Origin of the sequence: Pseudomonas sp. S06B 330 (assembly GCF_002845275.2) — a bacterium.
Taxonomy (GTDB): Bacteria; Pseudomonadota; Gammaproteobacteria; order Pseudomonadales; family Pseudomonadaceae; genus Aquipseudomonas.
Genome location: NZ_CP088149.1, coordinates 3,090,492 through 3,147,616, shown reverse-complemented (window position 1 = coordinate 3,147,616; position 57,125 = coordinate 3,090,492). Strand labels below are relative to the sequence as shown.

Annotated in this window: 52 protein-coding genes (1 of these 52 only partly in view); 27 read left to right on the top strand and 25 right to left on the bottom strand. The window is 60.3% G+C overall.

What is annotated here, in order from left to right:
- Positions 1-354 carry the 3' portion of an MrpH family fimbial adhesin gene (locus tag CX511_RS14040; protein WP_231353296.1) on the top strand. It extends 165 nt beyond the left edge of the window, so the window shows 354 of its 519 coding nt (coding positions 166-519); its start codon lies beyond the left edge, outside the window; the stop codon is at positions 352-354.
- Positions 355-441: 87 nt separating this feature from the next.
- On the opposite strand, the gene CX511_RS14035 is transcribed toward CX511_RS14040, so the two are convergent.
- Positions 442-1,074, bottom strand: coding sequence for a polysaccharide lyase family 7 protein (locus CX511_RS14035; protein WP_101291849.1), 633 nt, complete (start codon positions 1,072-1,074; stop codon positions 442-444).
- Positions 1,075-1,629: 555 nt separating this feature from the next.
- Here CX511_RS14035 and CX511_RS14030 point away from each other — a divergent pair.
- Positions 1,630-2,085 (top strand): hypothetical protein, encoded by a 456-nt coding sequence (locus CX511_RS14030; RefSeq protein WP_143527670.1) that lies wholly within the window; start codon positions 1,630-1,632, stop codon positions 2,083-2,085.
- A gap of 4 nt (positions 2,086-2,089) precedes the next feature.
- The gene (locus tag CX511_RS14025) at positions 2,090-2,272 is read left to right on the top strand and encodes a protein kinase family protein (protein ID WP_177409667.1); all 183 of its coding nucleotides are present in this window, start codon (positions 2,090-2,092) and stop codon (positions 2,270-2,272) included.
- 176 nt (positions 2,273-2,448) lie between these two features.
- Here CX511_RS14025 and CX511_RS14020 read toward each other — a convergent pair whose 3' ends face one another.
- From CX511_RS14020 to CX511_RS14010, 3 genes are all read right to left on the bottom strand, one after another.
- Entirely contained in the window at positions 2,449-2,703 is a 255-nt protein-coding gene (locus CX511_RS14020; RefSeq protein WP_045189269.1) for a PA2433 domain-containing protein, read from the bottom strand.
- Positions 2,704-2,815: 112 nt separating this feature from the next.
- A complete protein-coding gene (locus CX511_RS14015) occupies positions 2,816-3,100 on the bottom strand; it encodes a hypothetical protein (protein WP_045189271.1) in 285 nt (94 codons plus the stop codon).
- Between the two features lie 57 nt (positions 3,101-3,157).
- A complete protein-coding gene (locus CX511_RS14010) occupies positions 3,158-3,676 on the bottom strand; it encodes a DUF3016 domain-containing protein (RefSeq protein WP_045189273.1) in 519 nt (172 codons plus the stop codon).
- A gap of 76 nt (positions 3,677-3,752) precedes the next feature.
- On the opposite strand from CX511_RS14010, the gene CX511_RS14005 reads away from it, so the two are divergent.
- From CX511_RS14005 to CX511_RS13995, 3 genes are all read left to right on the top strand, one after another.
- Positions 3,753-4,448 carry a metallophosphoesterase gene (locus CX511_RS14005; protein WP_045189276.1) on the top strand — a complete coding sequence of 232 codons (696 nt, stop codon included), beginning with the start codon at positions 3,753-3,755 and terminating at the stop codon, positions 4,446-4,448.
- Positions 4,449-4,718: 270 nt separating this feature from the next.
- Complete coding sequence (locus CX511_RS14000) at positions 4,719-5,345, top strand: LysE family translocator (protein WP_045189279.1); 627 nt, start codon at positions 4,719-4,721, stop codon at positions 5,343-5,345.
- A 107-nt stretch (positions 5,346-5,452) separates the two neighbouring features.
- The gene (locus CX511_RS13995; protein WP_045189281.1) at positions 5,453-5,713 is read left to right on the top strand and encodes a DUF1652 domain-containing protein; all 261 of its coding nucleotides are present in this window, start codon (positions 5,453-5,455) and stop codon (positions 5,711-5,713) included.
- On the opposite strand, the gene CX511_RS13990 is transcribed toward CX511_RS13995, so the two are convergent.
- The 10 genes from CX511_RS13990 to CX511_RS13945 form a co-directional block, all read right to left on the bottom strand.
- Positions 5,710-5,985: a peptidylprolyl isomerase gene (locus tag CX511_RS13990; protein ID WP_038611202.1), complete on the bottom strand. Its 276-nt coding sequence runs from the start codon at positions 5,983-5,985 to the stop codon at positions 5,710-5,712. The two genes, CX511_RS13995 and CX511_RS13990, sit on opposite strands and share 4 nt — an antisense overlap.
- A 35-nt stretch (positions 5,986-6,020) precedes the next feature.
- A complete protein-coding gene (locus tag CX511_RS13985) occupies positions 6,021-7,982 on the bottom strand; it encodes an acetoacetate--CoA ligase (RefSeq protein WP_101291848.1) in 1,962 nt (653 codons plus the stop codon).
- A 20-nt stretch (positions 7,983-8,002) separates the two neighbouring features.
- Entirely contained in the window at positions 8,003-8,482 is a 480-nt protein-coding gene (gene eco / locus CX511_RS13980) for a serine protease inhibitor ecotin (protein ID WP_101291847.1), read from the bottom strand.
- Positions 8,483-8,537: 55 nt separating this feature from the next.
- Positions 8,538-9,308 (bottom strand): 3-hydroxybutyrate dehydrogenase, encoded by a 771-nt coding sequence (gene hbdH / locus CX511_RS13975; RefSeq protein ID WP_101291846.1) that lies wholly within the window; start codon positions 9,306-9,308, stop codon positions 8,538-8,540.
- A gap of 10 nt (positions 9,309-9,318) precedes the next feature.
- Positions 9,319-10,710 carry a GntP family permease gene (locus tag CX511_RS13970; protein ID WP_045189290.1) on the bottom strand — a complete coding sequence of 464 codons (1,392 nt, stop codon included), beginning with the start codon at positions 10,708-10,710 and terminating at the stop codon, positions 9,319-9,321.
- Between the two features lie 277 nt (positions 10,711-10,987).
- The gene (locus CX511_RS13965; RefSeq protein WP_045189292.1) at positions 10,988-12,379 is read right to left on the bottom strand and encodes a sigma-54 interaction domain-containing protein; all 1,392 of its coding nucleotides are present in this window, start codon (positions 12,377-12,379) and stop codon (positions 10,988-10,990) included.
- 30 nt (positions 12,380-12,409) lie between these two features.
- Positions 12,410-13,432 carry an ABC transporter permease gene (locus tag CX511_RS13960; protein WP_045189294.1) on the bottom strand — a complete coding sequence of 341 codons (1,023 nt, stop codon included), beginning with the start codon at positions 13,430-13,432 and terminating at the stop codon, positions 12,410-12,412.
- Entirely contained in the window at positions 13,432-14,490 is a 1,059-nt protein-coding gene (locus CX511_RS13955) for a microcin C ABC transporter permease YejB (protein WP_101291845.1), read from the bottom strand. The genes CX511_RS13960 and CX511_RS13955 overlap by 1 nt, the downstream gene beginning before the upstream one ends.
- The gene (locus CX511_RS13950) at positions 14,487-16,352 is read right to left on the bottom strand and encodes an extracellular solute-binding protein (protein WP_101291844.1); all 1,866 of its coding nucleotides are present in this window, start codon (positions 16,350-16,352) and stop codon (positions 14,487-14,489) included. Before CX511_RS13950 ends, CX511_RS13955 begins: the two co-directional genes overlap by 4 nt.
- A gap of 9 nt (positions 16,353-16,361) precedes the next feature.
- Entirely contained in the window at positions 16,362-16,643 is a 282-nt protein-coding gene (locus CX511_RS13945) for a peptidylprolyl isomerase (protein WP_045189301.1), read from the bottom strand.
- A gap of 255 nt (positions 16,644-16,898) precedes the next feature.
- Between CX511_RS13945 and CX511_RS13940 the strand changes: the two genes are divergently transcribed.
- Both CX511_RS13940 and CX511_RS13935 read left to right on the top strand, forming a co-directional pair.
- Positions 16,899-18,173, top strand: coding sequence for a hypothetical protein (locus tag CX511_RS13940; RefSeq protein WP_220639147.1), 1,275 nt, complete (start codon positions 16,899-16,901; stop codon positions 18,171-18,173).
- Positions 18,174-18,347: 174 nt separating this feature from the next.
- A complete protein-coding gene (locus tag CX511_RS13935; RefSeq protein WP_220639146.1) occupies positions 18,348-19,703 on the top strand; it encodes a hypothetical protein in 1,356 nt (451 codons plus the stop codon).
- A 71-nt stretch (positions 19,704-19,774) separates the two neighbouring features.
- Here the strand turns inward: CX511_RS13935 and CX511_RS13930 are convergent, their stop codons facing one another.
- The gene (locus CX511_RS13930) at positions 19,775-20,845 is read right to left on the bottom strand and encodes a 3-deoxy-7-phosphoheptulonate synthase (protein ID WP_101291892.1); all 1,071 of its coding nucleotides are present in this window, start codon (positions 20,843-20,845) and stop codon (positions 19,775-19,777) included.
- A 666-nt stretch (positions 20,846-21,511) separates the two neighbouring features.
- Between CX511_RS13930 and CX511_RS13925 the strand changes: the two genes are divergently transcribed.
- Positions 21,512-23,986: an immunoglobulin-like domain-containing protein gene (locus tag CX511_RS13925; RefSeq protein WP_101291893.1), complete on the top strand. Its 2,475-nt coding sequence runs from the start codon at positions 21,512-21,514 to the stop codon at positions 23,984-23,986.
- A gap of 76 nt (positions 23,987-24,062) precedes the next feature.
- On the opposite strand, the gene CX511_RS13920 is transcribed toward CX511_RS13925, so the two are convergent.
- The 4 genes from CX511_RS13920 to CX511_RS13905 form a co-directional block, all read right to left on the bottom strand.
- Entirely contained in the window at positions 24,063-25,214 is a 1,152-nt protein-coding gene (locus tag CX511_RS13920) for an acyl-CoA dehydrogenase family protein (protein ID WP_045190464.1), read from the bottom strand.
- Positions 25,215-25,230: 16 nt separating this feature from the next.
- On the bottom strand, positions 25,231-26,301 hold the full coding sequence (locus CX511_RS13915) for an enoyl-CoA hydratase/isomerase family protein (RefSeq protein ID WP_101291894.1): 1,071 nt from the start codon (positions 26,299-26,301) through the stop codon (positions 25,231-25,233).
- Positions 26,302-26,453: 152 nt separating this feature from the next.
- Positions 26,454-27,461, bottom strand: a complete 1,008-nt coding sequence (locus CX511_RS13910; protein WP_045190460.1) for an aldo/keto reductase — start codon at positions 27,459-27,461, stop codon at positions 26,454-26,456.
- Positions 27,462-27,681: 220 nt separating this feature from the next.
- Complete coding sequence (locus CX511_RS13905; protein WP_045190457.1) at positions 27,682-29,016, bottom strand: MFS transporter; 1,335 nt, start codon at positions 29,014-29,016, stop codon at positions 27,682-27,684.
- 159 nt (positions 29,017-29,175) lie between these two features.
- On the opposite strand from CX511_RS13905, the gene CX511_RS13900 reads away from it, so the two are divergent.
- From CX511_RS13900 to CX511_RS13885, 4 genes are all read left to right on the top strand, one after another.
- Entirely contained in the window at positions 29,176-30,276 is a 1,101-nt protein-coding gene (locus tag CX511_RS13900; protein ID WP_045190455.1) for a sugar diacid recognition domain-containing protein, read from the top strand.
- 104 nt (positions 30,277-30,380) lie between these two features.
- Positions 30,381-31,526 (top strand): glycerate kinase, encoded by a 1,146-nt coding sequence (locus tag CX511_RS13895; protein WP_101291895.1) that lies wholly within the window; start codon positions 30,381-30,383, stop codon positions 31,524-31,526.
- 193 nt (positions 31,527-31,719) lie between these two features.
- Complete coding sequence (locus tag CX511_RS13890) at positions 31,720-32,445, top strand: DNA-binding protein (RefSeq protein ID WP_101291896.1); 726 nt, start codon at positions 31,720-31,722, stop codon at positions 32,443-32,445.
- Positions 32,446-32,822: 377 nt separating this feature from the next.
- Entirely contained in the window at positions 32,823-34,154 is a 1,332-nt protein-coding gene (locus CX511_RS13885; RefSeq protein WP_101291897.1) for an MFS transporter, read from the top strand.
- Here the strand turns inward: CX511_RS13885 and CX511_RS13880 are convergent.
- Positions 34,151-35,047 carry a LysR family transcriptional regulator gene (locus CX511_RS13880; RefSeq protein ID WP_045190443.1) on the bottom strand — a complete coding sequence of 299 codons (897 nt, stop codon included), beginning with the start codon at positions 35,045-35,047 and terminating at the stop codon, positions 34,151-34,153. The two genes, CX511_RS13885 and CX511_RS13880, sit on opposite strands and share 4 nt — an antisense overlap.
- Before the next feature lie 126 nt (positions 35,048-35,173).
- On the opposite strand from CX511_RS13880, the gene mdlC reads away from it, so the two are divergent.
- From mdlC to CX511_RS13855, 5 genes are all read left to right on the top strand, one after another.
- Positions 35,174-36,760 carry a benzoylformate decarboxylase gene (gene mdlC / locus CX511_RS13875; RefSeq protein WP_101291898.1) on the top strand — a complete coding sequence of 529 codons (1,587 nt, stop codon included), beginning with the start codon at positions 35,174-35,176 and terminating at the stop codon, positions 36,758-36,760.
- A gap of 55 nt (positions 36,761-36,815) precedes the next feature.
- Positions 36,816-38,156, top strand: a complete 1,341-nt coding sequence (locus CX511_RS13870; RefSeq protein WP_101291899.1) for an MFS transporter — start codon at positions 36,816-36,818, stop codon at positions 38,154-38,156.
- A 25-nt stretch (positions 38,157-38,181) separates the two neighbouring features.
- Entirely contained in the window at positions 38,182-39,657 is a 1,476-nt protein-coding gene (locus CX511_RS13865) for an aldehyde dehydrogenase family protein (protein WP_101291900.1), read from the top strand.
- A 119-nt stretch (positions 39,658-39,776) separates the two neighbouring features.
- On the top strand, positions 39,777-41,030 hold the full coding sequence (locus CX511_RS13860) for an OprD family porin (protein WP_101291901.1): 1,254 nt from the start codon (positions 39,777-39,779) through the stop codon (positions 41,028-41,030).
- A gap of 701 nt (positions 41,031-41,731) precedes the next feature.
- Complete coding sequence (locus CX511_RS13855; protein ID WP_045185423.1) at positions 41,732-42,445, top strand: GntR family transcriptional regulator; 714 nt, start codon at positions 41,732-41,734, stop codon at positions 42,443-42,445.
- Positions 42,446-42,451: 6 nt separating this feature from the next.
- Here CX511_RS13855 and CX511_RS13850 read toward each other — a convergent pair whose 3' ends face one another.
- The 3 genes from CX511_RS13850 to CX511_RS13840 all read right to left on the bottom strand — a co-directional run bounded on the left by CX511_RS13850 (position 42,452) and on the right by CX511_RS13840 (position 45,192).
- Positions 42,452-43,402 carry a PDR/VanB family oxidoreductase gene (locus CX511_RS13850; RefSeq protein ID WP_101293548.1) on the bottom strand — a complete coding sequence of 317 codons (951 nt, stop codon included), beginning with the start codon at positions 43,400-43,402 and terminating at the stop codon, positions 42,452-42,454.
- 25 nt (positions 43,403-43,427) lie between these two features.
- Positions 43,428-44,495, bottom strand: coding sequence for an aromatic ring-hydroxylating dioxygenase subunit alpha (locus tag CX511_RS13845; protein WP_101293549.1), 1,068 nt, complete (start codon positions 44,493-44,495; stop codon positions 43,428-43,430).
- Positions 44,496-44,616: 121 nt separating this feature from the next.
- Positions 44,617-45,192 (bottom strand): GNAT family N-acetyltransferase, encoded by a 576-nt coding sequence (locus tag CX511_RS13840; protein WP_101293677.1) that lies wholly within the window; start codon positions 45,190-45,192, stop codon positions 44,617-44,619.
- Positions 45,193-45,456: 264 nt separating this feature from the next.
- Between CX511_RS13840 and CX511_RS13835 the strand changes: the two genes are divergently transcribed.
- The 8 genes from CX511_RS13835 to CX511_RS13800 all read left to right on the top strand — a co-directional run bounded on the left by CX511_RS13835 (position 45,457) and on the right by CX511_RS13800 (position 54,559).
- Positions 45,457-46,776 (top strand): flavin-containing monooxygenase, encoded by a 1,320-nt coding sequence (locus tag CX511_RS13835; protein WP_101293550.1) that lies wholly within the window; start codon positions 45,457-45,459, stop codon positions 46,774-46,776.
- Entirely contained in the window at positions 46,776-47,186 is a 411-nt protein-coding gene (locus tag CX511_RS13830; RefSeq protein ID WP_045185416.1) for a RidA family protein, read from the top strand. The genes CX511_RS13835 and CX511_RS13830 overlap by 1 nt, the downstream gene beginning before the upstream one ends.
- Before the next feature lie 10 nt (positions 47,187-47,196).
- Positions 47,197-47,871: a DUF1028 domain-containing protein gene (locus tag CX511_RS13825; RefSeq protein ID WP_101293551.1), complete on the top strand. Its 675-nt coding sequence runs from the start codon at positions 47,197-47,199 to the stop codon at positions 47,869-47,871.
- The gene (argE, locus tag CX511_RS13820; protein WP_045185412.1) at positions 47,864-49,024 is read left to right on the top strand and encodes an acetylornithine deacetylase; all 1,161 of its coding nucleotides are present in this window, start codon (positions 47,864-47,866) and stop codon (positions 49,022-49,024) included. The genes CX511_RS13825 and argE overlap by 8 nt, the downstream gene beginning before the upstream one ends.
- A gap of 34 nt (positions 49,025-49,058) precedes the next feature.
- Positions 49,059-50,552: an aldehyde dehydrogenase gene (locus CX511_RS13815; RefSeq protein WP_101293552.1), complete on the top strand. Its 1,494-nt coding sequence runs from the start codon at positions 49,059-49,061 to the stop codon at positions 50,550-50,552.
- 96 nt (positions 50,553-50,648) lie between these two features.
- On the top strand, positions 50,649-52,088 hold the full coding sequence (locus tag CX511_RS13810; protein WP_101293553.1) for an APC family permease: 1,440 nt from the start codon (positions 50,649-50,651) through the stop codon (positions 52,086-52,088).
- Positions 52,085-53,467: an aspartate aminotransferase family protein gene (locus CX511_RS13805; RefSeq protein WP_045185403.1), complete on the top strand. Its 1,383-nt coding sequence runs from the start codon at positions 52,085-52,087 to the stop codon at positions 53,465-53,467. Before CX511_RS13810 ends, CX511_RS13805 begins: the two co-directional genes overlap by 4 nt.
- Positions 53,468-53,518: 51 nt before the next feature.
- Positions 53,519-54,559, top strand: coding sequence for a gamma-aminobutyric acid-binding protein (locus tag CX511_RS13800; protein WP_101293554.1), 1,041 nt, complete (start codon positions 53,519-53,521; stop codon positions 54,557-54,559).
- A gap of 180 nt (positions 54,560-54,739) precedes the next feature.
- Here CX511_RS13800 and CX511_RS13795 read toward each other — a convergent pair whose 3' ends face one another.
- On the bottom strand, positions 54,740-55,651 hold the full coding sequence (locus CX511_RS13795) for a LysR family transcriptional regulator (protein ID WP_045185398.1): 912 nt from the start codon (positions 55,649-55,651) through the stop codon (positions 54,740-54,742).
- 192 nt (positions 55,652-55,843) lie between these two features.
- On the opposite strand from CX511_RS13795, the gene CX511_RS13790 reads away from it, so the two are divergent.
- Positions 55,844-56,059 (top strand): hypothetical protein, encoded by a 216-nt coding sequence (locus CX511_RS13790; protein WP_045185396.1) that lies wholly within the window; start codon positions 55,844-55,846, stop codon positions 56,057-56,059.
- On the opposite strand, the gene CX511_RS13785 is transcribed toward CX511_RS13790, so the two are convergent.
- On the bottom strand, positions 56,056-56,763 hold the full coding sequence (locus CX511_RS13785; RefSeq protein WP_045185393.1) for an MgtC/SapB family protein: 708 nt from the start codon (positions 56,761-56,763) through the stop codon (positions 56,056-56,058). The two genes, CX511_RS13790 and CX511_RS13785, sit on opposite strands and share 4 nt — an antisense overlap.
- Positions 56,764-57,125 lie beyond the last annotated feature (362 nt).

Sequence of the window (57,125 nt, the reverse complement as noted above, 5' to 3'; positions counted from 1 at the left end):
CAAGTTCTTAAGCCAGCCATGCAGTGCGAGATCAAAGGAAATACCAACATTAACCATGGCAATGTAAGTGATGCTGCCATTGATGGTAATGAGGCAGCAACCACACTTCAGTTAACATGCACCGGGGTCAGCAGTGTAATCGCAAAACTATCTTCGGCCGTAAACCTCAGAGCAGATCGTAATTTGTACTCAGAACTCACAGTCGGAGGGAAAAGTGCGCAGGGCGGCGTTGAGGTTTTTATGGAAAAGGATTTGCCCCGCCCAGTTGTCGTTAAATCAACGTTGTTCAGCAACGGAACCGTTGAGCCTGGTGCTTTTTCCGGATCTACCGTGCTTACAATCGCGCCACCTTAGGCTGACATAGTGACGGCGATGGCGGGAGGTGCGGGAGGGTCAGGCGGCACTACGCTTAAGCTGTCGTCGCCCGGCGCTGCCTGGGGTTTAGACTTGCAGTGCGCCGTTGTACACATCGAAAGACTCGTACACTACCCAGCCGCCCTCTGTTATCAGGCCCTCGTTGTCGATCACATAGGAACCGGCCTTGAAGTAGAACGGGAATTTATCCCATGTCTCGCTGACTGCTGCACTGGCGCTCAGAGTATCGAGACAAACACTCAACTCGCCGGAGTCATCAACCTGAACGCTGTAATCGAAAGGCTGACCTAGAGGGATTGCCTTCTTCAGCAGCGTTCGGGTTTTGCTACCTGGGCGATCGCGTGCATCGATCCGTACAACACCGTTCCACCAAATCACCATCAGGAATGGGTTCGGGGCGTTAAGTCCATGGATTTGACCGACGATAACTTTCCCTTTGGAAGGGGCGGCTTCAACCCGTACCCGGCCAGTCATCGAGTGCTTGGCGCTACCGCGTACCCAGTTGAACGATTCGGCAGAGTCAGGAAACGTCTGGCGGCTTTCTGTGCGTGGGGACTTAGAGGTTCCTGATGTACCGCCTTGGACTGAGCACCAGTAGTTGGTGTGCCCATTCTGGTCGGTCCAGAAGAGGTCTTGCGGTGGCCGCTCTGGGTAGAGATAGTGCGTGCCATGCGCGGTGATATTCCCGAAGTTATTCATGGTCTTTCCTTTGTGGTTTTTGGAAATTAATCTGGTAAAGCCTTGAAGGCGTTGCGCCTCTTGCCGACGGTGCTTTGGTCAGAGTGCGCGCGTCTTCGCGTCGTACCGGTGTTGTCCGGAAGAGGGCATGCCTTCGGATGCCTCGCCGGCGTGTTGGAATTCGTTGAGGTCAGCAAAGGCGCTGCAGCAGGATCTGCTTAGTCCCTGGTCGAACCTTCAAGCGCAGGTCTTCTTCCTGCAACTTTGCGGATTTCTAGCACATGCGCCGGTCGCGCTCGACCTGGCCCATCGCTATATGAGGCGTCCTTTAATCCACTGGGCGGCAAGTGAACATGGAGCTGCCGGCGGCGCTGCTGGGTGATCTTCTGAATGCGTCTCATAGGTGGCACACCTCGATTGGCGTCTTCTTCATAGAGCCAGAGGGCATGATCACTAGTAGGCGCTTGTTTCTGCGATTTCGGGTATGTTTTTATTCATAAAGATGAGTTGTTGCGTTAGTGTGTTGAGGAACTAGAAAATGATGCCGAGCAATCCAAAATATTTTTGGGAAAACCAATGAAGATTATAGCTGCAAGTGGTTCCGGGTACGAGCGGGATTTGGAAGTTGCCCTTGAGGGTGTGGTGATTTATTGTACAACAAAGATATTTAATAATTATGTGGAAGGTTCGTGCGCTGATAATGATTTGATAGGCGCAACAATAAAAGATGATTCGTTTTCTATGGAGTATTCTGTGCTGTGTCAAGGGTCGGATATTTTGTTTGAACAGCCTCTTCCTGGTTCGCCTAGCTCCGTTCTGGGTGGGGTATGTATAGAGAAAAGAGAAGAGGGCTCTTTTGTTGTTAGAAACAGTCTGTTAGGTGTTGTTCCTGTATCCTTTGATGATGCGGTGGACCTGTCAGTAGGGGATACTGTTTTTGTCCGCGGTGAATTACATGTTGATAGTGTGCTCGTAAATGCCCCCCCGATTAAGGTAGTTCCGTGGCACCAATGTTTTCGTCGACGCCCATGATCAGTTGCATTTCATCGATCTGGGGCGGGGCGGTATCGCGGATCGCTGGCTGGACATCGCGTTTGTTCATCGAAACCTGCGCGAAGATGTTTCGGACAATGCAGCAAACGACTTTCTCCGAGGGCTTGGCGAGCCTGATGAGTGTGCAAAACGTGAGTTTTTTGAGCAGTTGGATGAGTTGTTCTAGGGTTTAAACGAAGTCCTTGAAGCACCGAAATGGATAAAATCACCGTCATCAACGGCGCAAGTCCCTGATGTTCAAGCGATACGAACTCAGCGATTCATCTTGGGAAAGGCAGCTGTAAACGCATCCACCGTGGGAGGGAAGCTCCCACGGCTGGGAAAGAGGGCGTGTCAACCTGCTTACTTGCTTCGCCCCACCTTGTAGATGCCCAACGCACGTTCGGCCGAAGAGTTGCACAATTCTTCGTCCCCTGCTTTCTGTGCTTCTTTAGCCTTATCCAGCAAATCGCGGAATTCGCCAGCCTTGCCCCCGTCTAGGGCCTGACCATCACTTTTCGCGATGTCTTCCAGCTGCTTGATCTTGTCATCGCAGTCGGAGGCAAAGACACTGCTACCAAAGGTCAATGCGACGATTAACGCTGCCAAATACTTCATAACGGTTCTCCCGACAGGAATGAAACCAGCCATGACGACACGAGAACAGCACGCTCGCGTCAACGTGTTGAGGGTAGTTCACGCTCAAACCTTGAGTGGGGCGTGGGCGCAATCAGACAAACGCCTGGCCATGAAAACCGCGGGGCAGGCGTTGCAGCCCAGGCATGGCCGTCAGGCGTTCAACCCAGGCGGCGCGCCAGTCGTTGGCGGTGTGTTGCGCCTTGGCCTTACGCGCCGCACGGCGGGCAGCATTACGCTGCTCACGTCGCGCGTCCTTGTAGGCATCGGTGTTGCGACAACTGCGGCATTTGACGCGGTTGAGCTCGCGGGTCGAGATCAGATTGTTGCCATGGTGGCCGCAAGCCAGGTGGCCGGCGACTTTGTAGTGAGTGACCATTGGGATTGTCCTCTGCACAGTTCACACAGGTTGTGACTGCCAAACGGGCCGTACAGTTCAGGACGAAGTCTGGTGCTGCACGGCGAACTGTTTGCGAAACCATTCATCGAGCATGGCTTTTTCCGCGTACAGTCGATCGCTGCTGGTGCTTCGGCCTGGACGTTGCAGGTAGAACTTGTCCGTCACACGCGCGTCGGCCTGGCTAAGCGTCTGACCTTGTTGCGACAGCACGTAGTGCAGGTCGATACTGGGCCAAGTGATGTCGCGCATAAACCGGATCGAGTAGGCCTGGGCATGCCAGGGTTCGTAGCGGCCCGCCAGGTCAATATCCTGGATGTCGATACGCAAGGTCTGGCCCGGTGGCAGGTAGCGTTTGCCCAATGTCTGCAGGTAGCTGCGCAGTTCTTTCATCACATGCTCGTCAGCTCCGCGTTCGTAGCCGTTGCTGTCCAGGCTGGCGTCGCGAAAGTGTTCAGGTGTGTCGTAATTGACTTCGACCGAGGCGCCTGGCGGTGTTTGAGCCAGGCTGCTCGACGCCAGGAGGCTCAAGGCGACAAAGGTCAGGGCAGGGCGCATGATTCACCTCCAGGTCCACGGTCAGCACAACAGTTATTGTACGCCTGCTAGGGGCGGTGGGTGAGGGGAGCACAGTGTGAGTCGGATCGAGCGGTTTACCATCAATACGCGGGGGCGCGATTATGCCGTGGGCGATATCCACGGGCACTTTCAGCGCCTGCAGGCAGCGTTGCTGGCGATTGATTTCAATCCGGCGCTGGACCGGCTGTTCAGCGTCGGTGATCTTGTCGACCGTGGCCCGCAGTGCCTGCAAGCGCTGGACTGGCTGGACCAGCCCTGGTTCCATGCAGTTCAGGGCAACCACGAGGCACTGGCGGTGACCCATGTCAGCGGTGGCTGGCTGGATTACGCGCAGTACCGCGCGGCGGGCGGAGGCTGGTTCCTTGACCTGTCGGAACGTGAACAATCACGGTTTGCCGAGCGTTTTGCGCGTATGCCGTTGGCCTTGGAGATCGAGACAGCGGATGGCCCTGTCGGTGTGCTGCACGCCGATTGCCCTTGTGCCAGCTGGGCCGAGTGGTGCGCGCATCTGCAAGGTGAAGTGCCGCCCAAGCTTGAGGAATTCTGCCAATGGTCACGACGCCGCCTGCAGGTGGATGATCAGCGGCCGATCACTGGCCTTCGGGCATTGATCGTTGGCCACACGCCACTGCAGCAGGCGAAGGTGTTGGGCAACATCTGGCATATCGATACTGGCGGCTGGTCCCGTGGCCATTTCAGCCTGTTGGCACTGGATACCCTCAGCCTGGTTAACGCCACAGCACGTGAATGATCACCGCTAGCGCCAATACGATCAGCACGCTGCCCGATAGCCGCTCAAACCACGGCAAGCATCGCGAGAACTGTCGCCGGATACGCTAGCGTCTGATGCTCCCTGCCCATGAGGCGTCTCGAGGTAATCAAAGGAGAAGGCGCATGCAAGTGGATTGCGGCGTAGAAGTCAATTGTTGGCAGGTAAAACACAGTTTATCTGCTCAACTGTACCTTGACGCGTACGGGGACTGGCACTGAATCTACCGCTTCAAGCTGTAGGAGAGCCCTCATGGACCTGTCGTTACTCGCCCTGTTCGTACCCGCCTGCTTCGCCCTGAACATGGCGCCGGGCCCGAACAACCTGTTGTCGTTGAACAATGCCAGCCGCTACGGTCTGCGTATTGCCTGTGTTGCCGGTGTCGGCCGGTTGTTGGCGTTCGCTGGCATGATCGTCCTGGCGGCCATGGGCCTTGCCGTGGTGCTGCACACCAGCGAGTACCTGTTCCTGACCATCAAGGTGCTGGGCGCTGCTTATTTGTTCTACATCGCCTGGCAACTGTGGCGCGCGCCGGTGGCTAGCGCGAGCGTCAGTGTTGAGCGCCAGGCCGGCACCTTGCGCCTGGCACGTCAGGAGTTTCTGGTGGCGGCAGGCAATCCCAAGGCGATCCTTATCTTCACTGCGTTCCTGCCGCAGTTCGTCCAGGTCGCAAGCCCGATGCCGGTGTCCGAGCAGTTCGCTTGGCTCGGTGGCCTGTTTCTGCTGCTGGAGTGGGCGGCGATTGCCATCTATGCCTGGCTTGGTGCCTATCTGCAACGCTGGTTCAACCAGCCGGGGCCACGGCGTTTGTTCAACCGGGTCAGCGCCACTTTGCTCGGTTGCGCCGGGCTCGGTTTGTTGGCCGCGCGCCGGGCCTGAAGGTGCTTATAGAGAAAGGGTCTGAGCGCACCAGAGAGATGGCCTAGGCTTAGGGCTGGAACGGGCACACGGAACCGCGTCCCGCCACCTGCCAAGGAGATGTACCGATGCTCTCGACCCTGGAGTTGCGCAATATTATAGAAAGCAGTTTTTTACCCACTCGTTGCCAATGCACCCTGGCAGCAGATCGCTCGCTGACGGTCAAGGTGTTCGATCGCAGTTGCCAGCGGGTCGACCTGTTGGTGACTGGCATCAGTGCTGAGCAGTTGACCAGCAGCCGGGCGATCTCCAACCTGATTGTCGGTTTGCGCAATGACCTGGCCGACCAGCGTCAACGTCGTGCCGGTCAGCGCAGCGATAGCCTTTAATCACGGTAGAAGACTTGGACCAGGTGATAACCGAACTTGCTCTTGATCGGGCCATGCACCACCCGTAGCGGCTTTTTGAAAATCACCTGGTCGATGGCGCCTACCATCTGCCCTGGGCGGACCTCGCCCAAATCACCGCCGCGCTTGCCTGACGGGCAGGTCGAATACTTTTTGGCCAGCACATCGAACGCCTCGCCTTTGGCAATGCGTTGTTTGAGCTGTTCGGCTTCTTCGGCCGTCTTGACCAGAATGTGCCGGGCCTGTGCTTTCATGGTGAGGTACCTTCGTCACGCGCTAAAACCGCATATTATGCCTGATCACGCAGCTCCGGGCGGTCGCGAAATTGCTCAAGGGCCTCAGGGTTGGCCAGGGCGTCGGTGTTTTTCACCGGCTCCCCATGCACCACATTGCGAATCGCCAACTCCACGATCTTGCCGCTGATGGTGCGCGGGATGTCGCTAACGGCCGCAATCACCGCCGGCACATGGCGTGGCGTGGTGTTGCTGCGGATCACTTGGCGAATCTGCGCCTGCAATGTGTCATCCAGTTGCAGCCCTTCGCGCAGGCGCACGAACAGCACCACGCGTACATCGTTGTGCCAGCGCTGGCCGATGGCAACGCTCTCCAGCACATCGTCGATTTTCTCCACCTGGCGGTAGATCTCCGCCGTGCCGATGCGCACGCCGCCGGGATTGAGCACGGCATCCGAGCGGCCATGGATCAGCATGCCGCCTTCAGGTGTCTGCTCGGCGTAGTCGCCCTGTGCCCAGACGCCGGGGTACTGACTGAAATAAGCGGCGCGAAAGCGTTTGCCTTGGGCATCGTGCCAAAAACCCAGTGGCATGGCGGGAAAGTGCCGAGTGCAGACCAGCTCACCTTTCTCGCCGATCAGCGCCTGACCGTTCGCGTCCCAGACCTCCACGGCCATGCCCAGGCTCTTGCACTGGATCTGCCCGCGCCGCACCGGTAGCACAGGGTTGCCGATGACGAAGCACGAGCAGATATCGGTGCCGCCCGACATCGAGGCCAGGCACAGGTCCGCCTTGAATTCGCGGTACACATAGTCGTAGCTCTCAGGCGACAGCGGCGAGCCGGTGGACAGCAACAGCTTGAGCGAATCCAGGCGATGGCTCAGGCGTGGTTGGACATGAGCATGCTCCAGAGCCGCCAGGTACTTGGCGCTGGTGCCAAAGGCGCTGATCTGTTCGCTGTCGATCAGATCGATCAAGCGCTCAGGGCCGGGGTACAAGGGCGAACCGTCATACAGCACCAGCGTGCTGCCGACGGCCAGGCCACTGGCCAGCCAGTTCCACATCATCCAACCGCAGGTGGTGTAGTAGAACAACACGTCAGTGGGGCCTAGATCGTTGTGCAGGCCGTGTTCCTTGAGGTGCTGCAGCAGCACGCCGCCGGCACTGTGAACGATGCACTTGGGTACACCGGTGGTGCCGCTGGAGTAAAGAATGTACAGCGGGTGGTCAAACGGCAGCGGGGTGAACTGCGGTTCGCCACCGGCTTGGTAAAAGTCGTCCCACAGGCTGACGTGGGCATTGCTGTGGAACTCATCGCTACGGGTAGGCGTACGGGTGTAGGGCACCACCAGCAGCTGTTCAAGGCTCGGCAGTCGGGCCAATACCTCGTTGATCTTGTCGACCTGATCGATGGTGTTACCGGCGTACTGATAGCCTGCGCAAACCATCAGCAGCTTGGGCTCGATTTGGCCGAAGCGGTCGATGATGCCGTGGGTACCGAACTCAGGAGAGGAGCACGACCAGATGGCGCCAAGGCTGGTGCAGGCAAGCATGGCCACCAGGGTTTGCCAGGTATTGGGCATACAGGCAGCCACCCGATCGCCCACGCCAATGCCGACAGCCTGGAAACTGCGCTGCAGGCCGGCGACCTGTGCGGCCAGTTGAGCATGGCTGATGACCTGCCGTTCGCCGTCTTCCCGTACCGCGATCAGAGCCGGGTGTGAATCACGGCGACGCAATAGATGTTCGGCAAAGTTCAAGGTTGCGCCGCTGAACCAGCGGGCATCGGGCATTTGCGGCCCCTCGTCGAGCACCGCGGTGGCGGGCCGGTGCCAGAACACCGCAAAATAGTCAGCGAGGGTTTTCCAGAACGCGGCACGCTGGTCGATGCTCCAGCGGTGCAATGAGTCATAGTCGCTAAGTTGCAGATCGAACCGGCGATTGACCTCATGGCGAAAGGCATCCATACGACTGGCCTGAATGCGCGCCTTGCTTGGGCGCCAGAGCACTTCGTTCATGCCGCGTTCCTCTTTACGTCTTATTCCACTGTAGCGTGCTTCACGTCCTCTGAGGCCGACCAGATGCGATAGCGCACCTGGACGCCTTCAGGCACATAGACCACCACCGGCAGCTTGCTGTTATAGCGCAGCAAGAAGCCGTCGCCGACCACAGGGACGAAGGCTTCCTTCTTGGTGTTGTCCGGGCAGGCCATCAGCGTCGATGCCGGGCCCATGACCTTTTCCAGGCGATAGTAGCTGTAGCCCCAGCCTTGCAGGGTCTGCTCTTGCAGGCTGCCGCCCAGGTGCTGACGATTGCAGTCGACCTGCAGTGTTTTGCCAGCCAGGACTTCCAGCTTGAAGGCCGACTCGTCGGCTTGTTCCGGCAAATGGATAACCTGGCGGGTAAAGCCTTTTTCGGCCTCGGGGTAGGGCGCGACATCCTTGAGGCTGGCGGCCTGTACCGAAGTACCGACAGCCAGGGTCAGGGTGAGCAACGCAGTGAAAGGGATTGGGCGCATAAGGCCTCCTTGCAGGTAAAAAAGACGATGCCGCAGCCAGATTCCGGGCTGCCCGTCATTGGGCCAGCCAGCCGCCATCGATGTTCCAGGCCGCACCACGAACCTGACTGCCAGCCTCGCTACAAAGGAACAATACCAGCTCACCGAGGTGTTCGGGAGTGACGAAGGCCAATGAAGGTTGCTTCTCAGCGAGCAGGTCGTGCTGCGCTTGCTGGGCGTCAATACCGCTGGCAGCGCGATCATCGATCTGCTTTTGCACCAGCGGGGTCAGCACCCAACCCGGGCAAATGGCATTGCAGGTGATGTTGCTGGTGGCGGTTTCCAGGCCCACCACCTTGGTCAGCCCGACCACGCCATGCTTGGCGGCCACGTAAGCGGCCTTGCCAGTGGAACCGACCTGGCCATGCACCGAAGCGATGTTGATTATCCGGCCCCAATTGCGCTGACGCATGCCAGGCAGCGCCAGACGCGTGCCATGGAACACGGCAGAGAGGTTGATGGCGATGATTGAGTCCCAGCGCTCCACCGGGAAGTCTTCAACCGCGGCAACATGTTGGATGCCAGCGTTATTGACAAGGATGTCGACGCTGCCAAATTTGCGTTCGGCATAGGCGAACAGGTCTTCGAACTGCGATACATCGCTCAGGTCCGCCGGGTGATGGCCGACGTTGCCGCCGTGTCGGGCCACCTCGGCGATCGCCAGGTTGGCATCGCCGAAACCATTGAGAATCAGGTTGGCGCCTGCGCGCGCCAACACGTGGGCAATCCCCAGGCCGATGCCGCTGGTGGATCCGGTGACCACTGCTGTTTTGCCGTTGAGTTGCATGGGTTGCTCCTTAGACGATGCCGGTGGCGTAGAAGGTGGCGATGACCACAAACACTGCCAGGGTCTTGATCAGGGTAATACCGAAAATATCTTTATAGGCTTCACGGTGGGTCAGGCCAGTGACGGCCAACAGGGTGATCACCGCGCCGTTGTGCGGCAAGGTGTCCATGCCACCACTGGCCATGGCCGCGACCCGGTGCAGGACTTCAAGGGGAATGCTGGCAGCATTGGCGGCGGCGATGAAACTGTCGGACATCGCCGCCAGGGCGATACTCATGCCGCCAGAGGCAGAGCCGGTGATGCCGGCCAGCAAGGTCACGGTGATCGCTTCATTGACCAGCGGATTGGGGATGGCGCGCAAGGCATCGGCCAGCACCAGAAAGCCTGGCAACGAGGCGATCACCGCACCGAAGCCATACTCAGAGGCAGTATTCATCGCCGCCAGCAACGCGCCGCTGACCGCGCTTTTGCTGCCTTCGGCCAGGCGACTCTTGATCGCGCCAAAGCCGGCTATCAGCACCAGCAAGATACCCAACAGCAAGGCCGCCTCGACCGCCCAGATCGCCGTCAATTTAGCGATGTCGGTCTGTACTGGTGTACTCATGCCCGGCAGGCTGAGGCTGTGGGTCTTGCCGTACCAGGCTGGGATCCAGTGGGTGAACAGCAGGTTCATCACCCCCACCAGCAGCAGCGGCGAAAGCGCCAGCAAGGGGTTGGGCAATTTCAGGTCGGCGGCGGTTTCCGGCTCGTTGCGCAGGTCCGTACCATAGCCTTCGCCTGCCCGCTGGGCCTTGTTGCGCTGGCGTTGCAGGTACAGCATGCCGGTGCAGAACACGAACAGCGTACCAATCAAGCCCAGCCAGGGTGCAGCCCAGGCGGTGGTGTTGAAGAAGGTGCTGGGAATGATGTTCTGGATCTGTGGGGTCCCAGGCAAGGCATCCATGGTGAACGAGAACGCACCCAGCGCGATGGTCGCCGGGATCAGACGCTTGGGGATATTACTCTGGCGGAACATCTCGGCGGCAAACGGGTAGACCGCAAAGACCACCACGAACAGCGAAACCCCACCGTAGGTCAGCAAGGCGCAGACCAGCACGATCACCAGCATGGCCTGACGCGTACCGAGCAGACGGATAGCAGCCGCAACGATCGAGCGGGAGAAACCGGACAGCTCGATCAGTTTGCCGAACACGGCGCCGAGCAGAAACACTGGAAAGTACAGCTTGATAAAGCCGACCATCTTTTCCATGAACACGCCGGTGAAGGCCGGGGCCACGGCAGACGGGTCAGTCAGTAGCACCGCGCCGAGGGCGGCGATGGGGGCGAAGAGGATAACGCTATAACCACGGTAAGCAGCCAGCATCAGCAGCGCGAGGGCCGCCAGGGCGATGATCACACTCATCGAGTGTCTCCTTGGGTGCATCTTGTTTTTGTTGGTTGCCGGAGATAGCGGGAATCGTGCCAGGTTTATAACTAATTGAAATATAAAGAAAAAAATCTATTGGAAAAGAAAAATCACATTCAGTGTCTCTGTATCGAGACTGCCATTGTGGGAGCCGGTCTTGCCGACGATGGGCTGTACAGCAGCCCTAGGCCTGGCAGGACTTTGTCTTGCATCGCTGACAAGGCCGGCTCCCACAGAGGGCGCTGCTAGTCTCTATTTTGAGAGTCAAGTTTCGCTACTGAGACGTGATCCCCAAGGCGACCAATTTTTTGTACAACGTCGAGCGCCCCAAGCCCAGTTGCTGTGCGGCTTGCGGCACATTGCCGGCGCAGCGAGCGAGCGTCTCGCTTAACAGCTTGCGCTCAAATTCCGCACACGCCTGCTTATAACTCAGTTGCGGCGCCGGCACCTGCAGCGGTGTCAGCGTGCCCAATGCCGCGTGTAGGTCACGCGCCCCCAAACGCTGCTGATCGGCCAGCAACGTCGCCCGCTCCAGCACATTGCGCAGCTCGCGGATATTGCCCGGCCAGGCATGCCGGGTCAGTAGCGCCTGGGCTTCATCATCCAGCTCATGCTGGCTGCCCAGCTCTTCAAGAATGGCTTCGCTCAGCGCCGGCAGGTCCTCCAGGCGCTCACGCAAGGGGGGGACTAGAATCGGCAGTACGTTGAGGCGGTAGTACAGGTCGGCACGAAACTCGCCACGGGCCATGGCCGCCGTGAGGTCGGTGGACGTCGCGGCAATGATTCTGACGTCACTGCGCAGCATCTGGTTGGAGCCCACGGGCTCGTATTCCTTCTCCTGTAAAACCCGAAGCAATTTACTCTGCAGCGGCAGCGGCATGTCGCCGATTTCATCGAGAAATAGCGTGCCGCCCTCCGCCAGCTGCAGCTTACCCGCACGCCCCTTGCGGTCGGCGCCGGTGTAGGCTCCCGGTGCGGTGCCAAAGAACTCGGCCTCCAGCAGGGTTTCCGGGATGGCGGCGCTGTTGATACTGACGAACGCCTTGTGCGCCCGCGCTGAGGCAGCGTGAATCGCATGGGCCAGCAGTTCTTTGCCGGTGCCGGTTTCGCCGAGCAGCAACACCGCCGAATCACTACTGGCGCCACGCCGAGCACGGCGCTTGGCCTCAAGGCTGGCAGCACTGGTGCCGATGAATTGGGCAAAGCTGTACTTGGCCTGACGGGCGCGCAACTGCGAGCGGGTCGACGCCAGTTCCTGCTGCATACTGGCGTAGCGCTTGAGCAGCGGTGACAGGCTGCGCAGCTCATCAAACAGGGCAAAACCAATGGCGCCAATCAGTGCCCCGTCGCCGTCATGTACAGGTAAGCGCATGACCACCAGCGGCTCTTTGGGGGTGTCGAGCATGTCCAGCAGGATCGGCCGACCGTTGCTCACCACCTCGCGCATCAGGCTGCCGGGGATCACGCTCTCGCAGGGCTGGCCGATGACACTGGCGGCATCATCAAGGCCAAAGCGCCGGGCATAGCGCTGGTTCATCCAGACAATGCGTGCATCGCGGTCGACGATGAGGGTGCCTTCACTGGACTGCTCGATGATTTCGAACAGCGAGCGGATCGCCAACTGGCGCACCTGCTGATAATCCTTGAGGCTGTCACTGGCAGGCATGGGCCGCTCCCTGAAGGTCAAAGGCTGTGATTATGCCCGTGGATCGAAGGCTTCGCGCAAGGCATCGCCAATGAACACCAACAGTGAGAGGATCAAGGCCAGGGCAAAGAACGCGGTAAACCCTAACCACGGTGCCTGCAGGTTCTGCTTGCCCTGGTTGACCAACTCGCCCAACGACGCGCTGCCCGCAGGCATGCCGAAGCCGAGAAAGTCCAGGGCGGTGAGGGTGGTGATGGCACCCGTGAGAATGAACGGCAAGTACGTGAACGTGGCATTCATGGCGTTGGGCAAGATGTGCTGCAGGATTACCCCACTGTCTCTCAGGCCCAGCGCCCGGGCGGCCTGGACGTATTCCAGGTTGCGCCCGCGAAGGAACTCAGCGCGCACCACATCCACCAGGGCCAGCCAGGAAAACAGCGCCATGATTCCCAGCAGCCACCAAAAATTCGGCTCGACAAAACCACTGAGGATGATCAGCAGGTACAGCACCGGCAAGCCTGACCACACCTCCAGAACGCGCTGTCCGATCAAGTCGACCCAACCGCCGTAGTAGCCCTGCAAGGCACCAGCGGCAATGCCTATCACTGTGCTGATCAAGGTCAGCGCCAGGGCAAACAGAATCGATACCCGTGTGCCGTACAGCACCCGCGCCAGGACATCACGGGCCTGGTCGTCAGTCCCTAGCCAGTTCACCGCTGACGGTGGGCTAGGGGTGGGTTGCTGCAGGTCATAGTTGGGCGTGTCGGCGCTGAAGGGCACCGGGGCGAAAAACATCCAGCCGCCCTGATGTTTGATCAACTGCTGTACGTATTGGCTACGGTAGTCGGGCTGAAACGGCAGTTGCCCGCCGAATTCCTGCTCGGTATAGCGCTTGAAGGCGGGGAAATACAATTGCCCCTGATAGCCCATCAGCAGGGGTTTGTCGTTGGCGACCAGTTCTGCGCACAGGCTCAACACCAGCAGCACGCCAAACAGCCAGAGCGAAATCCAGCCTCGGCGATTGCGCCGAAAGTGCTGCAGGCGTCTGCGCGAGAGCGGCGATAGGCTGAACATCAATGCGCCCTCGTGGCAAAGTCGATGCGCGGATCGACCAGGGTGTAACACAGATCACCCACCAGGCGGATCAGCAGGCCAAACAGAGTAAAAATGAACAGCGAACCAAACACCACCGGATAGTCTCGTGACACAGCGGCCTCATAACTCATGCGTCCCAGACCGTCGAGGGAGAAGATCACTTCAATCAGCAGGGATCCGGCAAAAAACACGCTGATCAAGGCTTGGGGGATGCCAGCGACCACCAACAGGATCGCGTTACGGAACACATGGCCGTACAACACCCGACGTTCGCTCAATCCCTTGGCCCGGGCGGTAATGACGTACTGGCGGGTGATTTCATTGAGAAAAGCGTTCTTGGTCAGCAGGGTCAAGGTGGCAAAGCCGCCGATCACCAAGGCGCCGACGGGCAGCACCAGGTGCCAGAAGTAATCCGCCAATTTGCCCAGCACACTGAGCTGGTCAAAGTTCTCCGACACCAGGCCACGCACCGGAAACCAGTTCAACGACGTGCCCCCAGCGAATAAAACGATCAGCAACAAGGCAAACAGGAACGAGGGTAAGGCGTAACCGATGACGATCAGGCTGCTGCTCCAGGCGTCAAACGCTGAGCCGTGGCGGACGGCCTTGCGGATGCCCAGCGGGATTGATACCAGGTAAGTGATCAAGGTGGCCCAAAAGCCCAGCGATAGCGTCACCGGCATTTTCTCCAGGATCAGGTCGGTGACTTTGGCGCCGCGAAAGAAGCTGTTGCCAAAATCCAGACGAGCGTATTGCCCAAGCATCAGCCACAGGCGTTCAGGGGCCGATTTGTCGAAGCCGTACTGACGTTTGATGTCTTCAATCAGTTTCGGGTCCAGACCGCGACTGGCGCGAGAGCTGGTGTGCACGGTTTCCACGCTGGCCCCCGGCGCCCCAGCGCCGATGCCCTGCAGACGGGCGATGGCCTGTTCCACCGGGCCGCCAGGCGCGGCCTGGACGATGATGAAATTGACCAGCAAGATGATCAGCAGGGTCGGAATGATCAGCAGCAGTCGACGCAGAATGTAGGCGGTCATGGCTGCTCCTTGAGGCGCTCAGCCATCTGCGCATTGGTCAGCGCCGTGGGGCTGACTTCCCACCAGCTGTCCAGGCCTTCGTCGTTGCTCGCTTGCACCTGGGGCAGGCCAAAACGGTTCCACCACACCGTGGAAGATCCCGGTGGGTAGTAGTTGGGGATCCAGTAATAGTTCCACTGCAGTACCCGGTCCAGGGCATGGGCATGGCGCAACATGTCGGCCTGGGTGCTGGCCTTGACCAGGCCATCGATCAGCCGGTCTACGGCCGGATCCTGCAGGGCCATGTAGTTGTTCGACCCCGGGTCATTGGCGGCCACCGAACCGAAGTAGTTGTACAGCTCCAGGCCGGGTGAGGGCGAAACCGGGTAGCCGGTCACGATCATGTCGTAGTCGCGGGCCATGAGGCGGTTGACGTATTGCGAGGCGTCGATGCGGCGGATCTCGAGGGTGATGCCGATCTGCGCCAGGTTGCGTTTCCAGGGCAACAGCAGGCGCTCGAAGCCGGCCTGGCCGTTGAGGAAGGTAAAGCGCAGGGGCTCGCCCTGGCCATTGACCAGTTGATCTCCGGCAGGTTTCCAGCCGGCCGCCTGCAGCAGCGCCAGGGCCTGCAATTGCTTGTCGCGAATCAGCCCTGAGCCATCGGTGCGCGGCGCTTCGAAGACCTGGTTGAACACCTCATCCGGTACGTGGCCGCGCAGGGGGGCAAGCAGGGCCAGCTCGCCAGCGTCGGGCAGGGCTCGGGCGGCGAGGGCGCTGTTGGAAAAGAAACTCTGCTGGCGGATGTACAGGTTGCGCATCATCTGCCGGTTGCTCCACTCGAAATCCCAGAGCATGGCCAGCGCTTGGCGCACGCGGCGGTCCTTGAACACGGGCCGCTGCAAATTGAAGACGAACCCTTGGGCGCTTTGCGGGGCGTCCTTGCCCAGATGAGCCCGTTGTAGGCGACCGTCTTCCAGCGCCGGGCTGTTGTAGCCGATCGAGTAGCCGGTGGCAGAGAACTCGCGGTTGTAGTCAAAGCCCCCACCGCGTAGCACCTGGCGCGCGACGTCGGTATCACCGAAGTACTCGATGCGCAGGTGGTCGAAATTGTAGCGTCCGCGGTTGACCGGCAGGTCCCGTCCCCACCAGTTCGGGTCGCGCTCAAAGGTGATGCTGCGACCATTATCGATACGTCCGATACGGTACGGCCCGCTACCCAGCGGTGCTTCGAAGCCACCGCCGTTGGCAAAGTCACGGTCTTTCCACCAGTGCTCGGGCAACACCGGCAGAGTGGCCAGGTCCAGTGGCAGGGTGCGGTTGAGGTTGTTCTTGAAGTGAAAGCGAATTTGCCGGGGGGCCTCGATCTCGACTCGTTCGACATCGGCAAACTGGGTGCGGTACTTAAGGTTGCCCTCGCGCATCAGCAGCTCGAAGGTGTAGCGCACATCTTCGGCACGAATGGGGTGGCCATCGGCAAAACGTGCGCGGGGGTCGAGGTGAAAACGCAGCCAACGTCCTTGAGGATCGCGTTCAAGCTGGCGAGCGACAAGTCCATAAACGGTATAGGGCTCGTCCTGGGAACGTACGGCCAGCGGGGCATACAACCAGCCATCGACCTCCGCCACACCGATGCCCTTGTCGATATAGGGCAATACATGGTCGAACTGGCCTATCTCGAGGGCCGAGCGGCGCAGGCTGCCGCCTTTGGGGGCGTTGGGGTTGGCGTATTCGAAGTGCTGGAACGTAGCGGGGTAGCGCGGGGCTTCGCCATAGACGGTGAGGGCGTGTCCGGGTGCGGCGCGCAGGCCCGGACACGTGAGCAGCAAGCAGACCAACAGCAGGCCAGGTGATAACACCCAGCGAGTCAGCGCTGCATGCCGCATCGGCAGGACTCAGTCCTGGCGGCTGGTCACTTCCAGCAGGTGGTAGCCGAACTGGGTCTTGACCGGGCCTTGCACCACGTTCAGTGGTGCGCTGAACACCACGGTGTCGAACTCCTTGACCATCTGACCCGGACCGAACGAACCCAGGTCGCCACCTTGACGGCTGGATGGGCAGGTGGAGTTGGCTTTGGCAACTTCAGCGAAATCGGCGCCGCCTTCGATCTGTGCTTTGAGTTCGTTGCACTTGTCTTCGCTGCTGACAAGGATGTGGCGAGCAGTGGCTTTTGCCATGGGGAAGTCTCCTGATGAATGAACGGCAAGCCTAGCGCAATTGTCGGCGCAATGCTTCTGCTTCCTGGGTATGAGCGGCCAAAAAGCAGGTTTGTCACCTGACATTTTTGCCAGTTGTGGCCTGAGCGCGATTCGCCCTTGAATGAGCCTCCAGGCTAATCCCGTAGGCGAGCTGTCATGATTGCACTCAAGCGAACAAGCCCTTTTTGGATGTCATTGCTATTGCTCCTGGCAATCAGTGCCCAGGCCAGGGACATGTCCAGCCTGCGCACCCAGCTGCGTCAGACCGGCGAGCAAACGGCGCAAGTGCTCAACTTCCGCCTGACCAGGACGGTGGCCGAGTGCCCGGGTGCCAAGCCACAGTTTTACTGCAGCGGTGTGCTGGTGCGCTCGGTGGCGGCAGGTAATCCGGCGACCTTCTGGAAACTCAGCGCCGAGGCGCAGCAGGTGGGGGCGGAGAGGTTCTTGTGGTTACGTGATGACGCCCCTGAGGTGGCGCCGCAGGACAAGGTGGGTTACGTATTCCTGGATGGCTTCAGTGCTACTGGCCAAGGCAAACCTTACAGCGCCAAACACACTGAAGGTGGCCAGGAGGTGGCGATTGACAACTGGAACGATCAAGCGCCCGCCGGGGTAGCCATCGAGGCGGTGTATTACAACTATGCCGACCCCACGGCACTGCTTCGGGCGCACAACGCACAACGGGCGTTCTTCGACGTCACCGGGGAGTGGTTACCGGTACTGCGCTATGCCAGAAGCGAAGACGGTCAAGTGCGCTTCGGTTTCAACTCGATGGAGCAGCTGTATTACGGCTACACCGTAGCGGCGCGGCTCAATGCGCGTTTTGCTGATACGTCGGCAAGTTGCACCGATGGCAGTCCTGCTTACTTTTGCAACGGTGTGCTGGTGCGCTCAACGGGTGTTGGCGATTTCCATGCCTGGAATCCTAGCGATGATTCCATTAGGGGCAATGGTGTGTCTTTCAACTTCTTTCGCGCTGATCAGGGTAACACCAGGACCTACACGCCACAGGGCTATGTCCTGCATGAAATCGCTGCACCTGTGTCTTACCCATTATCCGTGCGCTGTTTGTACCCTTTTGATGCCAAAACCAGCAACCGTGCCGATAAATGTGACTTCCAGCCACCGTGCGCTCCGACCATTGTCACGGCCGAGCAATGGTTGGCGCGCTATGCGGGGAGTATCAATACGAGTTGTTACATGGAGGGGAACATTGGAGGGGTGAAGCTTTCCAGCGATATTCGCCAGTCTGGAGAAGTGGATCTTGCGCAGTGGAACGAGTGGATCATCGCTACCTGGCCCCAGGACATCGGCGGCCAATTGCCTATACAAGCGTTTTTTCATAGCGACAAGGTTGCGCTCCCAGGTAACGGGCCAGTCGGTGCTCGTTATTACCAGCGAGAATACCTGCAGATTGACCGACGTTACCTGCCCATTGTTGCACTGCATCCGCTCGCCACAGACGGACAGGTTTTCACCTACTCGCCGCAGGATCAGGATGTTGACTAGCCCCGAGGCATGCGCGCTGGGCTCTTCCCAGTCCCCCATGGACATGCGGATTGCTGTTATTGGGCGGGCTCTATGGTGGTTGATTAATGGCTGTCACCTGACATTTTTGCCAGTTGTGGCCTGGCCTCAATCCGCTTTTGAATGAGCCTCCAGGCTATCTCCCGGTAGGTTGTCATGATGACTGTCAAGCGTTCGATCTTTTTTTGCATATCGTTGTTACTGCTCCTGACAACCAGTGTTCAGGCTAGGGACACGTCCAGCCTGCGCATCCCGCTGCGTCAGACCGGTGAGCAAACGGCGCAAGTGCTCAACTTCCGCCTGACCAGGACGGTGGCCGAGTGCCCAGGTGCCAAGCCACAGTTTTACTGCAGCGGTGTGCTGGTGCGCTCGGTGGCGGCAGGTAATCCGGCGACCTTCTGGAAACTCAGCGCCGAGGCGCAGCAGGTGGGGGCGGAGAGGTTCTTGTGGTTACGTGATGACGCCCCTGAGGTGGCGCCGCAGGGCAAGGTGGGTTACGTATTCCTGGATGGCTTCAGTGCTACTGGCCAAGGCAAACCTTACAGCGCCAAACACACTGAAGGTGGCCAGGAGGTGGCGATTGACAACTGGAACGATCAAGCGCCCGCCGGGGTAGCCATCGAGGCGGTGTATTACAACTATGCCGACCCCACGGCACTGCTTCGGGCGCACAACGCACAACGGGCGTTCTTCGACGTCACCGGGGAGTGGTTACCGGTACTGCGCTATGCCAGAAGCGAAGACGGTCAAGCACGCTTCGGTTTCAACTCGATGGAGCAGCTTTATTACGGTTACACCGTAGCGGCGCGGTTCAACGCACGTTTTGCCGATGCCTCGTCAAGCTGCGCCGATGATAGCCCGCCTTACTACTGCAGCGGAGTGCTGGCACGTACCACCGACGTGGGTAACTTTCATGCCTGGGACCCTAGCCCGAGTTCTGTCAGGGGCAATGGTGTGTCCTTCTCCTGGTTTCGTGCTGATCAGCACGTACGTAGGACCTACAAAGCGCAGGGTTTTGTCGTTGCCCCAATGTCTGCGCCTGTTGCCCATCCGCTGACCTTGCGCTGTCTGTACCCCTTCGATGCTGGCACCGGAGGAGCCGCCGACATGTGTAACATTCGGGGTTCATGTACGCCTGGTAAGGACACGTTTGACACGTGGTTCGCCGCTTACAGTCAAACGCCTACACGGGGTTGTGCTATCGAGCCGAATGTAACGGGTGTACAGCTCAATACCGAAATACGCAACGACAACCGGTTCAATGACGGGCTTGGCTGGAACGAGTGGATGATCGCCGCCTGGCCACAGAACATCGGCGGGCAACTGCCGCTTGAGTCGTTCTTCCACACCTCAACTTCCAATCAAGGCGGCAACGGGGTGGCTGGTGCACAAAACTTCCAGCGTGATTACCTGTCCACGGACAAACGCTACCTGCCCGTTCTGGAACTTGTACCCCTTGCGGACGGGGGGAAGATCTTCACCTACTCCCCGCAGGATCAGAGCGTTGACTGAGCGTGCGGCGTTGAACAAGAGCTGAGTCTCACGGGCCAGGTTCTCTCCTGACCCTTTGAGGGGCATCGATTCTAGCGGCGCGCCAATGTTTCGCCAGCCTGGCGCAACAGGCGTTGCGTCGATTCCCAGCCCAGGCAGCCGTCAGTGATCGACACGCCGTAGCGCAGCGGCGCCTTACCCAGTGTCTGGCAGCCATCGAACAGATGCCCTTCGAGCATCATGCCAACAATCGAACGGTCGCCTGCCAGGCGCTGGCGCAATACGTCTTCGAACACTGCAGGCTGGCGCAGCGGATCCTTGGCGCTGTTGGCGTGGCTGCAATCGACCATGATCCGCGCTGCCAATCCAGCCTTGGCCAACCCTTGGCGTGCGTGGGCAATGCTGGCCTGATCGTAGTTCGGTCCCTGATGGCCGCCGCGCAGAACCAGGTGAGTATCCGGGTTGCCCAGGGTCTCGATAATCGCCGGGTAGCCTTGGCTGTCCATGCCGAAGTGCCGGTGAGCATGGGCGGCGCTGCGCATGGCGTCGCAGGCAATCGCGACACCACCGTCGGTGCCATTCTTGAAGCCCACGGGCAGCCCCAGGCCGCTAACCATCTCACGGTGAATCTGCGACTCGGTGGTGCGCGCACCAATCGCTGCCCAGCTCAGCAAGTCGTCGAAGTAGCCAGCCGCCATCGGCTGCAGCAATTCGGTGGCAATCGGCAGGCCGCGCTCGAGCATGCCTAGCATCAAGCCGCGGGACAGGGCGATACCGGCGTGCATGTCGTCACTGCCGTCCAGGTGTGGATCGTAGGTCAGGCCTTTCCAGCCCACCGTCGTGCGGGGCTTTTCGACGTAGGCGCGCATCACCAGCAACAGTTGATCGCTGACGTGCTCGCTGAGGGCGGCGAGTCGATCAGCGTATTCCAGGGCGGAGCGTGGGTCGTGGATTGAGCAGGGACCGACGATCACCAGCAGGCGTGGATCACGGCCTTCAAGAATGGCGCGTACCGCCTGGCGGTGCTGTTCAACCTGGTGGGTGAGGGCATTGGACAGCGGCAGCTGCTGCTTGAGCGCGTGCGGGCTGGGGAGACGTTGGCTGACGGCGCTGTTGGCCGCTTGAGACTGTCTCAGGGGCAGAGCGAGCGAAGACGATTGCATGGCGATTTTTCCCTGGGCGGACGGCGGGTTCTGTCCCGCGCGGTCGGCCCTATCGAGGTGTTCGACAAAGAGCCGGATTGGCATTCGGTGTGGTGATGCCACCTGTGATGGACCGGTCGGAGGCGGCAGGCTGGCCCGAACGGGATTGGCTAAATCGCCAGGCGGTAAAGCTTGGGTAACGGTAATAAGTGGCGTAGTTCATGGGGTAAATCCTCGTTATCTGTTCGGTTGTCGTGGGGCCTGAAAAACAAAACCCCCGGTCGGGGAGCCGACCGGGGGTTGAGTATTCTCGTGTTCGGCGGCCCCTTGAAAGTGGGCGCCGGTGTAGGTATCAGCGGCGCCTGTGGCTAAACCAATACCCAAAATAAAACGCAGCAGGAGCAACAGTCGCGCACTCGGCCACAGCCAGCAGGGGGCGCGATGGGCGACCTGCGGGGTGAGCGTGAGTGTGGGTGGATGGCGACATGGGACTCTCCAGTTGATGAGGTCGAGCTTACTTCAGGCATTGCTGTGGTTTCAACGGTTAATTTGCATCTGCACGATTTGTGCTGACTATCGTCGCCTCGGGGCGCTGACGTCGACCTAGTATTTTTGTCAGTTGTGGGCTCTCTTCGCCAGGCATATCGTCTTTTGGCCTTCTCGGCATAACGGCAAAAGGAGATAGCCATGACCAATATCGAAGCCTTTAATAGCATTGACGTTGTCGACGATCCCTCGGATGGCACACAAAACTTGCGACAACTGCTGACTACTTTCAATGCGCACCATTCCGGGCAAGCAGCATCAGGTATTCATAAACCTTACATATACAAAGCCCAAAGCCCAGTTGCAAATGCTGACTTTGGCATTAGCGATGAACTGGTTGGTGAGCACAGTGACGGGTTAATAGTCGTCATCCAGCCTTATCCGAACATGCAGAGCGGGGATACGATCAAACTTTATTGGGCCGATAAGGTCGTGGCCTTCAAGAAGGTACTGCCCGGCCAGGTGGGCGCTCTGATTACACTCAATGTGCCCAGTGATAAAATCCCGCAAGGCCACCATTCGATGTTTATCGACGTGGGCGGCAAGCGTTCAGCCAGCGTAACGACAGAAGTGGTTTACGGTCAGCCAGGGCTCGGTGCGAACGGGGAGGTGGTCGAGCTGCCTGCCCCCAACGTTGCAGTTCCCACTACAGGCGTGATCGAGCAGGCACATGCCAAAAGTAAGATAAAGGTGACCATTGCCCCGTATTCAGGGATGAAAGCCCATGATCGGATCTATTTGTTTTGGGGCGAAGAACTGGCGACCGAGCATGTGGTAACCAGCGGACAAATTGGCAAGCCAATTGTCTTGGAAGTGGATGAAGCGGCGATACGCCGTGCAGGCGACAGCGACCGTGTGCCCGTTTACTACTACATCGAAGATGAGGTAGGCAACGAGTCTGAGTGGTCGGCTGATACCTGGGTCAACGTCAACTTGTCGGGCAAACCCACTCAACCGAATCATGACCAAAATCCGGGTGCCCCGATTATTCTTGATCCGAACGGCGCCGGTGCCTCCGTGTCTGAGGTCGACCTGAGTGGTATCGCCGACCAGGACCTGGAAATCAAAGTGCCTGGTCCCTTTCAAGTCGGTGACAGCATTACCCTGTACTGGGTAGGTACCACCGGCGAAGACTTTGCCAGCGCTTTGACCCTTGGACCGGTTGTCGTCACCGACGCAGCCCAGGCGTTGACATTCAAGATTCCCAATGACCACCTGATTAAGTTGGGCAATGGCAGTGGTAAAGCGTTTTACATCCGCAAGCGCAACAACGTCGAAGTGGTCTCCAAGGTAGCCTACGTCAATTTCAAAGGGCAGATCATCCGTCTACCAGAGCCACTGGTGGATGAGGCCGATGAGGAGGCTTGGGTCGACGCGGATCTGGCAAACGTTCATGTCATCATTCCCAGTACGGCCAACTTGCAGCACGAAGATGAAGTCACCGTCGTTTGGCGCGGTACTCAGGCCGATGGCAGTGTGGTGGAATTGGAAGGCAAGATGTTCCGGGTCAGTAAAAGCCGTGCTGGCAAGCAACTGGCCTTGCGGCAGGTGGGTAAAAACTTCCTCAAACCGTTTGACGGAGGGTGGGCTGAGGTCGCTTATAGGATTAAGCGAGGACAGGTTACGGTGCAGTCTGCCTGGGCATTCATCGATATTGGCTATACGGTAGAAACGCTCGCGGCGCCTAGCACAGACCCTAAACTTCCCGAAAACACGCTCAACCCGGCACTCGATACCTATAAGTTTGGTTTGGACGTGACGATCCCAGATTTGGGCAGCCTGCCGACGCCGTGCACCGTGTACTTGCATTGGAGCACGTCGGAAGGTTTTTACTACGAGGATGAGCAGGCGCTCGAAGCCGGAGACAAAGTCAGTGGCTTCCAGGTCCCGAAGGAGGAGCTGCAGATTGAGGGCAAAGAGGTGGTAGAAGTGACGCTCTACTACAGTGTTGTCTGGGACGATAGGCCGAGTCAGGCGTCCAGGGATCTGGTGTTCAAGATTGCTGCGCCAGGAATGCGTGAGCCTGAAATGTGGATTGATCAAAGCACGATGGTTATTGAGAATGAGCCGTTTCCTGGTTCCGTCTATGTGGGTGGAAAATGGACTAGTGGCGATCTCAAAGTGTCGCCGAGCTACCAGCTAAAAGTCAGATTGCCTAAAGGTGGTCAACCGCCATTCACATTTGCCTCAAGCAATCGAAGTGTTCTAACTGTGGATAATCAAGGGAAGTTGACAGTCTTAAGGAAGAATGGTGTTTCAGCAATTACAGTGACTGATGCGCGCAATCAAAGCACTTCTTATAATGTAACTGTAAAAGGTTGCTTTGCCTTCTGCACTTATATTGGTGTTCATAGGTTTGATCAGTTAACTAATATAAGAAATTTCTTTATTGCTCAAAAAACCATGGGGGCACCTATTTCACAAACAATGTGGGCTAGGATTTGTCAGAAGTATGGCCCTATGCCAAGTGTTCATATTGCCGGAAAATGGACGTCACTTGGGCAGCGTAACTCGAATAACGAGGTGGCCTGTTGCGATGGCGGTACTGATGCCTACCAGTGGGCAGGAAATAAGCAAGTTTTCTCCGCCGCTATGTGTGCATATATCTACCCGTAACGGAGTACGCCTTATGCCGCTGCGAATTGGCCCAGTGCCAATTCGCAGCGGTAGCGCGCACCCACAGGCAAGTGCACTACAGCGCGTAATGCTTGAGCTCCCTGGCGATCAGCATCCGTTGGATCTCGCTTGAGCCCTCATAGATCTGAGTAATCCGCGCATCACGGTAGTAACGTTCCACCGGATAGTCTTCCAGGTAACCATACCCACCATGTACCTGAATCGCTTTGGAGCAGACGCGCTCGGCCATTTCCGAGGCAAACAGCTTGGCTTGGGACGCTTCGCTCAGGCAGGGTTTGCCCGCGCTGCGCAGGCGCGCGGCATGCAAGATCAGCAGGCGAGCAGCATTGATCTGCACCTGCATGTCGGCCAGCAGGTTGGCGATGCTCTGATGTTCGTTGATCGGCTTGCCAAACTGGATACGCTCACGGGAATAGGCCAGGGCGGCCTCAAACGCGGCGCGGGCAATGCCCAAGGCCTGAGCAGCAATGCCGATGCGACCGCCTTCGAGGTTGGACAGGGCAATGGCCAGACCCTTGCCACGTTCACCGAGCATATTGCTGGCGGGAATGCGGCAGTTGTTCAGCGTGACGGCACAGGTGTCGGAGGCACGGATGCCCATTTTGTGTTCGCTGCGATCAACCACAAAACCTTCGTTTTCGGTAGGCACCAGGAACGCTGAGATGCCTTTCTTGCCCAGCTCCGGATCAGTCACCGCAAAGACGATGGCCAAGCCGGCACGCCGGGCATTGCTGACAAATTGCTTAGCGCCGTTGATGACCCAGTGATCGCCCTGCAATTGGGCGCGGGTACGTAAGTTGTGCGCTTCGGAGCCCGCTTGTGGCTCGGTCAGGCAGAAGCAGCCAATCACTTCGCCGGTGGCCAGGCGCTGCAGCCAGGTGTGTTGCTGTTCAGCACTGCCATAGGCGAGCAGGGGGCCACAGCCTACCGAGTTGTGGATGCTCATCAACGCTCCCGTGGCGCCATCACCGGCGGCGATTTCCTCCACGGCCAGGGCATAGGCGACGTAGTCGGTGTAGCTACCACCCCATTGTTCGGGCACGACCATGCCGAGCAGGCCCAGCTCGCCCATTTTCTTCACGACGGCATCATCGATCCACGCGGCTTTTTCCCAGGCCTGGGCATGCGGCGCGATCTCGCCACGGGCAAAGTCGCGGGCCATGTCGCGGATCATGATCTGTTCTTCTGTCAGTTCCAGGTCTTGCATCTGCGTACTCCAGGCCTCATAGGCCTTCGAAGAATTGATCCACGCGTGAACGGCTCAGGCCGGCGAGGGTCGCGGGGTTCCAGCGTGGCTGCTTGTCCTTGTCGATGATCAGCGCGCGCACGCCTTCGATCAGGTCACCGTGCTCGAACCATTGCCGGTCCAGGTGCAGTTCCATCTTGAAGCAGTCTTCCAGGCTCAAGTGTCGGCCACGACGGAGCATCTCCAGGGTCACGGCCATTGCCAAGGGCGAGCGGGTTTCCATCAGCTCGGCGGCTTTCACTGCCCATTCATGGCTGTCGGCGACGGTCACCGCGCGCAGTTGTTCCACGATACTGCTGACCTCAGGCAGGGCAAAGAAGTGATCGATGGCCGGGCGCAGTTTGGCCAGGGGCGCGTCGTCCAGTACTTGGGTGCCCAGTTTGGCCAGTACGCCTTGCAGGTCCTTGAGCGGGTGTGCACCGAATGTCAGGCTATCGAGGCGCTCGTCGAGCAGGGCCAGTTTGCTGCTGTCCAGGTACCAGTCGGCCAGGCCGCAGTACAGCGCATCAGCGGCCTGAACCTGTACGCCAGTCACGCCCAGATAGGTGCCCAGCTCGCCAGGCACGCGAGAGAGGAAATAGCTGCCGCCGACATCCGGGAAGTAACCGATGCCCACTTCCGGCATGGCCAGGCGGCTGCGCTCGGTGACCACCCGCAGCTCCGCACCCTGGGCCAGGCCCATGCCGCCACCCAGGGTAAAGCCGTCCATCAGCGCCAGAATCGGCTTGCGGTAATGGTGGATGCACAAGTCGAGGGCGTACTCCTCGACGAAGAAATCGCGGTGCAGGCTGTCACCGGCTTTGTAGCTGTCGTAAAGCGAACGGATGTCGCCGCCGGCACAGAAGCCTTTCGGGCCTTCGCCGCGCAGCACCACGGCATGTACTTGATCATCAACCGCCCAGGCGTTGAGCTGCTGCTGAAGGCTGCGAACCATGTCCAGGGTCAGGGCGTTGAGGCCAGCTGGGCGGTTGAGGGTCAAGTGACCGATATGGTTGCGAACCTGGGCCAGAATCGGCGCCGCAGTCGGCGTTTGAACGTGCGCGGTCATCGCTGTCTCCCTGCTTTGTTATTGATTTTCCAGGTGAATTGTCACGATCTGGATAGACGCTCGAAGATCAACGGATCCTATCAGTGCAAATTTGCTCAATACAATCGACAAAACTGCAGGCTGAATCTGCATTTTTGCATGCGTGGATGCGCCTACCGTGGCAGGCGTCCGCTGACAAAATGCGCGACATCGTTGTAACCGTGGGTGGAGGCGTGCCCCGCTGTTACCAGTGAGTCGATGAAGGCTTCATCGTCAGCGCTGATCTTTACCTGCAGTGCGCCACTGTAGGTATCCCACTGGGCCTCGGTGCGCGGTCCGACGATGGCAGAGCTGACCAGCTGATTGTTGAGTACCCAGGCAATGGCGAACTCAACCATGCCCACGCCCTTGTCCTGGGTGTACGCGTGGATCTTTTGGGCAATGGCCAGCGACTCGGGGCGCCACTCGGTTTCCAGGATGCGCTTGTCCTGGCGCCCAGCGCGGCTGCCGGCATCCGGTGTCGCATTGGGCGCGTACTTGCCGCTGAGCACACCGCGGGCCAACGGGCTGAAGGGCACGATGCCCAAGCCGTGATGGGCGGCGGCATGAAACTGTTCGGGCTCGGCCTGGCGGTTGACGATGTTGTACAGCGGCTGGCTGACCACAGGTTTTGGCACACCCATGCGTTCGGCCAGGTTGCAGATCTCGGCGATGCGCCAGCCCCGGAAGTTGGACACGCCCCAATGACGAATCTTGCCCTGGCGCAGCAGGTCGCCCATCGCGGCAACAGTGACCTCCAGTGGTGTGCTGTGGTCTTCGCGGTGCAGGTAATAGATGTCCAGGTAATCGCTGCCCAGGCGCGTCAGGCTGGCGTCGATGGCGTTGAAGATGTGCTTGCGGCTCAAACCGCTGCGGTTCGGAACGCCATCGGCCGGGCCAAAGCCGACCTTGCTGGCCAGGATCCAGTCATGGCGATTGCGGGCAATGGCTTCACCTACGATCTCTTCACTGCGTCCGGCGTTGTACACGTCAGCAGTGTCGATGAAGTTGATGCCCTGGTCCCAGGCTTTGTCGATAATGCGCAGTGAGTCTTCGGCGCTGGTTGCCTCGCCGAACATCATGCTGCCCAGGGTCAGGGCGGACACTTGCAGGCCGCTGCGGCCCAGTGGACGGTAGATCATGATCAGGATTCCATGGCGGTTTGGATCCGATCTGTTTTACACAGTTACAGCAGTGATTGAAAGCATCGTGAGAGCGTCTTGCCCGGCCTATCGTAGCCGCTGTCGCCAGGCTGCGATCGGCTGCGAAGCAGTCGTCATGCAGTCTACCCGATGGGCCCGCATGGCGGCCGTTTCACGCCCGATCGCAGCCTGGCGGCAGCGGCTACGAATCGAGACGCAATTAGTTCACTTGCTCACCCACCAACGCGCCGGACCGCACCCGCGATACCCGCAAAGCCACCAGGCTGCCGACCACAATCAACGCCGCCAGCGAATACAGCGCCGCATCGGTTGACCCGGTCTGGTCCTTGATGAAACCCACCAGGTAGGGGCTGAGAAAGCCGGCCATCTGCCCGACCGAGTTGATGATCGCCAGGCCCGCGACGGCCGTACCGGCGCTGAGCAGGGCGGTGGGCATCGGCCAGAACATCGGCAGGCCGGTGAGGGCGCCCATGGTGGCGATGCTCAGACCAATAATGGCAATGACCGGGTTGTGGGCGAAGTTGACTGCAATCAACAGGCCTACTGCACCCATCAGCATCGGCACCACAAGGTGCCAGCGCCGTTCGTTGCGCAGGTCCGCCGAGCGGCCTACCAGCAACATGAACACACCTGCGAGCAAATAAGGGATCGCGCTCAGCCAGCCAATCAGCAACGCATCACTGAAGCCCAGGCTTTTGATAATCGACGGTAACCAGAAGTTGATCGCGTAAACACCACTCTGGATACAGAAGTAGACAAAGCCAAAGGTCCAGATCATTGGATTGGTGAATACCGACAGCAGGCTGTCACTGGCCGTGACCGGCTTGTTGGCTGCATCGACCGCCAGGTCATGCTTGATCATCTCACGCTCGGCGGGGCTCAGCCATTTGGCTGTGGCATAGCCGTCACTGAGCAGGAAAATGGCGAGGAAACCGAGTAATACAGTCGGCAGGCCCTGAATCAGGAACATCCACTGCCAGCCGGCCAAGCCATGCTGGCCTGCCGCAAAGTGGTTGAGGATCCATCCGGAGAACGGTCCGCCCAGTAGACCCGATACCGGAATAGCCGACATGAACAAGGCCATGATCCGTCCACGCCGGGTCGCCGGGAACCAGCGCGAGAGGTACAACACGATACCGGGAAAGAAGCCTGCTTCAGCCGCACCGGTGAACAGGCGCAGCACATAGAACTCCATCGGCGTGGTGACAAACAGCAGGCACGTCGACAACGCGCCCCAGGCAATCATCATCAGCGCGATCCAGCGACGCGGGCCGAAGCGGTTGAGGGCCAGGTTACTGGGCAGGCCACACAGCACATAGCCAATGAAGAAGATCCCGGCACCGAGGCCGTAGATGGTTTCGCTGAATTTCAGTGCGTCGAGCATCTGCAACTTGGCAAAGCCAACGTTGACCCGGTCCAGGTAGTTGAACAGGTAGCAGATGAAAATGAAGGGAATCAGCCGCAGGGTGATGCGCCGATACAGCGCGTTGCGGGTGTCGTCTTGGCCTTGGTCAGGGGCAGGGCTGTATGACATGATTTGCTCTCTGTTGTTATGTTTATCGCCGCCGCCTGCGTTGAGGTGGCTCGCGATGAGTCTCGGTGAGCGGACCGTGGCTGTCTTTGTGCTTATGCACAGCATTTTCGGTGGCTTGCTGTGCCCCGGACCAATCATTGCGACAACAAGGATCCTCCTATGTTCGAACTGGACCATGACCTGGCGCAAGATATCGTCGATCGCGCGATGGCCATTTTGCCCTGCAACGTCAACGTCATGGACAGCCAGGGGCTGATCCTTGGTAGCGGTGAACCGGAGCGCATCAATACTCGTCACGAAGGCGCCCAGTTGGTGTTAGCCAATGGCCGGATCGTCGAATTGGATGTTGATGCAGCCAAGTGCCTGAAAGGGGTACAGCCGGGCGTCAACTTGCCGCTGATGCTCGACGGACGCTTGATCGGCGTACTGGGCCTGACGGGCGAGCCACAACAGTTGCGCACCTACGCCGAGCTGGTGCGCATGACCGCCGAAATGCTCCTGGCCCAGCGCCATCTACAGGTCGAGCAGCAATGGCGACGGCAGCGCTGCGATGACCTGTTGGCCTTATTGCTCGGCGGTTCAGGGGATTCGCCGCGCTTGGTTGATGAAGCCCGGCAGTTGGGGCTCAAACCCCAGTTGCCGCGGGTGCCTTGCCTGTTTGAACTGGATGCCGGATCTACCGCCGAGACCTTGGCCAGTTGGCTGATGAGCCGTTATCCGGACAGTTGGTGTGTCAGCCCCGCGCGTCAATCGCTGCTCTGGTGTCGCCCGGCCAGCGTTACTCTGGATGAGCCGCGCCTGCTGGAGAAGCTCCAGCGCCATGCCTGGCAGGTGCAACGCTTGGCCAGCGGCTCGCCCGCACAGAGCCTTGAACAGTTGCGCCGTGGCTATCGCCGGGTGCGTGATTTGCTCGCCTACGGACGTGAAGTGCTGCCAGCCGAACAGATCCTTACCTTGAGCCGCTACCGCCTGCCGGCGCTGCTCTGGCGTCACCGCAACGATGACGCCCTGGACGAGTTGCTCGAACCGTTGCAGCGCATTCGCGGCAAAGACAATAGCGGTCAGCTGTTGGCTACCTTGCGCGCCTGGTGTGCCCACGATGGCCAGAGCCAGGCCTGCGCCGACGCGCTGGGCATCCACCGCAACAGTCTGCGTTACCGCCTGGAGCGCATTGCCGAACTCAGTGAAGTCGATCCCTTGCGCCTGGACGGCATACTGAGCCTGTATCTGGGTTTGCAATTGCTGCCTGCCGACGCCTGATTGGGCAAACTGACCAAAGCCTGTGTGCAGCCTTTGTGCATCCGACACAAGCGCGCAGGCGGCCTAGCTGTCAGCATGCAACGATCTGCAGCAGGAGAATTCGCATGAAAATCGTCATCGCCCCCGACTCGTTCAAGGACAGCCTCAGCGCCGCAGGCGTGGCCGATGCCATTGGCCTGGGGCTCGCTGATGTCTGGCCCGCCGCGCAACTGCTCAAGTGCCCGATGGCGGATGGTGGCGAAGGCACCATGGAGGCGATCATCGCCGCCTGTAACGGCGAGCTGCGTTATCAGCAAGTACAAGGCCCGTTAGGCGAGCCTGTGCAAGCCGGTTGGGGCTGGCTGGCCGACAATCACACGGCAATTATCGAGATGGCCCAGGCCAGCGGCCTACAGTTGCTCAGCCTCAGCCAGCGTGATGCCTGTCGCAGCAGTACCTATGGCACCGGTCAGTTGATCAGTGCCGCCCTCGATGCCGGGGCGCGGCGAATCATCCTGGCCATCGGTGGCAGCGCCACCAACGATGGCGGCAGTGGCATGCTGCGCGCGTTGGGGCTGCGCTTGTTCGATGCACTTGATCAGCCACTGGCCGAGGGTGGTTTGGCATTGGCCCAGTTGATGCGCCTGGATGCCAGTGAGCTTGATCCGCGCTTGCTCCAGGTGCAATTGGAAGTGGCTGCCGACGTCGACAATCCGCTGTGCGGCTGCAACGGTGCCTCGGCTATCTTTGGCCCTCAAAAGGGTGCCAGCCCTGAGCAGGTGCAGTGGCTGGACCACGCCTTGGGGCATTTTGCTGACCATTGCGCGCACTTGCTGGGTGAGGACGTGCGCGACTTTCCAGGCTGCGGCGCGGCCGGCGGCATGGGCTTTGCGGCCAAGGCCTTCATGCACGCGGCTTTTCGGCCGGGTATCGACGTGGTGGCGGAACTGGCCGGGCTCGACGCAGCGGTGCAGGGTGCTGACCTGGTCATTACCGGCGAAGGTCGCTTCGATGCGCAAACCTTGCGCGGCAAGACCCCGTTTGGCGTCGCTCGCATCGCCAAGCGTCATGGTGTGCCAGTGGTGGTGATTGCCGGGACACTGGGGGAGGGCTATGAGCAGCTGTACCATCATGGTATCGATGCCGCATTTGCGCTGACAAGTGGGCCGATGAGCCTTGAGTACGCCTGCGCCCATGCTGCGGTACTGCTGCAGGCGCGGGCTGGCGACATCGCTCGACTTTGGGATTGTGCCAGCAAATCAGCTCATTGAGCGGTGTGGGTGAGCTGCGTCGGTGCGCTACTGAGCACCGCCTGCGCATCACCGCGAAACCCACACCAGATGCCGATCCGCAGCACGCCGCGATTATTTCATCGTAATGAATGCTTTCTACGCATCATTTTTCGTATTCAGATACCATGTAAATACATAGTACGTACCACATTACGAAAAGATAGGGGTAAGCATGGCTCGCGGCGGCATCAACAAGGCGGTAGTGCAGAAGGCGCGTCAGGCGCTACTGGCCCGCGGCCTCAATCCGAGCATCGATGCAGTACGTATCGAACTGGGCAATACCGGTTCAAAAACCACTATTCATCGCTACCTGAAAGAGCTGAACAGTCAGCTCCCGGCACAGCGGGCCAGTGCGCCCACTCTCAGCGATGCGCTGACAACGCTGGTTGAGCAGTTGGCTGAGCAAATACGCGAAGAAGGGGAGGCACGCATCGAGCAGGCGCGTAGCGCTTTTGAGGCGGAGCGACAAACGCTGGCGCACAACGCCAGCCCTGAACAACGTGAGCAAGAGCAGCGCCGTCATGAAGGACAAGCGCAGCTACTGCAGGTCGAGTTACGTCAGTTGCAGCAAACCTTGATCGTTAAACAGGACGAGCTGACGCGCTTGAACCGTGACAACGAAGGCTTGTTGGTGCAGGTCCGCACGCTGAAGGATGCCCAGCGCACATTCAAAACTCAGGGTGAGCGCCGCCAGGCACAGATCCAAGGGCTGGAGGTGAATCTGGCGCAGCTGGAAGGTTCGCGCACTGAGCTGGAGAAACAGAACCAGAACCTGGCGCTGAGCCTGGCTGAGCGGGTGACCGAATTACGTCAGCAATTGCAACTGATCGGCAAGCTTGAGGCGCAACTGAACCAGGCAGAAAAGACCATTGAGCGGTTGCGCCTGCTTGAGGGTTAATGGATCCAGTGTCTCAACGCTATCCTTCCGTTGCAGGGCGATAATCGAACAGAAATGTGTTCACGCTAACATTTATCTAACATACTGATAAATAAGATAATTACTTATAACCCATAAGAATGATTAACGGTTTCTGCCTTTCGCCACTCATGACCGGCTAGAGATACCCGGTTGTCTATGGATCCATTATCTGATTGATTAGCGCCTGACGACGGCGGGAGCCCTCCTGCCCGTAGGCGATAACAATTACAAAAAGGGTTCAGTCATGAATGGCTTATCAAGGGTGCGGAACTCCCGGGGTTCCCGCCGCTTTCTTTGCGCGTGCACGTACATCTGCGTCCTCTCGCCTCTGGTCGCCACCGACCCACAGGTGACCCATGACTATTGATCTCAAGCAGCGTGTCGATAACGACCCGATGGGTAGGTTCCAGTGCCTGGCCATCGGCATTTGTATTGTGCTGAATATGATCGACGGCTTTGACGTGTTGGTGATGGCATTCACTGCCGCCTCGGTTTCAGCAGAGTGGAGCCTGGGAGGGGCGCAGGTCGGCCTGTTGCTCAGTGCTGGCTTGTTCGGCATGGCTGCCGGTTCGCTGTTTATCGCCCCCTGGGCCGACCGCTTTGGCCGTCGCCCGTTGATCCTGTTTTGCCTTGCCCTGTCGGGCGTCGGTATGTTGCTTTCGGCGTTGAGCCAGAGCCCGCTGCAACTGGCGCTGTTGCGCGGCCTGACCGGGTTGGGCATCGGCGGCATTCTTGCCAGCAGTAATGTCATCGCCAGTGAATATGCCAGCAAGCGTTGGCGTGGGCTGGCGGTCAGCCTGCAGTCCACCGGTTATGCCCTGGGCGCGACCCTCGGCGGCCTGCTGGCGGTGTGGCTGTTGAGTCATTGGGGCTGGCGTTCGGTGTTCCTGTTTGGCGGCATTGTCACTTTGCTGGTGATCCCTCTGGTGTTGCTGTGGTTGCCAGAATCGCTGGACTTTTTGTTGGCGCGGCGCCCGGCCAATGCGCTGGCGCGGGTCAATCACCTGGCCGTGCGGCTCGGGCAGCCGCTGCTGGCACAGCTGCCGCCGCTACAGGTCAAGGAGGCGGGTGCCGCGACCGGGTTCAGGCGGTTGCTGACACCTGCCATGCGCCGCACTACGTTGCTGATCTGGTTGCTGTTTTTCCTGGTGATGTTTGGCTTCTATTTCATCATGAGCTGGACCCCGAAGTTGCTCGTGGCCGCCGGCTTGTCGGCCCAGCAGGGCATCACTGGTGGGGTGCTGCTGAGCGTCGGCGGCATTCTTGGCGCGGCATTGATCGGCGGCTTGTCCTCGCGCTGGCCGCTTACCCGGGTGTTGTCATTGTTCATGCTGATCACCGCTGCGCTGCTGGTGCTGTTTGTCGGCAGCGGGTCATCGATCCTGGCGGCGCTGGGGCTCGGCTTGCTGATCGGGTTGTTCTCGAACGGTTGCGTGGCCGGGCTCTATGCGTTGTCACCGGTGGTCTATGACGCTTCGGTACGCGCCACCGGGGTTGGTTGGGGCATCGGCATTGGTCGGATCGGCGCAATCCTGTCGCCGACGGTGGCCGGTGTGTTGCTCGATGACGGCTGGCAACCGCTGCATTTGTATGGGGTGTTTGCCGCGGTCTTTGTCATAGCCGCGGGCTGCCTGCTGTTGCTCAAGCCCGCGCAAACACCGGTGCAGCCAATGATGGCCGGGGCTTAGGCCTGGCCGTCGATGATCGCCTCAGCGACCGTGGTGCAGAACCACTGCAGGGCGGCGGCGTTGTCACTGTTGGGGTGCCAGTTCAGCGAGACGTTGAACTCGGCCACCTGAAAGGGCAACTCCAGCATTTTCAACCCGCCTTCCTGAACGAACAGCCGGGCGATCTGCGCAGGCAGGACAGCGAGCAAGTCGGTACCGGGAATGATCTTCGGCAGCACCGAAAAATGTGGGACCTGCAAGCTGATCCGCCGCTGCACCTGCATGCTGTTCAACACATCTTCGACGCTGCCGTGACCGGTGGTGCGGGTGACGGTGATATGACGCTCAGCAACGAACTGTTCAAGGCTCAGCTCGCGCTCGATGCGTGGGTGGTCGGCGCTCAACAGGCAGACATAGCGCTCGCGCATCAGTACCTGACTACGGGTGCCAGGCACCGGCGGGCGGCAGATGGCGGCGTCAATCTTGCCGCAAGCCAGCCACTCACCGACCTGGTCTACCTGCAACGGCAGCACCTCGACTTCGGCGTGCGGCGCTTCGCGGTTCAGGCGCGCGAGGATGAGCGGCAAGAAACCCATTTCACCCAGGTCCGAGAGGGCAATGCGAAACCTGCGCTCGGTGGTACCCGGGTCGAAAACGCGGGTGCTCTGCACCGCACTTTCGATGCGGGTCAGCGAGTCGCGCAGTGTGGTGTACAGCTGGTCGGCGACAAAGGTGGGTTGGATACCGTCGCGGGTGCGACTGAACAGAGGGTCGCCAAACAGCTCACGCAGCCGCGCCAGGCCGTAGCTGACCGAGGGTTGGGTGACGAACAGGCGCTCGGCAGCCAGGGTCACGCTGCGGGCTTCGTAGAGGGTGACGAAGGTGCGGATCAGGTTCAGGTCGATATGGCTCATGGGGCCTCGAAGTGCACACAGTGATATAGATCAGTTTTATTTTTTATAGAGATAGTATCAATTTGATCAATTTAGCGGTGACTGCAAAAGTAACCCAAATTCTAAAAACGAGCTGCAAGGGTCTTTATGAAAACGGTTCACCGCGCCTCCTATGACATTCTCCGCCAGCACGGCCTGACCACGATTTTCGGCAACCCAGGCTCCAACGAGCTGCCGTTTCTCAAGGGCTTTCCAGACGATTTTCGCTACATCCTCGGCCTGCACGAAGGCGCGGTGGTAGGCATGGCCGATGGCTATGCCCTGGCCACGGGCCAGCCGACTTTCGTCAACTTGCATGCCGCCGCCGGCACCGGCAATGGCATGGGCGCACTGACCAATGCCTGGTACTCCCACAGCCCGCTGGTGATTACTGCCGGCCAGCAAGTACGCTCAATGATCGGCGTGGAGGCGATGCTGGCCAACGTCGATGCCGCGCAACTGCCCAAGCCGTTGGTGAAGTGGAGCCACGAGCCGGCCTCGGCGCAGGATGTGCCACGCACACTGAGCCAGGCGATTCACATGGCCAGCCTGCCGCCCAGAGGGCCTGTGTATGTGTCGATTCCGTATGACGACTGGGCCTGTGAGGCGCCGGCCGGGGTCGAGCACCTGGCCCGGCGTCAGGTGGCCAGTGCTGGCTTACCTTCGGTCGCGCAACTGGAACAGCTCTGCGCGCATCTGGCAGCGGCGCGTAATCCGGTGTTGGTGCTGGGGCCGGACGTTGATGGCAGCGCGGCCAACCACCTTGCGGTGCAACTTGCCGAGAAGCTGCGCATGCCGGCCTGGGTGGCGCCTTCGGCATCGCGTTGTCCGTTTCCGACACGTCACGCCTGTTTTCGCGGGGTGCTGCCCGCCGCGATTGCGGGTATCAGCCGCTGCCTGGCCGATCATGACCTGATCCTGGTAGTGGGGGCGCCGGTGTTTCGCTATCACCAGTACGCGCCGGGCGACTATTTGCCTGCCAATTGCCAGTTGCTGCACATCACCTGCGATGCAGGGGAGGCTGCACGTGCGCCGATGGGCGATGCCCTGGTCGGCGATATTGCCCAGACCCTCGCGGCGCTGGTCGACAGTGTGCCGTACGTCGATCGGGCCATGCCAACGGCCTTGCCCAACGCCCAGCCGGTGGCCGAGGAGGGCGGCTTGTTGCGCCCGGAAACGGTGTTTGATCTGATCAACGCGCTGGCCCCCAAGGATGCCATCTACGTCAAGGAATCCACCTCCACCGTCGGCGCGTTCTGGCAGCGCGTGGAAATGCGCGAACCGGGTAGCTACTTCTTTCCGGCTGCCGGCGGTCTCGGCTTCGGCTTGCCGGCGGCAGTCGGCGTGCAACTGGCGACAAGCGCGCGACGTGTCATCGGCATCATCGGCGACGGTTCGGCGAACTACGGCATCACCGCCTTGTGGACAGCCGCGCAGTACAACATTCCGGTGGTGTTCATCATTCTCAAGAACGGTACCTATGGTGCCCTGCGCTGGTTTGCCGATGTGCTCAACGTCAGCGATGCGCCAGGGCTGGACGTGCCAGGCCTGGATTTTTGCGCCATCGCCCAGGGTTACGGCGTCCACGCGGTGCATGCGGCGACCGGGGCAGAATTTGCCCGTGCGTTCAGTGAGGCGTTGGCGGGTAATCGGCCCGTGCTGATTGAGGTGCCAACACACACCATCGAGCCCTAAGCCGCAATGGCGGCGCAAGCCCGCGCCAACACAACAATAAAAAATAGAGGTGGCTATGAACACGACTTCCGTCAGTGAAGTGATCGACGCTGCACCCTTCAATCGCACCCATCTGCTGATTCTGCTGTGGGGCTGTTTCATCATGCTGTTCGATGGCTATGACATGGTGATCTACGGCTCGGTGGTGCCGCGCCTGATGCAGGAGTGGCAACTGAGTGCGCTGGAAGCCGGCACGTTGGGTAGCTGCGCGCTGTTCGGCATGCTCTTTGGCGGCACCTTGCTTGCGCCACTGGCGGATCGCTTCGGTCGACGCAAGCTGATTATTGTCACCACGCTGATGGCCAGCCTGGCGGCCTTCATGACCGGGCACGCGAGCACACCGATAGAGCTTGGTGCCTGCCGGTTGGTGACCGGGTTGGCCCTTGGCGCGCTGGTGCCCAGTGCCGTCAACCTGATCAGCGAATTCGCCCCCCAGGGTCGACGCAGCACCATGATTACTGTGATGTCCAGCTTCTACTCGGTGGGGGCGGTGCTCTCGGCCTTGCTGGCGATTGCGGTGATCCCCCAGTGGGGCTGGCAGGCGGTGTTCTACGTCGCGGTGCTGCCGGTGCTGGCGGTGCCGTTCATGCTTCGCTACCTGCCTGAGTCTGCAGCGTTTCTGGAACTGAAGGGGCGCCGCGCCGAGCTGGATCAACTGCTGGTTAAGGTCGATCCGGGCTTTCGTCCAGGCACGGCTTTGAGTCTGCCCCGCAGCGACAAACAGGTTCAGGCCGCTCGTTTACCTCAGTTGTTCAGCAAGGGCCGAGCCTTGGCAACCGTGCTGTTGTGGGTGGCCTTTGCCATGTGCATGCTGATGAGTTACGGGCTCAACACCTGGCTGCCCAAACTGATGGCTCACGGCGGTTACGCGCTGGGCTCAAGCCTTGCATTTCTGGTGACGCTGAACATTGGCGCCACGGTGGGGGCGCTGTTCGGCGGCTGGCTCGCCGACCGTCTTGGCGTGCAACGCACCCTGGCGCTGTTCTTTGTGCTAGCGGCGTTGTCGCTGGCGGCCTTGGGGTTCAAGCCAGGCCCTGTGCTGCTCAACCTGCTGCTGTTGATCGCCGGTGCCACCACCATTGGCACGCTGGCGGTCATTCATGCCTATGCCTCGATAGCCTATCCCGCGCACATCCGTTCCACCGGGCTCGGCTGGGCGGCGGGTGTCGGCCGCCTGGGGGCGATTGCCGGTCCCATGCTCGGTGGCAGCCTGCTGTCCCTGGAGCTGCCTTTCCAGCAGAACTTCCTTGCCTTCGCTCTACCGGGAGTGATTGGCGCGCTGGCCATTGTCTGTATTCAGGTGCGTGCGCCACAGCAGGCTTGCGAGCCTGAAGCCGCCAGTAAACCCACTGTTTGAAATGACCCTGTCCAAGGAGTGTTCCATGTTCGATACCTGCCCGCGTTACAGTGAGCTTCACCTGCAGCCGATTGCTGGCCAATGGCGTGCCGGCACGGCCGGTAAAACCCTGCGAGTGAGCAACCCGTTCAATCATGCGCTGCTGCTGGAGATACCTCAGGCAAGCCGTGTTGACTTAGACGCCGCCTACCGTGAAGCGGCTCGAGCCCAACCGCAATGGGCCGCGCTTGGCCCCTCGGCGCGCGCGGCCGTGTTGCATCAGGTGGTGGCGGTGTTCGACCGGCGCCGCGAGGAAATCATCGACTGGATCATTCGCGAGTCCGGCAGCACCCGGCTCAAGGCACAGCTGGAGTGGGGCGCGGCGCGGGCGATTGCGCTGGAGTCGGCTTCCTTCCCCTCGCGAGTGCACGGGCGCATTGTCGAATCCAATGTGCCGGGTAAGGAAAGCCGCGTGTATCGCAGTGCATTGGGCGTAGTCGGGGTCATCAGTCCGTGGAACTTCCCTCTGCACCTGACCCAACGCTCGATTGCCCCGGCCTTGGCGCTGGGCAATGCCGTAGTGGTCAAGCCTGCCAGCGACACGCCGGTATGCGGTGGGCTGCTGTTGGCGCGAATTTTCGAAGAGGCCGGACTACCAGCAGGCGTGCTCAGTGTGGTGGTCGGTGCGGGCAGCGAGATCGGCGATGCCTTTGTCGAACATGAAACGCCGTCGCTGATCACTTTTACCGGGTCGACCCCGGTGGGGCGTGGTATCGGCCGTATCGCCAGTGGCGGTGAGCACCTCAAACACGTGGCCCTGGAATTGGGTGGCAACAGCCCCTTCGTGGTGCTGGATGATGCCGACCTTGAGCAGGCGGTGAATGCTGCGGTGTTCGGCAAGTTTCTGCACCAGGGGCAGATCTGCATGGCGGTGAACCGGATCATTGTCGATAACCGTCTTTACGACGCTTTTGCCGAACGCTTTGTCGAGCGGGTCAAGGGCCTGGCGGTGGGTGATCCGGATGTGCAGGAAACGGTGATCGGCCCGGTGATCAATGCGCGTCAGCTGCAGGGTTTGCAGGAGAAAATCGCCCTGGCCCGTCGCGAAGGAGCCGAGCCGCTGTACGAGGGTGGAGTGGACGGCAATCTGTTGGCGCCGCATGTGTATGGTGAGGTCACCCTCGACATGGACCTGGCCCGCAACGAGATCTTCGGGCCGCTGGTGGGGCTGATCCGTGCGCGCGACGAAGCCCATGCCCTGGAGCTGGCCAATGCCAGCGAGTTCGGGCTCTCCAGTGCGGTGTTCAGCAGCAACCTGGAGCGTGCGGTGCGCTTTGCCCGCCAGGTGCGAGCGGGTATGACGCATATCAACGACATTCCGGTCAACGATGAGGCCAATGCGCCGTTTGGCGGAGAGAAAAATTCCGGACTCGGGCGTTTCAATGGCGATTGGGCGATTGATGAGTTCACCCGTGATCACTGGATCAGCGTGCAGCATTCACCGCGTCAGTATCCCTTCTGATGCGCTGAGTCACTGAGTGTCGCCCGGCCTTGCCGGGCATTTACGCAGCGGTTGATGGACGGGCCCTGAGCGGCCTGTCGGGGAGCGGCTGCGCCCATGAAAAGCGGAGAACAATAATAATGATCCACACTCCTTGCACCCTGGCGCGATCCGTCGCCACCGCGACCTTGGCTTTGGGTTTGAGCCTGCCCGCCTGGGCAGCAGACGGCGGTTTTTTCGAGGATGCCAAGACTGACCTGTTGCTGCGCAATTACTATTTCAACCGGGATTTTCGCGACCCGGGTGCGGCCAAGAGCAAGGTCGAAGAGTGGGCCCAGGGCTTCACGCTCAAGTTCAGCTCGGGTTATACCCCGGGCCTCGTCGGTTTCGGCCTGGATGCTATTGCCATGTTTGGCGTGAAGCTGGACAGCAGCCGTGACGTCAGCGGCTCCGAACTGTTGCCGGTGCACGACGACGGGCGTGCGGCAGACAATTTCGGGCGCGCTGGCCTGGCGGCCAAGATGCGCATTTCGGCCACTGAGCTCAAGGTGGGTGAGCTGTTGCCGGACATTCCACTGCTGCGTTATGACGATGGTCGCTTGCTGCCGCAGACGTTTCGCGGCGGCATGCTCGACTCGCGGGAAATCGAAGACCTGAGCCTGCAAGCCGGTCAGTACCGAGAGGTAAGCCTGCGCAACTCCTCCGACATGCAGGACCTTTCGGCCTGGGCAGCGCCGGGGGTGGCGTCTGACGGATTCAACTACGCTGGTGCCGAGTACCGCTTCAACCAGCAGCGCACGTTGATTGGTGCGTGGCATTCGCAGCTTGAAGATATTTATCAGCAAAGCTACTTCAACGTGCTGCACAAACAGCCCGTGGGCGACTGGGTACTGGGCGCCAACCTCGGTTACTTCATCGACAAGGAAGACGGCCAAGCGCGCATCGGAGACATCCAGAGCCGCACCGGTTATGCCTTGCTGTCGGCAGCGACCGGCGGCCACACGCTGTACCTGGGGTTGCAGAAAGTCAGTGGTGACAGCCAGTGGATGTCGGTGTATGGCAGCAGTGGCCGGACCTTGGGCAACGACATGTTCAACGGTAACTTCAGTAACGCCGATGAGCGTTCCTGGCAGGTGCGTTACGACTACAACTTTGCCGCCATGGGCGTACCGGGGTTATTGGCGATGGTGCGCTATGGCCACGGTGAAAATGCCACCACCAAGGCGGGCAGCAATGGCAAGGAATGGGAGCGCGATACCGAACTCGGTTACACCCTTCAGAGTGGCACGTTCAAGAGCCTTAGCATCCGGGTGAACAACGCCACCAACCGGCGCAGTTTCAACAGCGATTTTGATCAGACGCGGTTGATTGTAAGTTATCCGCTGTCGTTCTAAGCCCCGTAGCCGCTGCCGAGGCACGAGGCTGCGATCGACTGCAAAGCAGTCGCAAGGTGGTCACCGCGTTGCACCTGACACATCGCGGTGCTCAGGTTCTGCGGCCGTTTCACGCCCGATCGCAGCCTTGCGGCAGCGGCTACGGAGGCCTGTTCTGGCACGAGGCAGTGATCGACTGCAGCGCAGTCGCAAGAAGGTCACCTCATTGCACCTACCACATCGCGGTGGCCAGGTTTTGCGGCCGTTTCACAGCAGTGGATACGGGGCCTGTGCCGTAGCCGCTGCCGAGGCACGAGGCTGCGATCGACTGCAAAGCAGTCGCAAGGTGGTCACCGCGTTGCACCTGACACATCGCGGTGCTCAGGTTCTGCGGCCGTTTCACGCCCGATCGCAGCCTTGCGGCAGCGGCTACGGAGGCCTGTTCTGGCACGAGGCAGTGATCGACTGCAGCGCAGTCGCAAGAAGGTCACCTCATTGCACCTAACACATCGCGGTGGCCAGGTTTTGCGGCCGTTTCACAGCAGTGGATACGGGGCCTGTACCGTAGCCGCTGCCGAGGCACGAGGCTGCGATCGACTGCAACGCAGTCGCAACTCTGACACCGCGATGAGCCTGATGGCAGCGGCTACGAGGGCTGCCAGTGTGTCAGCCGCTATTGCTTGCGGTAGTATGACAGTCCATGTTTTCTGGAAGTTGCCTGGATGAGTAAGCCCGGTCAATTGGTACTGGTCGCGTTGCGCAAGATGATCGCTTCAGGCGAACTCGCCGCCGGTGCGCGGCTGATGGAAATCCCTACCGCCGAATTATTCGGCGTCTCGCGCATGCCCGTGCGCATGGCGTTTCGCACCCTGGAGCAGGAAGGGTTGCTGGTGCGTTTTGGCGGACGGGGCTTTCAGGTGCGCTCGGTCAGCGCCGATGACATCGCAGGGGCCGTGGAGGTGCGCGGCGTACTCGAAGGCCTGGCCGCCCGCCAGACCGCTGAGCGGGGCTTGTCGCCAGAAGCACGGGAAACCCTCCAGCGCTGCCTGCACGAAGGCGATCAATTGTTCGACAAAGGCTTTGTCACCGAGGAAGACCTTGAGGCCTATCACGACCTCAACATGCGCTTTCACCAGGTGATTGTCGAAGGCAGCCACAACCCGGCGATTGCGGATGCACTGGCGCGTAACGACCATCTACCTTTCGCCTCAGTGACCGCACTGGCAGTGGATCGCCATGACCTGGCGCGTGAGTACCGGCGCTTCAATTACGCGCACATGCAGCACCATTCGGTGTTCGACGCATTGGTCAACGGGCAGGGCGCCCGCGCCGAAGCCATCATGCGCGAACATGCCAATGCCACCTTGCGTTACGCCGAAACCTTCGGCGCGGCAATTACCGACGAGCGCATGAAGGTCATTCTGCCCTCGTCGTGACGCAGTTCAGATATCCAGGACCAGCAACGGCGTTTTCGAGCGGGAGCAGCAGGGGGTGAACTGATCGTTGCGCGCTTGTTCCTCTTCGGTGAGAAACAGGTCGCGGTGCTCCGGCACCCCGTCCAGCACGCGGGTCAGGCAGGTGCCGCAGATGCCTTGCTCGCACGACATCGCGATCTCGATGCCGTGACGCTCCAGCACTTGCACCACGCTTTGCTCGGCAGGTACTTCGAAGACCTGCCCGGTGCTACCGATCTGAACTGAAAAGCTGCCGTCGTTGCCGGTGTCGACCGGTGCGGCGGCGAAATACTCACGGTGCAGGCGGTCTTCCTGCCAGCCCTGCGCCCTGGCGCTGTCGAGCACGTGCTGCATGAAACCACCGGGTCCGCAGACATATAAGTGGACATCAGCCTGCGGGTTGGCCAGCACCTGGGCAGCGTTCAGCGCGGTCTGAGGTTGTTCATCGAAATGCAGGAACAGTCGGTCGGCAAAGGGCGCGGTTCGAATGCGCTCGACAAAGGCGGCGCGGTCGCTGGAACGGGCACAGTAGTGCAGCTCGAAATCCGCCCCCGTGTGAGCCAGATGCTCGGCCATGCACAGGATCGGGGTGATGCCGATGCCGCCAGCAAACAGTAGGCTGCGACGGGCACCGTGTGCCAGCGGGAACAGGTTGCGCGGCTCACTGATACGCAGCTGGGCACCGTTGTGGACCTGTTCGTGCAGGCTGCGCGAGCCGCCGCGTGAGGCCGAGTCCTTGAGCACGCCAATCAGGTAACGATGGCGTTCCTCGGGGTGGTTGCACAGCGAATATTGGCGGATCAGGCCATCGGGCAACTGCACATCGATGTGCGCGCCGGCGCTAAACGCCGGCAAAGGGCTGCCATCGACCGCGGCCAGTTCATAGCTGCAGATGTCTTGCGCTTCATTGTTACGCGATACCACCACAACATCGATCATGTTCAGTCCTCGGAAGGTGGGTGGATTAAGCCGGGGTGACGGTGGTGGCAATCAACTGCGCCTCGGGGGCGCGCTCCTTGGCGATCAAGCGCTCGAGAATCTTGCGTGATTGGACGCCACCTGCATCGATATTGAGCTTGAGCAGATTGCGCTGCGGATGGGCCAGCAAGTTCTGTTGCTGGCGTTCGAGCATCTCCAGGTCTTCGCTGAAGATCTTGCCCTGGCCCTCGCGGATACTCTCGGTCAGCGCCTGGTCTTGTGCGGCGAAGTTGCGCGCCATGCCCCAGAAGTACCAGATCGAGGTGTCGGTTTCCGGGGTGATGAAGTCGACCACAATGCTCGACGCCTTATGCTGCGGCGCGGCGTGATAGCCGCCTTTGCCGGCATGGGCCACGCCGACTTCGATCAGTACGTGGCTGGGCGGGGTGAAACGGCAGATCTGCCAGCGGTCCACCGGCACATCGTCGGCCAGGCCGTTACCGCGCAGGGCCATGCGCCAGAACGGTGGGGCCATGATGTTTTCCATGTGCCGGGCAGTCACCACTTCATCACCGTGGACAGTGGTTACCGGCGGGGCTTCGTCGATTTCTTTCTGGCCGATGCTGGAGGCATGCACGTAGGTTTCGTGGGTCAGGTCCATCAGATTGTCGATCATCAGGCGGTAGTCACAGCCGATGTGAAACAGCCCGCCGCCATAGGCCCAGTCTTCGTTGACGGCCCACTCCAGGTGCGGAATCAGGTTGGGATCAGCCTGCGCCTGATCGCCAGGCCAGACCCAGACAAAGCCATAGCGTTCGACCACCGCGTAGGGCTTGATGCACGGAAACCCTCTGACGCGTTGCCCAGGCATCTCTACCGTCTTGCCGTCGCCGCCCATCACCAGGCCGTGATAGCCACACACCAGGTTGCCATTTTCGACATAGCCCAGCGACAGCGGCGCGCCGCGGTGCGGGCAAAAATCTTCCACCGCAGCGACGCGACCCTCCTGGGCGCGGTAGAGCGCGATCTTCTCCCCGCAGATTTGTCGGCCCAAGGGCTTATCGCTGAGTTCGTCAGCAGTGCAGGCAACATACCAGGTGTTTTTGGGGTACATGAAGGCTCTCCGGCTAGCGATTGTTGTTATTTAATGGATCCATTAAATGTGCGGAAAGAAGTGCTCGTCAATAATGTCAGTGATTTAAAGGCGTAATGATGGGCGATTATCGAACAGGTCGTTAAGGTTGATTTTTAGTGGATCCATTGCTTGGCGTTAGGCCACACCGCCGGGGCCATCCCATTGCCTTGAAGTCCAGGCGCATGGCGCACCGATCAGGCAAGCCGTGGGACGCCTCGGTAGCGAGCTGGCGCTGTAAGAATTCACTGAGCTGTGGCCGGTCGAGTTGCTTGAACCCGAGCCGTGCATAGAACGGCGCATTCCAGGGCACTGAGGTGAAGGTGGTCAGGCTCAGCCCGGCATAACCCTGTTCGCGGGCCCAGGCGGCAGCCTCGCCGATCAAGCGCCGCCCCAGGCCCTGGCCCTGCGCTGACTGCTGCACGGACAACTCAACAATGTGCCAATGCGCGCCACAGTCCTGGCCACAGAGAAACCCGAGGGGGCGGTCCTGGGCATCCACCGCCAGCCATTCGCGCTGCTGAAGAATGAACGACAGGTGTTCTTCAACGCTGAGGGTCGGGCTACTGGCGATAAACGCCAAGTCGGGTTGGCTGACAAACGCTTGTGCGGCAGAACGTTCGACATCAGGAAGCAGCGGTGCATCTTCCGGGCGTGCAAGACGAATCGTGATTGACATGGTGGCAGGTGTTGGGTGAGTGAATAGGGCAGTTTGGGTGATGCTCTGGTGATTCGCAATCGGCTCGGACAGATGCTCAAACGCCGGCATCGATGGGCTGGCAAAGTCTGTGCAGGCGCCTAGCTGGCGGGTTGCGCACCCTCGAAGCTTTTTACTTTCTAGCAACGACAAAAATCATAATTTCGCCTTTGTCAGCCTTTGCACAGAATGCGGCCTACACCCACCCACGGCCATCCGCGTGGGAAACCTCAGTAGGGCGCAGCGATGACAAACAATAAAACAGCAATAGACACGCTTGTAGTGGGCGCCGGGCAAGCCGGTGTGGCCATGAGCGAACACTTGAGCCGACTCGGCGTGCCGCACCTGGTGGTAGAGCGCAACCGTATCGCCGAAGCCTGGCGCACCGGTCGTTGGGATTCGCTGGTTGCCAATGGCCCGGCCTGGCACGACCGTTTCCCCGGCCTTGAATTCGATGGCCTGGACCCGGATGCCTTCGCCGCCAAAGACCAGGTGGCCGACTACTTCGAAGCCTATGCAAAAAAATTCAATGCACCGGTGCGTACCGGCGTCGAGGTGACCCAGGTTCAGCGCAACGTCGGTCGTCCAGGCTTCACCATCGAAACCTCTGACGGTGTGATCGAAGCCAACAACGTGGTGGTCGCCACCGGTCCGTTCCAGCGCCCGCTGATTCCGACCATTGCACCGGTTGGCGGCGCAGTGAAGCAGATGCACTCTGCCGAATACCGCAACCCGCAGCAACTGGCCGAAGGCGCTGTGCTGGTGGTCGGCGCGGGTTCCTCCGGGGTGCAGATCGCTGACGAGTTGCAGCGCGCCGGTAAGCAGGTCTACCTGTCGGTGGGCGCTCACGACCGTCCGCCACGGGCGTACCGCAATCGCGACTTTTGCTGGTGGTTGGGTGTGCTCGGCCTGTGGGACGCCGAGGGTGTGCAGCCAGGCAAGGAGCACGTGACCATCGCTGTCAGCGGTGCGCGCGGTGGCCATACCGTGGATTTCCGCCGTTTGGCGCAGCAAGGCATGACCCTCGTTGGCCTGACCAAAGCCTTCAAAGACGGCGTGGTGAGCTTCGAGGCGAACCTGGCCGAGAACATTGCGCGGGGTGATGAAAACTACCTGGCGCTGCTCGACGCTGCCGACGCGTACATTGCCCGCAATGGCCTGGACCTGCCCGCAGAGCCGGAAGCGCGGATCATGCTCCCCGACCCGGACTGCATCACTCAGCCAATCCTGGAACTGGACCTGGCCAAAGCCGGCGTCACCACGATCATCTGGGCGACTGGCTATTCGGTGGACTACGGCTGGCTGCAGGTCGACGCTTTCAAGGCCGACGGCAAACCACAGCACCAGCGCGGCGTCTCCAGTGAGCCGGGTATCTACTTCGTCGGCCTGCCATGGCTGGCCCGTCGCGGCTCGGCCTTTATCTGGGGAGTGTGGCACGACGCCCGGCATATCGCCGAGCACATCATCAAGCAGCGCGCCTATTTCGATTACCGGGATGCCTCGCAGCGCCAAGCCGTCGCCCCCGGGACCACCCCTCAATCAGCCAGCCTTATGGAAGTCCGTTGATGCCTACTCATACCCGCATCCGCATGTTCAACACCAAAGACACCTACCCCAACCAGACCCTGGATAACGACCTGTGCCAGGCGGTCCGTGCCGGCAACACCGTGTATGTGCGTGGCCAGGTCGGCACTGACTTCAACGGTCAGTTGGTAGGTCTGGGTGATCCACGGGCACAGGCCGAGCAGGCCATGCGCAACGTCAAGCAACTGCTGGAAGAGGCCGGCAGCGACCTCAGCCACATCGTCAAGACCACTACCTACCTGACCGACCCTCGCTACCGCGAACCGGTGTACCAGGAGGTCGGCAAGTGGCTCAAGGGCGTGTTCCCGATTTCTACCGGCCTGGTTGTCAGTGCCTTGGGCCAGCCGCAGTGGCTGATGGAAATCGACGTGATTGCGGTCATCCCCGAATAAGGAGCGTGCCATGACTTTCTCCATCGTCGGTCGCTGTGCCGAAACCGGCCAACTGGGTATTGCCATCAGTTCTTCGAGCATCGCCGTAGGTGCTCGTTGCCCCTGGCTGCGCTCGGGTGTCGGCGCGGTGTCGAGCCAGAACATCACCTTGCCAGCCCTCGGGCCGCAGGTGCTCGATGCGCTGGGTGAAGGGCTAACGCCTAGTCAGGCGCTGGACCATGCATTGACCCGCAATGGCTACAGCCAGTACCGCCAGGTAGCGGTCGTCGATGCACAGGGGCGCACTGCGGTATTCAGTGGCAACCACACCCTGGGCACACACAACGCCTTGGCAGGCGAGCAGTGTGTCGCGGCGGGTAACCTGCTGGCCAACAGCAACGTGATCGAGCGCATGGTCGACGCGTTTGAGCGCAGCGAAGGGTGCCTGGCGGCGCGTTTGCTCAGCGCACTGCAAGCGGGTCAGGCGGCAGGCGGGGAGGCAGGGGCTGTGCATTCGGCAGCGCTGTCGGTGGTGGGTGAGCTGGTCTGGCCAATCGTCGATCTGCGTGTGGACTGGGCGGAACAAAACCCCATCGGTGAGCTGCAAACTCTCTGGAACGCCTATGAGCCGCAACTGCAGGATTACCTGACCCGTGCCCTGAACCCGACCCTGGCCCCAAGCTATGGAGTGCCGGGCGATGAGTGAGCTGCGCAGTCGCGCCTTGCTGGCCAAGCTGATTGGCTTTGCCACGGTCAGTCGCGACTCGAACCTGGCATTGATCGAGTTCGTGCGGGATTACCTGCACGGCCTTGGCGTGCACTGCGAGCTGATTTACAACGCCGAGCGCAGCAAGGCCAACTTGCTGGCCAGCATTGGCCCGGCGGTGGCCGGCGGTGTGGTGCTGTCGGGGCACACCGACGTGGTGCCGGTGGACGGTCAAGCCTGGACGGTCGAACCGTTCGCCCTCAGCGAGCACGACGGCAAACTCTACGGTCGTGGTGCGGCTGATATGAAAGGCTACCTGGCGTCGGTGCTGGCCGCCGTGCCGGTGTTTGTCGCCAGCCCCCTGCGCCGACCGGTGCACCTGGCCTTTTCGTATGACGAGGAGGTCGGTTGCCTGGGCGTACGCAGCCTGCTTGACGTGTTGCCACAGCGCATCCAGCAACCGGCGCTGTGCCTGATCGGCGAACCGACAGAACTCAAGCCGGTGCTCGGCCACAAAGGCAAGCTGGCCATGCGTTGCCATGTGCACGGTGCGCCTTGTCATTCGGCCTACGCACCCTATGGGGTCAACGCTATCGAACAGGCCGCGCGGCTGATTGGCCGCCTCGGCGAGATTGGTCAGCGTCTGGCCGCGCCAGAGCACCACGATGCGCGTTTTGATCCCGCGTATTCAACGGTGCAGGTCGGTGTGATCCAGGGCGGCACCGCATTGAACATTGTCCCGGCCGACTGCCGCTTCGACTTTGAAGTCCGTGCCTTGCCGACCTTTGAACCACAGGCCGTGCTCGACGAACTGCACACCTACGCCGAGCAGACGTTGCTACCGGCCATGCAGGCCGTCAAGGCGGATACCGCCATCCGCTTTGAGCCGATTTCCGCCTACCCAGGCCTGGCCACCGCACCTGAAAGCGCGGCGGCGCAGCTCATCGCACAACTGTGCGGCAGCGATGAGTTCAGCACGGTGGCCTTTGGTACTGAAGGCGGCTTGTTCGACCAGGCCGGGATCCCGGCGGTGGTCTGCGGCCCCGGCAGCATGGAGCAAGGGCATAAGCCCGACGAATTCGTCAGCGTCGCGCAAATGGCCGCCTGTGACCACTTGATGGACCGCCTCGCGGCTTACCTCTGTACCCCTTGATGCTCCAAGACCCGATAACAATAAGGAGTCTGCAGTGACCGATTTAAACCACTGGACAACCCTGGCAAAGCAACAGCGACTGATCGACACCGCGTTGATTGAGGGTAAGCCCTGCCAGGCACAAAACGATGCGCGTATTGAAGTAATCAACCCGGCCAACAACAGCGTGCTGGCCCGGGTGGTTGCCTGTGGCCAGGCCGAAGTCGACCTGGCCGTCAGCAGTGCCCGTCGTGCATTCGAACACGGTCCTTGGGCCAAAATGGCCCCGAGCGAGCGCAAGGTGGTGCTGCTGCGCCTGTCGCAACTGATGCTGGAACACCGTGATGAACTGGCGCTGCTCGATTCGCTGAGCATGGGCAAACCGGTGATGGATGCCTGGAACATCGATGTGCCCGGCGCCGCGCATGTGTTTGCCTGGTACGGCGAAAGCCTCGACAAGCTGTATGACCAGGTGGCACCGACGGCCAGCAATGTTCTGGCAACCATCACCCGTGTGCCTTTGGGGGTGATTGGCGCCGTGGTGCCGTGGAACTTCCCACTGGACATGGCCGCCTGGAAACTGGCCCCGGCCCTGGCGGCTGGCAACAGCGTGGTACTCAAACCGGCGGAGCAATCGCCGTTCTCAGCACTGCGGTTGGCCGAACTTGCCTTGCAAGCCGGTGTTCCAGCGGGCGTGCTCAACGTCGTCCCAGGCCTGGGTGAGGAGGCGGGTCGTGCGCTGGGTCTGCATAACGATGTTGATGCGCTGGTGTTCACCGGCTCCACCGAAGTGGGCAAGTACTTTATGCAATACGCAGCGCAGTCGAACCTCAAGCAGGTCTGGCTGGAGTGTGGCGGCAAGAGCCCGAACCTGGTGTTCGCCGATTGCCAGGACCTTGACCTTGCGGCCGAAAAGGCGGCCTTTGGCATCTTCTTTAACCAGGGTGAAGTCTGTTCGGCCAACTCGCGGTTGCTGGTGCAGCGTTCGATTGCCGATGCGTTCGTTGAGCGCCTGGTCGAAAAAGCCCGCCAGTGGCAACCCGGCAATCCGCTGAACCCCACCAGCCGTGCTGGCGCCATTGTTGATGCGCGCCAGACCCAACGGATCGTGCAGTACATCGAACAAGCCCAGGGCGAGGGCGCACAACTGGTCCGTGGCGGCCGTCAGTTGAGCTTCGACGGTTCGGACAATTTCATCGAGCCGACGATCTTCACCGGTGTCACCGCCGACATGACCCTGGCCCGCGAAGAAGTCTTCGGCCCGGTGCTGGCGGTTAGCGTCTTCGATGACGAAGACCAGGCGATTGCCTTGGCCAACGATCACATCTATGGCCTGGCGGCATCCGTGTGGACTGACGATTTGAACCGTGCCCACCGCGTGGCTCGACGTCTGAACGCCGGGACCGTGTCGGTCAACACCGTCGATGCCCTGGATGTCACGGTGCCCTTTGGTGGCGGCAAACAATCGGGTTTTGGCCGCGACTTGTCGCTGCATTCGTTCGATAAGTACACGCAACTCAAGACCACCTGGATTCAGTTGCGCGGCTGAGGGAATGGCCATTGTAGGAGCCGGCCTTGTCGGCGATGGGCTGCACAGCAGCCCCACTCTGTTATCGAAAAATACAAAAACAAAACGGAGCAACCAATGAGCAGCAATGCAAGCGTGTCCACCGGTGCCCTGGCGCCACCTGCAAGTAGCAAAAAACTCGGTCTGACCGCGTTGTTGGCGGTGGCCATCGGCCTGGTCGTGTCCCAGGGCGTGATGGTGCTGATGCTGCAAGGCGTCGGCATCGCCGGTCCAGGCTTTATCGTACCCTTGGCCCTGGCCTGGTTGTTGGCGTTGAGTTATGCCTGCTCGTTCTCCGAACTGGCCTTGATGATCCCTCGCGCGGGCAGCCTGAGCAGCTACACGGAGGTGGCCATCGGGCAATTCCCGGCGATTCTGGCGACCTTTTCCGGCTACGTGGTGGTGGCGATGTTTGCCCTGTCGGCGGAGCTGCTGTTGATGGAGTTCATCATCGACAAGGTCTACCCGCACTCCATGCCGCCGTTGACCGTGGCACTGGGCGTGCTGGCGTTGTTCACCGTGCTCAACCTGTTCAACATCGATATCTTTGCCCGCCTGCAGACCGTGTTGGCCGTAGTCATGGTAGTGGTCTTGCTGGTGATGGGTCTGAGCGCGATGAACAGCGATATCGCCTCGCCCAACCCGGGCTTGTTCGACATCGGTAGCTGGAACCCACTGGGCCTGGGTGTGATTGCCCTGACAGCTATGGCGGTATGGGGCTTCGTCGGTGCGGAGTTCGTCTGCCCGCTGGTGGAGGAAACCCGCCGTCCGCAGCGCAATATCCCGGGTTCGATGATGATCGGCCTGACCGTGATCTTCGTGATCATCGCCCTGTATTGCCTGGGCGCCTTGCTCACCGTGCCGCAGGCAGAGCTGGCCAGCAATGGTTTGCCGCATTACCTGTTCGCTACCACCGTGTTCGGCGAAGCAGGTCAGGTGTTCCTGGTGACCGCAGCGATCACTGCCACTTGCAGTACCCTCAACAGCTCTCTGGCGGCGATCCCGCGCATGCTGCTGGGCATGGCCCGCAACGGCCAGGCGTTTGGCATGCTCAAACGTCAGGGCAAGCGTACCGGCGCACCGTGGGTGGCGGTGCTGTTCGTCTCGGCAATCACCGGGCTGCCGCTGTTGCTGATGCACGACCATCCCGATGCAATCAACCAACTGCTGCTGGCCGCCGCCCTGGCCTGGCTGTTGGCCTACATCATCACTCACATCAACGTAATTGCCCTGCGTCGCCGTTACCCGCAGGCCGCCCGGCCGTTCCGCACGCCGTTTTACCCACTGCCGCAGCTGTTCGGCATCGCCGGCATGCTCTTTGCGATCTGGCATGTCTCGCCTAGCCCGGAGATGACCTTCGCAATCTTCGCCTATGCCGGCCTGGTCCTGCTGGTGGTGTCGATCATCGCGGTGCTGTGGATCAAGTGCGTCATGCGCAAACCGTTGTTCAAGCCTGAACCTCTGGCGTCCGTACTGGGCACCTCGACCGATAAAAAACCGCAAGGAGACTCGCAATGACCGCTCAAGTGAAACCCGATCGCAGCACCGGTGATTACCAAGCCCTGGATGCCGCGCACCACATTCATGCGTTTCTCGACCAGAAAGCCCTGAACGAGGAAGGCCCACGGGTGATCGTGCGCGGTGAAGGCCTGGCGCTTTGGGACAACGACGGCAAACGCTACCTGGACGGTATGTCGGGCCTGTGGTGCACCAACCTCGGCTATGGGCGCAAGGACCTGGCCGCTGCCGCCAGCAAACAGCTTGAACAGTTGCCGTACTACAACATGTTTTTCCACACCACCCACCCGGCGGTAGTGGAACTGTCGGAGCTGTTGTTCAGCCTGCTGCCAAGCCACTACAGCCATGCGATCTACACCAACTCAGGCTCCGAGGCCAACGAGGTGCTAATCCGTACCGTGCGCCGTTACTGGCAGATCCTCGGCAAGCCGCAGAAGAAGATCATGATCGGCCGCTGGAACGGTTACCACGGCTCGACCCTGGGAGCCACAGCCCTGGGCGGGATGAAGTTCATGCATGACATGGGCGGGGTGATCCCGGATGTCGCCCACATCGACGAGCCGTACTGGTTCGCTCACGAAGGTGATCTGAGCCCGGCCGAATTCGGCCTGCGTGCAGCGCGCCAGCTGGAAGAAAAGATCCTCGAACTGGGCGCCGAGAACGTCGCTGCCTTCGTCGCCGAACCGTTCCAGGGCGCGGGCGGCATGATCTTCCCGCCAGAAAGCTACTGGCCGGAAATTCAGCGCATCTGCCGTCAGTACGACGTGCTGCTGTGTGCCGATGAAGTGATTGGAGGCTTTGGTCGTACCGGCGAGTGGTTTGCCCATGAGCATTTCGGTTTTGAACCCGACACCCTGTCGATCGCTAAGGGCCTGACCAGCGGTTACATCCCCATGGGCGGCCTGATTCTGTCCAAGCGCATGGCCCAGGCGTTGGTGGAGCAGGGCGGGGTGTTCGCCCACGGCCTGACCTATTCCGGTCACCCGGTGGCGGCGGCGGTGGCGATTGCCAACCTCAAGGCCCTGCGCGACGAAGGCATCGTCACCCAGGTTAAGCAGGAAACCGGGCCGTACCTGCAGCGCTGCCTGCGGGAGGTGTTCGGCAATCACCCGTTGATTGGCGAAGTACAGGGCACTGGCCTGGTTGCGGCACTGCAATTTGCCGAAGACAAGGCCAGCCGCAAACGCTTTGCCAATGAAAACGACATGGCCTGGCGCTGCCGCACCATCGGTTTTGAAGAAGGCCTGATCATCCGCTCGACCTTGGGCCGGATGATCATGGCCCCGGCTCTGGTCGCCGGCAAAGCCGAGCTCGATGAGCTGGTGGACAAGACCCGTATCGCCGTCGACCGCACTGCGCGCGAATACGGCCTGTTGTAAGCCCCGCATGCCGGCTCGCATGGGCGAGCCGGCTCATTAGAGGAACAGATCATGTCCAGATCCTTGCGTTGCAGTGTTCCCTTTGCTCTGGCGTTGTTGTGCGGTGCAGTCCAGGCCGCGCCACAGAACCTTACTGTCATCTCCTTTGGCGGTGCCACCAAACAGGCCCAGGACAAGGCCTATTTCCAACCCTTCAACGCCAGCGGCGCAGGACGCGTCGTGGCGGGTGAATACAACGGTGAGCTGTCGAAGATCAAAGCCATGGTCGATGTTGGCCATACCAGCTGGGATGTGGTTGAAGTCGAAAGCCCGGAGTTGTTGCGCGGCTGTGACGAAGGCCTGTTCGAGCGCCTGGACCTCGCGCGTTTCGGTGATGCGGCACAGTTTGTCCCAGGCACCCTGAGTGAGTGTGGGGTGGCGACCTATGTCTGGTCGATGGTCATGGCTTACGATCACGACAAGCTGGCCAAGGCCCCGACTTCGTGGGCCGACTTCTGGAATGTCAGCGAGTATCCCGGCAAGCGCGGCTTGCGCAAGGGCGCCAAGTACACCCTGGAAATCGCCTTGCTTGCCGATGGCGTCAAACCTGATCAGCTGTACCAGGTGCTGGCGACGCCGCAAGGGGTGAGCCGAGCGTTTGCCAAGCTCGATCAGATCAAGGGCAATATCCAGTGGTGGGAGGCCGGAGCACAACCAGCGCAATGGCTGATCGCCGGTGATGTGGTGATGAGTGCGGCCTACAACGGGCGCATTGCTTCGGCGCAGAAAGAGGGCATGAAGCTGGGCATTGTCTGGCCGCAAAGCCTGTACGATCCAGAGTACTGGGCAATCGTCAAAGGTACGCCGAACAAGGCGTTGGCCGAGGACTTCATTGCCTTTGCCAGTCAGCCGCAGGCGCAGAAGGTGTTCTCCGAGGAGATTCCTTATGGGCCGGTGCATCGCGACGCGTTGACGTTATTGCCTGAAGCTGTTCAGCAGCAACTGCCGACTGCCCAGGCCAACCTTGCCCAAGCGCAAGCAGTGGATGCCGCGTTCTGGGTCGATCACGGGGAAGAGCTGGAGCAGCGTTTCAACGCCTGGGCGGCGCGCTGAGGCTCTGTAGCCGCTGCCCAGGCACGAGGCTGCGATCGACTGCAGAGCCGTCGCAACTCGTTCCCGCGTTGTGCCTGTCGGAACGTTGTCGCCAGGTTTTGCGGCCGTTTCACGCCCGATCGCAGCCTCACGGCAGCGGCTACAAGGGGAACAAGCAAGGCAGAGCAGCTGTGGTAACCGTCATTTCAACCATGCCGCAAACTGCTCCTTGCAGTAATCGACAAACAACTGCGCAGGCTTGGTCAGCTGCGCACGTTTCAACCAGCCGGCCACCAGCCCTGAGCCGGTCACCTCTTCCGCTAACTCGACACACACCAACGCCTGCCCGTCATAGGTGCTGGTGGTTTGTGGCCGGGTGACCAGCACCGCAAAGCCAAACCCTTGGCCGACCATCCCACGCACCATCTCGATCGAAGGCGAGCTGAAAACAATGTTCGGGCTCAACCCCAGTTCCTCGAAGATACTCACGAAGTATGTCCGGCTGGGCTGCACATCGAGCAGAATCATTGGCTCCAATGCCAGGTCACGCAACGACACCTGCGCCTGCTCGGCAAAACGATGCCCAGCCGGCAACAGCGCGTAAGGCCGTTGCGGCGCCATCAAGGCTTCGGTCTCGATGGTGCTGTCCAGGTCATGATCGTAGAAGATCGCCAGATCGAAACGCCCCCCGGTCAGGCCCTGCACCAGCTCTTGCTGCTCGCCGTCCTGCAAGCGAATCTCGACCCCGGGGAAGCGTTCGTGAAAGCCTTTGATCAGGCGCGGCAGGTAGAGCGGGGCAACAGTCTCGAAGCAGCCGATATCAATCTGCCCGCAGACCACGTCATTGTCGGCCAGGGCGTTCTGTTCGAACTCACGGGCCATGCGCAGCAGTTCCTGGGCTTTGCGATAGAACCGCGCACCACCGGGGGTCAGCGACACGCCCTGGGCGTGATGACGGATGAACAGCTGCACGCCGAAGCTGTCTTCCAGGCCTTTGATTGCCGTTGAAATCGACGGTTGCGCGATGTACAGCTTGCGCGACGCTTCGGCGACGCTGCCGCACTCGACGGTGGTGACGAAATACTTCAACTGACGCAAGGTATAGGACGCCACAGTGCACCTCTGGCTGATTATTTTGCTACACGATACCCCTTCGCGTGCTGGGCGCTGCAGCGGATTTTGCTGGGCATTGAGCATATTTACGCTACCCAGCCGTTGATCGCCTCGACGGCACCGGGGGCAGGGGGCCTGGCTCGAACCTATACGGTGCGGCTTTCTTCGTGCCGGCTTTGAGAGGTTATTGCCATGAGCCACCCACGTCCTGATGATGATCCGCTGTGGAAGGATCCGCTGAACAACCCGCAACGTGAACATGACCCGGTCACCGACCCCAACGTGGACGGTGACCCACAACGCCGGGAGCACCCCCAGGACATCGAGCGTCTGCCCGATGCCCCGGACCAGGACCAGCGCTTGCCGGAACCCGATCAACCCACGCCGTTGTCGGACGAGCGCCGTTAGTCAGCCGTCAGCGCCTGCACTTGCCAGCGCACGGCGCTGACGCCTTTTTCCAGGCTGACCCGACTGACCAGGCGTTCCAGTTGGGTTGGCGCCTCGGGGCTGCCCAGCAGTTCGGCACGCACTTCAAGCTTGGCCGGGTTGGCCAGGTCTTCACTGTGCAGCGACTGCAGGCGCAGGCCGCCATTGCTGAAACCGTGGAGCATCAGGCTGCGTACCTGGATCTCGTCTTCGGCACGGCAGATGATGCGCACCTCAAAACGCTGTTCAGCCTCATTGGCGGGCAGCACCTGCTGTTGATTCAGGCGCTGAGCAATATCGCGCAGCAGAATGTTGGCGCACAACACCACACAGCTGCCCAGCGCCGCCTCCAACAGCAGGCCCAGGCTGCACAGCACACCGATAGCAGCGGTGCACCAGAGCGTGGCCGCGGTGTTCAGACCGCGCACGTTCAAACCATCACGCATGATCACGCCACCGCCAAGAAAACCAATGCCCGACACCACATACGCGGCAATGCGCGACGCATCGGTAGCGACCATGCCCGGCACCGCCTGGGTCATCAACACGAACAGGCAGGCGCCGGTGCTGACCAGGGCATTGGTGCGCAGGCCGGTCAGGCGCTGGCGCAGTTGGCGTTCGGCGCCGATCAAGGCACCCAGTACAAGCGCGACGCTGACGCGCAGGAGAAAGACTTTCCAATCCATGACAAACCTCAAATCCACGGCGTACGCCGCTACGGCATCGAACCTTTTCGATGCAAGGATGAACACATGGATTGCGCAGGGTCACAAGCCAAGGCCACGGATGTTCGTGCTGGGCTTGCTGGGAGGGGAAATGATGCGAGGCACCACTGACCGCCAGAGACGGCGAGGCAGTGGCAGAAAGAGTCTGCTGAACTAGCGCGCCGTATGAACCTGTCGCAATCGACTAGGGCAACTGTCCAATGCAGGACTCCTGTATAGGCATGCAAAAATGCGGGCGAGAAACTAACGTTCAATGGCACCAAGGTCAAGGTTGTTTTGATGACAATTGCTTCAGAAAGCATCTGGATCGCCACTGTTCCGGA

Coding starts and splice junctions, on each gene's coding strand:
- CX511_RS14035 (WP_101291849.1), bottom strand. CDS start 1,074: ATGAATAACTTCGGGAATATCACCGCGCATGGCACGCACTATCTCTAC.
- CX511_RS14030 (WP_143527670.1), top strand. CDS start 1,630: ATGAAGATTATAGCTGCAAGTGGTTCCGGGTACGAGCGGGATTTGGAA.
- CX511_RS14020 (WP_045189269.1), bottom strand. CDS start 2,703: ATGAAGTATTTGGCAGCGTTAATCGTCGCATTGACCTTTGGTAGCAGT.
- CX511_RS14015 (WP_045189271.1), bottom strand. CDS start 3,100: ATGGTCACTCACTACAAAGTCGCCGGCCACCTGGCTTGCGGCCACCAT.
- CX511_RS14010 (WP_045189273.1), bottom strand. CDS start 3,676: ATGCGCCCTGCCCTGACCTTTGTCGCCTTGAGCCTCCTGGCGTCGAGC.
- CX511_RS14000 (WP_045189279.1), top strand. CDS start 4,719: ATGGACCTGTCGTTACTCGCCCTGTTCGTACCCGCCTGCTTCGCCCTG.
- CX511_RS13995 (WP_045189281.1), top strand. CDS start 5,453: ATGCTCTCGACCCTGGAGTTGCGCAATATTATAGAAAGCAGTTTTTTA.
- CX511_RS13990 (WP_038611202.1), bottom strand. CDS start 5,985: ATGAAAGCACAGGCCCGGCACATTCTGGTCAAGACGGCCGAAGAAGCC.
- CX511_RS13985 (WP_101291848.1), bottom strand. CDS start 7,982: ATGAACGAAGTGCTCTGGCGCCCAAGCAAGGCGCGCATTCAGGCCAGT.
- eco (WP_101291847.1), bottom strand. CDS start 8,482: ATGCGCCCAATCCCTTTCACTGCGTTGCTCACCCTGACCCTGGCTGTC.
- hbdH (WP_101291846.1), bottom strand. CDS start 9,308: ATGCAACTCAACGGCAAAACAGCAGTGGTCACCGGATCCACCAGCGGC.
- CX511_RS13970 (WP_045189290.1), bottom strand. CDS start 10,710: ATGAGTGTGATCATCGCCCTGGCGGCCCTCGCGCTGCTGATGCTGGCT.
- CX511_RS13965 (WP_045189292.1), bottom strand. CDS start 12,379: ATGCCTGCCAGTGACAGCCTCAAGGATTATCAGCAGGTGCGCCAGTTG.
- CX511_RS13960 (WP_045189294.1), bottom strand. CDS start 13,432: ATGTTCAGCCTATCGCCGCTCTCGCGCAGACGCCTGCAGCACTTTCGG.
- CX511_RS13955 (WP_101291845.1), bottom strand. CDS start 14,490: ATGACCGCCTACATTCTGCGTCGACTGCTGCTGATCATTCCGACCCTG.
- CX511_RS13950 (WP_101291844.1), bottom strand. CDS start 16,352: ATGCGGCATGCAGCGCTGACTCGCTGGGTGTTATCACCTGGCCTGCTG.
- CX511_RS13945 (WP_045189301.1), bottom strand. CDS start 16,643: ATGGCAAAAGCCACTGCTCGCCACATCCTTGTCAGCAGCGAAGACAAG.
- CX511_RS13940 (WP_220639147.1), top strand. CDS start 16,899: ATGTCCAGCCTGCGCACCCAGCTGCGTCAGACCGGCGAGCAAACGGCG.
- CX511_RS13935 (WP_220639146.1), top strand. CDS start 18,348: ATGATGACTGTCAAGCGTTCGATCTTTTTTTGCATATCGTTGTTACTG.
- CX511_RS13930 (WP_101291892.1), bottom strand. CDS start 20,845: ATGCAATCGTCTTCGCTCGCTCTGCCCCTGAGACAGTCTCAAGCGGCC.
- CX511_RS13925 (WP_101291893.1), top strand. CDS start 21,512: ATGACCAATATCGAAGCCTTTAATAGCATTGACGTTGTCGACGATCCC.
- CX511_RS13920 (WP_045190464.1), bottom strand. CDS start 25,214: ATGCAAGACCTGGAACTGACAGAAGAACAGATCATGATCCGCGACATG.
- CX511_RS13915 (WP_101291894.1), bottom strand. CDS start 26,301: ATGACCGCGCACGTTCAAACGCCGACTGCGGCGCCGATTCTGGCCCAG.
- CX511_RS13910 (WP_045190460.1), bottom strand. CDS start 27,461: ATGATCTACCGTCCACTGGGCCGCAGCGGCCTGCAAGTGTCCGCCCTG.
- CX511_RS13905 (WP_045190457.1), bottom strand. CDS start 29,016: ATGTCATACAGCCCTGCCCCTGACCAAGGCCAAGACGACACCCGCAAC.
- CX511_RS13900 (WP_045190455.1), top strand. CDS start 29,176: ATGTTCGAACTGGACCATGACCTGGCGCAAGATATCGTCGATCGCGCG.
- CX511_RS13895 (WP_101291895.1), top strand. CDS start 30,381: ATGAAAATCGTCATCGCCCCCGACTCGTTCAAGGACAGCCTCAGCGCC.
- CX511_RS13890 (WP_101291896.1), top strand. CDS start 31,720: ATGGCTCGCGGCGGCATCAACAAGGCGGTAGTGCAGAAGGCGCGTCAG.
- CX511_RS13885 (WP_101291897.1), top strand. CDS start 32,823: ATGACTATTGATCTCAAGCAGCGTGTCGATAACGACCCGATGGGTAGG.
- CX511_RS13880 (WP_045190443.1), bottom strand. CDS start 35,047: ATGAGCCATATCGACCTGAACCTGATCCGCACCTTCGTCACCCTCTAC.
- mdlC (WP_101291898.1), top strand. CDS start 35,174: ATGAAAACGGTTCACCGCGCCTCCTATGACATTCTCCGCCAGCACGGC.
- CX511_RS13870 (WP_101291899.1), top strand. CDS start 36,816: ATGAACACGACTTCCGTCAGTGAAGTGATCGACGCTGCACCCTTCAAT.
- CX511_RS13865 (WP_101291900.1), top strand. CDS start 38,182: ATGTTCGATACCTGCCCGCGTTACAGTGAGCTTCACCTGCAGCCGATT.
- CX511_RS13860 (WP_101291901.1), top strand. CDS start 39,777: ATGATCCACACTCCTTGCACCCTGGCGCGATCCGTCGCCACCGCGACC.
- CX511_RS13855 (WP_045185423.1), top strand. CDS start 41,732: ATGAGTAAGCCCGGTCAATTGGTACTGGTCGCGTTGCGCAAGATGATC.
- CX511_RS13850 (WP_101293548.1), bottom strand. CDS start 43,402: ATGATCGATGTTGTGGTGGTATCGCGTAACAATGAAGCGCAAGACATC.
- CX511_RS13845 (WP_101293549.1), bottom strand. CDS start 44,495: ATGTACCCCAAAAACACCTGGTATGTTGCCTGCACTGCTGACGAACTC.
- CX511_RS13840 (WP_101293677.1), bottom strand. CDS start 45,192: ATGTCAATCACGATTCGTCTTGCACGCCCGGAAGATGCACCGCTGCTT.
- CX511_RS13835 (WP_101293550.1), top strand. CDS start 45,457: ATGACAAACAATAAAACAGCAATAGACACGCTTGTAGTGGGCGCCGGG.
- CX511_RS13830 (WP_045185416.1), top strand. CDS start 46,776: ATGCCTACTCATACCCGCATCCGCATGTTCAACACCAAAGACACCTAC.
- CX511_RS13825 (WP_101293551.1), top strand. CDS start 47,197: ATGACTTTCTCCATCGTCGGTCGCTGTGCCGAAACCGGCCAACTGGGT.
- argE (WP_045185412.1), top strand. CDS start 47,864: ATGAGTGAGCTGCGCAGTCGCGCCTTGCTGGCCAAGCTGATTGGCTTT.
- CX511_RS13810 (WP_101293553.1), top strand. CDS start 50,649: ATGAGCAGCAATGCAAGCGTGTCCACCGGTGCCCTGGCGCCACCTGCA.
- CX511_RS13805 (WP_045185403.1), top strand. CDS start 52,085: ATGACCGCTCAAGTGAAACCCGATCGCAGCACCGGTGATTACCAAGCC.
- CX511_RS13800 (WP_101293554.1), top strand. CDS start 53,519: ATGTCCAGATCCTTGCGTTGCAGTGTTCCCTTTGCTCTGGCGTTGTTG.
- CX511_RS13790 (WP_045185396.1), top strand. CDS start 55,844: ATGAGCCACCCACGTCCTGATGATGATCCGCTGTGGAAGGATCCGCTG.
- CX511_RS13785 (WP_045185393.1), bottom strand. CDS start 56,763: ATGGATTGGAAAGTCTTTCTCCTGCGCGTCAGCGTCGCGCTTGTACTG.